The organism is Mucilaginibacter rivuli, from assembly GCF_019391655.1.
Taxonomy (GTDB): Bacteria; Bacteroidota; Bacteroidia; order Sphingobacteriales; family Sphingobacteriaceae; genus Mucilaginibacter; species Mucilaginibacter rivuli.
The window spans coordinates 288,018-345,479 of the sequence record NZ_JAHXPQ010000006.1 but is presented as its reverse complement, the minus strand read 5'-3'; the positions used below and the strand labels follow the sequence as shown (position 1 = coordinate 345,479).

Here is a 57,462-nt window from a genome sequence, read left to right as displayed (position 1 = left end):
AGTGCTTCTATCAGTACGACGTGGCAATCTCAGCGATAGGTTTTCTTACTTTTCCGTGTTAACAATATATAAACTATTCATATACAAATCTCAATAACTCATCTCGTCCAATTCCACCTTCCCCTTAAAGGTCATAAATACAAAAGTGGTATACGCTACCACCAACGGCACGCCAATGGCAGCCACGGTAAGCATAATGCCTAATGTTTTTTGCGATGAAGAGGCATTATAAATTGTAAGGTTATTAGCCGCCCCCTGTGTCGATATCAGCATGTTGGGATACAGTTCCATGGCTACCAAAACCATGAGTAAACTAATAGTTACTGCCGATGATATAAATGCGAACAGGTATTTGCGCTTGGTGATCTGCCGGGTAATATTGGCTATAGCCAGCACCATCATTACCGGCACTATAAACAATTGCGGGTAACGGCGGATAGCAGTTGCCATATGCGGCAGGTACAACAGAGTGTAAAACGAGGTCAGTAATATCATGATCACGAAAAAGATGGTCGCGTTCTTTACAATAATGGTGAGCTTGGTGTACAAGCGGTTCTCGGTTTTCATTACCAGGTAAATGGCGCCATGCATCATTAGCAAAGCAACCGTTGTTATACCGGTTAATATCGCATAAGGGTTTAAAAACTCTGTAAAGTTGCCACGGAAAACATGATCGGGGCCCAAGTTGATGCCTTGCGTAACATTGCCCAATATCACGCCCAGCAAAAAGGCGATGAGCGTACTGGAGCAGCAATAGCTGATGTCCCACATTCTGCGCCACCAAAGCATAGGCTCTTTACTCCTGAACTCGATGGATATGGCCCTGAACACTATCCCCATTAAAAACAGCATAAAAGGGATATAAAATGCCGATAGCAGTGAGGCATAAACTTCCGGGAAACCGGCAAACAGCGCACCGCCACCAATCACTATCCAAACCTCGTTACCATCCCAAACGGGGCCAATAGCGTTAAGTGCAACGCGGCGGCTTTCTTCTTTTACAAAAAACAGGTGCACAATGCCCGCGCCCAGGTCAAAGCCGTCTAAAATAATATACCCTGTAAATACCGCCCCAATGAGCAAGAACCACCAGGTTTGATAATCAATACCAAATAATGTTGCCATAAATGTTTAAGCTAAAGTATCAGCCATTTCAATGTGCCGTGGACTGTGGTCCAGGTTCTCTTCGTCAAACGGTCCGTGTTTAATCTTCTTGTTCAACAAATAAATAAACAGTATTAACAGTACCAGGTACACCCATGTGAACAATATCAATGAAAAAATAATCGAGCCCGCTGATACCGCTTGCGACAGTGCTTTTGATGTGCGCAACAAGCCATACACCACCCATGGTTGGCGGCCAACTTCGGCGCTATACCAGCCAACCTGGTTGGCTATCTGCGGCAGTAATACCGAGTACGAAAAAATGAATAACAGCCATTTTTTATCGAAGAGCTTACCGCGCCACCATAAAAAGCAACTGTAAAGCGTTAGCGCGATGAGAAACATGCCAATGGCCACCATGAGGTGATAGGTTTGAAAAACAAAGTTTACCGCGCCGGGTCTGTCTTCCGTTTTAAAATTATTGAGGCCGGTTAAGGGTTGTTTAAAACTGCCCGTTGTTAAAAAGCTCAGTCCGCCGGGGATGTATAAGCCATGCGTTTCTTTATTCTTTTGATCAACGTAGCCTAACAGGTACAGGTCGCCGGGTTTTGATCCGTCATAGTGGCCCTCTAAAGCAGCCAGTTTGGCTGGTTGGTACTTGGCTACAACATCGGCCGATTTATGCCCTACAAACAACTGCGCGCAGGCTGATACGGTTGCTACCACTAAGGCTATTTTAAATGCCGACTCGGCAAATTCTATATATCTTTTACGCCGCAGGTAATAGGCGGCAATACTGAGCACCAAAAAAGAGCCTGATAAGAACGAGCCCAGCCAAACATGCGTTAAACGCTCAATGGATGATGGATTAAATACCATAGCCCAAAAATCGGTGATCTCGGCGCGGGCCTTTAAGCCTTCGCCAACTATGTGATAGCCTGCCGGGGTTTGCTGCCATGAATTAGCGACTACTATCCATACCGCCGAAAACATACTGCCCAGGGTAACCATTACGGTCGAAAAAAAATGTACGCCGGGCCTTACCTTGTTCCATCCAAATAATAACACCCCCAAAAAGCCCGATTCTAAAGCAAAAGCGAAGATACCCTCGGCTGCCAGCGCACTGCCAAAAACATCGCCCACGTATTTAGAGTATACGGCCCAATTGGTACCAAACTCAAACTCCATTACAATACCGGTAGCCACACCAATACCAAATATCAAAGCAAACACACGCACAAAAAACTTCGTCATCTGCTCGTACATTTTGTTGCCCGTTTTTAGGTATATACCTTCCATTATCACCATTACCAAACCCAGGCCAATGCTTAAGGGCGGGTATATGTAATGGAAGCCAATGGTAAAAGCGAATTGTATGCGAGCAAGTATTTCAACATTCATATGCTATCCGGTTTGGGTTAATATACAGGCAAATGTCGGTATTGCTACAGCTTATTTACTTCCATTAGTAAGTTAATTGCAATTTAGAAAAAATATGAATTGTAACGGTGGCGTTACTGTGTGGAAATTTTTGAGTAAGGAAAAACTCTTTAAGTCATGCCGAATTTATTTCGGCACCCCACGCGCTAGTTTGCTAACTATATATATCATGTATACCCACATAATGAGGTGCTGATCCCAACGAAAGTCGGGACAGCATGATCTTTTGAATTTACAAAAAATCCTCCCTCACCGGGCTAAAAGCATCTACCAGCATCCCCGGCTCTAAACAGGTTACACCATGCACCACATGCGGCGGCACATAATACCCATCACCCTGTTTAATAATCTTCACTTCATTGCCAATGGTCATTTCAAACACACCGCTCTCAATATACGTAGCCTGCGAGTGCGGGTGGCTGTGCATAGCGCCAATGGCGCCCTTTTCAAACTTTACTTTTAACAGCATCAGTTTATCATCATAGCCAAAAACCTGGCGCTGCACGCCGTTGCCAAGGTCTTCCCATTTAATTTCGTTCTCAAACTGGAACTCGCTGCTTGCAGGTGCGCTCATATTAATTTGCTGTGGTTGGTTTAATAATTTGCTTTTTTAAGGTATCCGGATGTAAGCTTTTTAAAGTGTCTGCCTTTAATTTTAACGTATCTGTTTTCGGTTTAACCAACTCAATTTTAGGTAAAGTTGGTTTAACAGTCGTTGCTGCTCCTTTCTTTTTAACTCCGGTTTTGGGTGTTGCTTTTTTAGATACAGGCTTTGCAGTATATGATGACGGTATGATAGACTCTTTAGATACAGGTCTGTCTTTCGGCTTCCAAATAAAACCTTTCAATATCTTATCATCTTCCTTAACAGCAATAAGGGGTATATCGCGCAATGATGTTTTTACAGTAAATGTTGTAGCTGCCAGTTCGCCCTTCAAAAAATTTACCCTAATACGGCTGCTGGCTGTGCGCGTCAGTTCGGTAGGTTTATTTAAACTATCGCGCTGGTAATATATGGTTTCGGCATTGCCGTCAACAAATATCTTGTCAATTTTGCCATCTTTAAAAAAGCCCCGCATTTTACGTCCGCCTATCTGGTTAAAATTAATGGAATCGGTTTTAACAATATTGACGACAAAGGCATGCGGCGCAAACGCGATGTTATCTATCTTTTTATTCCTGATCTGCAGGTTAATGGTATCGCCCGATAACTGCGACCCATTCGACCATACCATCGGGTTAACATACATACGTGCGGTCGAATCGCTATAGCTGTAAAAAATTGAATCAGCCTTCGCCTGCAGGTCCGATTTAAATATTTTGGCCTTATGAAAGGCCGAGAGTATCCGCACCCTTGCCGTATCGGCCAGTTTTACTTCGTAGGTTATGTTAACCGAATCAATTGGCGCGGCCCTGGCAGGCAGCAGCTTTTTGTTCGATTTTTTCGGTGCTGTTTTAGCCACGTGTATGGATGTATCAATTGGCGCCTTAGGAAAATAATCGCGGTGCAGGTGGCTGGTACTATCTACCAGTATGGGCAGTCGCTGCATTTCCAAAACTTTAGGCGCTTTGGTGTATACTATAGACGCTACAGCTTTTATAGATGTATCCCGCAAGGCATAAAGCCTCCTTTTAGCCCTTGTTTCCAGTTCGGTTTTTCGGGTGGTAATTTGCGTTTCAATAGTATCGGCCGCCATAAATATCGAATCGCGCTTGTTTTTTGCGGTATCTGTTTTTAGCGTTGGCCGTGCAAGTGTATCTGGTTGTTTCACTTCAACCGGTTTTCCTGTTTTTACATCAATATCAACATGTTTAATGGTATTAGGTACAGGTGTACCAACACGTTCGGCCAATGTTTTTTTAACGGGGATAGGTTTGTTTATTATGGAGTCTTTTTTCTGTGTTGAGTCGCCGCCGGTTTCCAATACAACATAGGCGTTTTCGGTAACTACCGTTCGCTCATCGGGTTTGGTATATTCAGCCTTATCGCCTTTTATGGTTATTTTTTGCTCGGTATCATTAAAAGTAATATGCTTTAAAGCTTTACCGTAGCCTTTCAGCCTGTCGTAAAACAAACTATCGCCTTTTAATGATTTTGATCCGCTGGTATATAAGTTGTTTTTTGAGAAAAACGCCTGCTCGCTTTTGGTATCATAAGTGCCCCACTCGGTGTACAAAACATCGTTATCTTTTTTGCCATAAATGTGTGTAGGCCCATAAAAATAAGATATGCCCGTGCCCGAATTATACCTTAGCGTATCGTTTTTTATAATAGCATCGGTAGTATTCATCACCACATCATACTTAAAATAAGCATCGCGCGAGCTGGCAAAGTAATATCCGTTTTTGCTGGTGAGCGTATTATCCTGATTTATCAGTTTGCCCCCGCCGGTGTAATTGCCAATGCGTAAGGCTGTGTTGTAAGTAAGGTAATCGGTAGTTAATGTAGCATCCTTATCAACCATTTTAACATGGTCGGTCATCACAGCTATTTTGGTATTGCCATCATAGTGAAGCTTGTCGCCATAAATGTGCAGGGTATCGCCTTGGTTTATTACTACGTGGCCAAAGGCATCGCACATGTTTTCCTTAACAAAAAAGTATGCGCTGTCTGATGTGAGCGTAGTAACATCTTGCTTAAATATCGCTTTAAAAAACTTTGTGGTTTGTACGTTGTTGATCAGCGTATCGTGAAACTTCTCGTAATGTACCAACTCAATGCGCGACGGCTTTTTTTGGGCCACAACAGTAAATGCACATAACAAAAACAAAAGGCTTAACAGGTACTTATTCACAGTGCAAAATTAGTTTTTTGGTTGGGGTAAATAAATTAAATATTTTTGATGATGCTTCCTGTTCAACGTTTCACCGATTTTATTGAGCTGCACCACCTTTTTTCGCCTTCAGAGCCTGTGCTTGCGGCGGTTAGCGGTGGCCGCGATTCGGTACTCTTAGTACATTTATTAAAGCAGGCAGGCTATACCTTTGGTATTTCACACTGTAATTTTCAACTCCGCGGTGCCGAATCCGACAACGAGCAGCAATTTACCGAAGAACTTGCCAAACAACTCGGCGTACCATTTTACACCACCAATTTTGACACCCAAGCCTACGCTGCCCAAAAACACATCTCGATACAAATGGCCGCGCGCGATTTGCGTTACCAATGGTTTGATGAAATAAGGGCCGGCTTTGGCTACAGTAAAATAGCGGTAGCGCACCATCAGAACGATTCTGTTGAAACGATATTGCTTAACCTTAGCCGTGGTACCGGTATTGCAGGTATGCATGGCATTTTGCCCCTTAACGGAAATATTGCCCGGCCCCTGCTGTTTTTGACCCGCGATGAGATAGATACGATAGTTACCGCCGAAAATTTAAGGTATGTTGAAGACAGCTCCAATGCCTCGGTAAAATACGCGCGAAATAAATTGCGGCATGAGGTTATCCCGAAACTAAAAGAGCTAAACCCGCAACTGGAGCAAACCTTTAAAAAGAACATGGAGCGTTTTCGCGAACTGGAGTTATTGCTGGAAGACACATTAGCTCGCATTAGAAAAGAATTGCTTACCGAAGCGATTGGCGGGATATACATCAATATCGCAGGTATCAAAAAGTTGATCCCGCAAAGGTTATTACTGTTTGGCTTACTATCCCCATACGGGTTTAACCAAACTTCGGTTGATGATGTGATCGCATCGTTCCATAAACATTCAGGCCGTACATTTGAATCTGCCGGGTACCGGTTGATACTGGATAGGGGGCAACTCATCATCAGCAAACGCAAAACTGAAGTTACCGGACCGGTTTTGATCTATGAGCATACGCACGAGGTAGTTTTTGGCGATCATAAGCTTACGCTGATACCCGATGATTCTGCCATGATCGTAAAGGGTAACCCGATGGCTTTTTCGGCCGATGCAGATAAGCTTACCTACCCTTTAACACTACGCCATTGGCATGAAGGTGATACTTTTTACCCTTTGGGAATGAAAGGAAAAAAGAAACTGAGCGACTATTTTATCAGCGAGAAAATACCGCTGAACCAAAAGGCTGATATCCCCGTATTAGTAAATGGTAATGGCGATGTGATATGGATAGGAGGGATGCGCCCCGATGAACGATATAAAGTAGCAACACACACCAAAAAAGTTATTATCTTCGAACTGTACAAGACGAACTTATGAGTGATAACCACCCCTTTTTGGAAAAACAATACCTCGGCCGCGAGTGGATACCTATTACCATCCGCCTGGTAATGGCCATTTTTTGCTTTGCTATTTTCTTTTTTACCGATGAACGTGAGCGCAGCAGCGACCTGCTACTGGTAGTGGGTTTTGCTATTTTAATTATATCGGCAATAATGGGGTTTCTGCTGCATTTTCGTACGCAGGTAATTAATAAAAGTATCCTGTTGGATGGGCTGTGGACAACCCGCCTGGTTAAAATAGACCTGAACAGTATCGTAAAAATTGAAAAAGGGGTTTATAGCCGTTACTTTTTTAACAACCCGGTTTATAACCTGCATAAAAGAGGTACCATCCGCTTTTACACCTCCGGAAACGACGCCATACACTTAACCGACCGTGATGGCCTGGTGTATATCATCGGCTCGCAACGTGCGAATGAATTATTGCGGGCTATTAATGAGGAAATGAAAAAGTAGAGGGTTTCGCTTACTTTTCAACTGCCGAAAATACTTCCAGCAAAATATTCCATTTGTGGCTGGCATCAAGCTCCCATATCCTAACGTAATTGTAGTTACTTGATATGCCTCCTTTTTTAATTATGGCGGTGCCATAGCTGTAAGCCAGATCGTTACTTGCTGCGCGGCCTACACTGCTGGTTTTGGCGCTGATGGATATTGCCTGGTTATTAATAAACTTCATGATCTTATCGGTACCGATAAGCGGCTCAAAGCCTGGGAAATAATAATGCGCCTCAGGGCTAAAAAACTCTTTATAAGTTGCCAACGCAGATATATCAAGCGAATGGTTAAACATATCATCTGTACCCATGATCAGCTTTTTTGCCAGGAACGGGTCCTTGCTTGGGGGCAACACTTTACCGGTGGGATCTTTCAGGTCAATTATTTCAGGTTGCTCAGGCTCAGGGTGTTGTACACCAAGGTCTATCAGTAATTTTAATTTGCCGTTGGCATCAGTGCGCCAAACAGAAACATAATGGCCATACACTTTATCAGTATCGGCAGCGCTGTTTTGGTATATATACGGGCCTGCTGTAAAGGCAAGGTCGCCGTTGGCAGATATACGGCCAAATTTTGGTACCCAGCTTAAGTTGCCAGGCTGCTTATCAATACGGGTATAAAATTCTTTAGCGCTAACCGCGTTTGGCCTGAAAACGATGGCATCATCATCAATAGCAGATAAAAAGCCTTCTTTAATGCCTTTTTTCGCAACGGCTTTATTAAAAGCTTCTTCGGCAGCAACCACGGTTTGTACCTCGGCGGCTTTTTGTGCTAAAACAACTCCCGAAAATAAGATTGAAAAAACAATAGCGGCAATAACTTTCTTCATTTGTGATGGTATGATGTGTGCTCAAATGTAATAATTATACTTTGTTCCAGGTGGTGCCTTCTTTGCTGTCTTTTAGCTGGAAGCCGATATCCTGCAGGCCTATCCTTATTTTATCGGATGTGGCGTAATCTTTATTTGTTTTAGCCTCGCTACGCAGGTTAATGATAAACTCCATTACTTTAGGCAGCTCATCGTTAGCTGCTTTTTCATCTTTAAGGCCAAGTACATCTTCAATAAAAGTATGCATGGTTTGTTTCAGCAATTCAAGGTTAGTGGCGTCTATCTGCATTTTACCATCGTGTACAGAGTTAACCACACGCGATAGCTCAAATAGTTCGGCAATCAGAACAGGGCTGTTAAAATCATCATTCATGGCTTCGTAGCAACGGGTTTGCACCGCTGATACATCAACATCTGTATCTGCAGATGCTTTTAAGCCATCCAATAACTCATATGCATTCATTAACCGCCGGAAACCTTTTTCTGATGCTTCCATAGCGTCGTTCGAAAAATCGAGCGTGCTGCGGTAATGGGTTTGCAGCATAAAAAAGCGCACCGTCATGGGGCTGTATGGCTTGTTCAATATGGAGTTATTGCCGGTAAACAGTTCGTCGGGTAAAAAACTGTTGCCTAATGATTTTGACATTTTTGTCCCATTAACCGTGAGCATATTGGTATGCATCCAGTAAGTCGCGGGATTTTTACCGCAGCTGGCTACATTTTGCGCAATCTCGTTGGTATGGTGGGTAGGCATCAGGTCAATCCCTCCGCCGTGTATATCAAACTGGTGGCCCAGGTATTTGCTGCTCATGGCCGAGCACTCCAAATGCCAGCCCGGGAAACCCATGCCCCATTGCGATGGCCACTGCATCAGGTGTTCGGGTTTGGCCTTTATCCAAAGGGCAAAATCAAGCTTGCCGCGCTTTTCATCCTGCCCGCCTAAGGTGCGGGTATTGGTGAGCAGGTCTTCCAAGTGCCTGCCATTCAAAATACCGTAATCCTGTGCCTGGTTGTATTTTTCTACATCAAAATAAACCGAGCCATTTACCTCATAAGCTAACCCTTTGGCTAAAATTTCTTTCACCATTTCAATCTGCTCAATGATGTGGCCGGTTGCTGTAGGTTCAATACTTGGCGGCAGGGTATTCAATATCTTCATCACATCCCGAAAGCCTACGGTGTACTTTTGTACAATTTCCATCGGCTCGAGTTGCGATAGTTTCGCTTTTTTCGATATTTTATCTTCACCCTCATCCGCATCGCCTTCCAAATGGCCTGCATCGGTAATATTGCGTACGTAACGTACTTTATAACCCAATAAGGTAAGGTAACGGAATATCAGGTCGAACGAAATATAAGTGCGGCAATTGCCTAAATGGGCATCACTGTAAACGGTAGGCCCGCAAACGTACATGCCAACATGTGGCGCGTTAAGGGGCTTAAACTCTTCTTTAGTACGTGTTAAGGTGTTGTAAACAAACAAATTTTGTTTCATGCGGCAAACTTACATATTTTACGCAATCAGTTAATTACCGCGTTGCATTTTAGCATTATTTTAACAATGTTGGTAGTTGATTAAGTTATTCTTCAAACCACTCACATAATAAACTTAATCAACTAATCACTTCAATTGCAGATCACTGCGAATAGGATAATGGTCGGATAGTTTCCTTTCTACTACGTGATAGTTAAGCACGTTAAATACCGGGCTGCACATAATAAAATCGATCTGGAAGTTGGGGAAATCGCCGTTATAGGTTTTTACCAGTCCGCTGCCTTTTTCGTAGAAGGTGTTTTTTAGTCCCTGGGCCATTTTATTTACCGCGTATGATGTTGGCGTATCGTTAAAATCGCCGGCTACAATATATGGGTAAGGGCATTTTGCCATGTGGTCTTTAATCAGGTGTACCTGCTCGCTATGCTTTAAAAAGGCCAGCTTTAGCTTACCACCCACGCGTTTTGATTTATGGATGCTTGGCCGCTCGTGCGATAGGCTATCGAGGTACACGTAATCTTCCGACTCAAAATGGATTGACTGCAAATGCACACAATAAACCCGGATAGTTTTATCGCCTTTTTGCATGTCGGCATAAATGCACTGGTTATCGCTATTGTCGTTGTTCAGGCGTATCATCCCATGATTAACAATGGCATACTTTGTAAAAATAGCCAGACCAGTTTTATCATCATGGTTTTTATCGAAGGCTTCAAAATAAAACTGATCAGTTTTTAGCAGCCTTTTTAGCGAATCAATAATATCGTTTTTTCCTTTAGACCGTGTATAAAACTCTTCGAAAACCATAATATCAGGCTTCTGCTCATCAATAATTTTAAATATATCGCTCCGGGTAGATTCTGTTTTAGTAAAATTGAATTTCTGAAACTGGTGTACGTTATAGGCCATCATCCTGATATCTTCGGGCGAGGCCTTAGCAACATCGGGTTGCGATTTATTAAAACCAATATTATTGTTCAATACCTTCCATCCCACTAAAATACACACAAGTGAAATAAAGGCATATATTCTCACATTTATAGCCCAATAAATAATGAACAGTACATTTACAGCCAAAAGGATGGGGTAACCAATGCCAAAAAATGCGATTGGCCAAAAGTTTTTAGGATCGGTAACGGGGGCCAGGTAACTAATGAGTATTGAAAAAGCAAAAACGTAATTGATATACAGTACCAGTTTGTTAAAAAACGAAAGCTTGCTTTTAGCTCTTATCATCATCGCTGGCTTTTGATAGGGTATCTCTTTCCTGTTTGCTCAGGCTATCTAAACCCGAATTTGAAATTTTGTCTAATATACGGTCTATTTCGTCTTGTTGCGGCTTAGTATTGGTGTTTTTTGAATTTTTGTAAACTACTTTTAGTTTTGATTTTGGTTTAAACAGTTTACCAAACCATGCACCAATATCATTTCCCTTTTGTAATTGCCTGATGTAGATAAAACCCAAAAATGCGCCACCAAGGTGTGCAAATGCACCACCGGCATTTGAGCCAACTAAGCCGAACAGGTCAAAAATAACAAAAACAATGGCCAGCCATTTTAACCTTACTTCACCAAAAATAAAAAGGAATATTGTGTAGTTAGGCAGCAATGTAGCTGTACCTACAATTACAGCCATAATACTTGCAGACGCACCAACAGCAGTTGCACCATTGCGTTCGGCAGCAAACAAAGGAAACACGTTATAGGCCACTATAAAGAAAACTGCCCCTACAAGGCCCCCTAAAAAGTAAACGTTTAATAGTTTTTTGCCGCCAAGGTATTCTTCAAATATCTGCCCCATCCAATAAAACCAGATCATGTTCATCACAATGTGCCAGATACCTGCATGCATAAACATATAGGTAAGGGGTGTCCAAAAACGTGTTAACAGTGTAGGTAGATAAGATGGTACAGCGAGATAGTTGTATAAGGTTTGGTTAAGAACGTTGTGGGTTGTGGATAATGTTTCGAGTATCCCAAGAAGCCCCAACACTAAAAATACGGCAACGTTTATTCCTATCAGTAAATTTAATTTACTGCCCGAGTGTAAAACTTTTAAACGTATCTCTTCCCACATGGCTATTACAATTTAATTAATAGATATCGCGCCTGTGCAATCCCCATATCCTTATCATGATAAAACCAAATAAAGCACCACCCAGGTGCGCGAAGTGGGCCACGCCATCATTTGCCTGCATCGGGTTTACGCCCGAAAATAATTCGATAACAATGTAACCCACTGCAAAGTATTTAGCTTTGATAGGTATAGGTATCGGTATTATCATCAATTCCATATCAGGATATATCATAGCAAAGGCAATGAGTATCCCAAATATAGAACCCGAGGCACCTAAAACCGGGCCATAATATATTGCCTCAAGTTTAGATAGGATAGCCGGGTCGGTAATATCTAAATGGCTCGCCATAAACGTACCGGTTAATTGATGCACCTCAAAAGCCTGCACTGCCATGTGTAATGCCAATGCGCCAATACCGCATATAAAGTAGTAATTAAAAAAACGTTTGGAGCCCATGGTTTGCTCCAAAATAGGTCCAATGGTAAATAAGCCTATCATATTGAACAGGATATGCATAAAACCCCCATGCATAAACATGTAAGTAATTATTTGCCATGGTTTAAATAAGGGCGAATTAAAATAGAAGGCAGAAAAATGCTCCACCATATTAAAGCGCTCGCCTAACAAAAAGGTAGCTAAGTAAAAGATCACGTTAATGATCAGCAGGTTTTTTACAACAGGTGTAAGATTAGCAAGGGGCGATTGCCTGTATTGACTCATTTTATATGTATATTATCTGTCAAACCGCTCTAATAGTTCGGTTAATGTAAATGTAATAATTATCGGCTTTCCACCGAGCGAAATATTGGGCATCTGGCAGGCAAAAAGCTGGTCTATCAAAATATTCATTTCTTCTAATGATAGCTTTGTACCTGCTTTAATAGCTGCATTACGTGCCAGCGATCGCGCCAGGTTATCCCGCTTATCCAACTTTAAAGCCGACTGATTGTTTTTAAAGCCCTCCAATAAATGTTCTAACAATTCGTGTTCATTAGCATTGGGCAATTCTGCCGGTATGCCTTCAACAACAACAGTGTTTTTGCCAAACTCCCTGATATCAAAACCTAAAGCACGAATATCATTCAGCAATTCTTTAAGCAATACGTAATCCGCGGCGTTTAAGGTTACGCTTTGCGGAAATAAACTTTGCTGGCTCACGCCCGAATGGCTGTCTAATTGCTGTAAAAAACGTTCGTACAATACCCTTTCGTGTGCGGCCTGCTGGCTTACCAGCATAAAGCCCGATTTTATTTGCGACAGGATGAACCTATTATGGATCTGCGAAAGTTGTCGCTCGCTCGATTTGCTTACCTGTTGCTCTTCAACCTCGATGGATTTGTTATGAACCTCCATCTGTTGCTGCTCCACGGTATCGCGCTTGCTGATCTCGTATAACGTTTCCCAGTTTTGCGGGATGGGCGTTTTCTGATAATCTCCGCTTGGGCGGGAGGATGGTGCACGGTCTGCTTTGGCCTCAGGTGCAAAAGGGTTAAAATCGGCATTGAACCTAATGCTCGGCTGGATGATCTCTTCGAACGGTTTGGGCGTGATCAGGTGCTCAATGCTGTTCTCCTGGTCAAAATCTATTGTCGGCGTAATGTTATACCTGCCCAGCGAACGTTTTACCGCCGAACGGATGATCATATAAATAGCCTTTTCGTCCTGGTATTTTATCTCTGTTTTGGTAGGATGGACGTTGATATCAATTTTCGATGGGTCGATCTCGATAAATAAAACATATAGGGGGTAACTTTCATCAGGCAGCAGCTCTTCAAAAGCCGTCATCACCGCATGGTTCAAATAAGCGTCTTTGATAAAACGATTATTTACAAAAAAGAACTGCTCGCCGCGTGTTTTACGGGCAAATTCGGGCTTACCTACAAAGCCGCGCAGTTTGATGATGGTGGTATCTTCTTCCACCGGTACCAGCCTTTGGTTGTACTGGTTACCCAACAAATGGATAATGCGCTGCTTTAACTGTGTAGCCGGCAAATGGTAAACCTCCTGCCCATCGTGGTGCATGGTGAAAAATATATGTGGGTTAGCCAAAGCCACCCGCTGAAACTCATCAATAATATGCCTCGTCTCTACCGAATTTCCCTTTAGAAAATTGCGACGTGCAGGGGTGTTATAAAACAAGTTTTTTATACAAACAGAAGTACCCGCGTTGCATTGGCAAGGCTCTTGTTTAATGATCTCCGAACCTTCAATTTCTATGATGGTACCCAGTTCATCTTCAACACGGCGGGTCTTTAGTTCAACCTGCGCTATCGCCGCTATAGAAGCCATGGCCTCGCCACGGAAACCCATGGTGCGGATGGCAAAAAGATCCTCAGCTTTTTTTATTTTGGATGTGGCATGGCGTTCAAAGCACATGCGCGCATCGGTAAGGCTCATTCCGCAGCCATTATCAATCACTTGTATCAGCGCTTTTCCGGCATCTTTCAGTATCAGTTGTATCTTATCGGCACCCGAATCAATAGCGTTTTCTACCAGCTCTTTTACTGCCGATGCAGGACGTTGTACCACCTCGCCGGCGGCAATTTGGTTGGCAACGGCATCCGGTAAAAGCTGTATTATATCAGACATTTAAAATAATTCCCTTCAATTTCGATTTCGTTGCTAAATTAGAAAAATGATGCTATAACTTTATAGTTTTGGTGTCAGCTTCTGCTTTATTAACGATCATTAAAACGCTTTTTTATTTTTACTGTTATCGACTTATGAAAAAACTGCTTCCCGCCTTGCTTTTGCTCTGCATGGCTTGTAAACAAAAACAAAATGATGTTGATCTGCTGGTGAAAAACGCGCACGTTTACACTGTTGACGCTAAGTTTACAGAGGCCGAGGCTTTTGCGGTTAAAGGCGGTAAAATAATAGCAGTAGGTACAACTGACAGCCTTGAAAAGGTATTTAACGCAAAGCAGGTAGTTGATGCAGGAGGCAAAACGGTTTACCCCGGTTTTATTGATGCACACACGCATTTTTACGAATATGGTAATGCACTGCACCAGGTTAATCTTGTTGGGATGCAAAGCTGGCAGCAGATCGTCGATTCGGTTCAGGCTTTCTCTAAGGCAAATCCTGAAGGCTGGCTGATTGGGCGTGGCTGGGATCAGAATAAATGGGCGGTAAAGCAGTTTCCAAACAAAGCAAAATTAGATTCGCTGTTTCCGGCAAGGCCCGTAGTTTTAGAGCGGATAGATGGGCACGCTGTTATTGCCAATGAGGCCGCCCTCAATATAGCAGCCATTAAACCGGGACAAACTATTCCCGGTGGACAAATAGAAACCGACAAAGGTAAATTAACTGGTATATTGGTAGATAATGCCGTTAAGCTTATATCGCATAAAATACCTACTGATGATTACGACCATATTAAAGCAGCATTTTTAGATGCACAGGCCAACTGTTTTGCAGTAGGTTTAACTACCGTTGATGATTGCGGGCTTGATTATCCCATGGTTGGCACCATCCGCGAGTTACAAAACAGCGGCGCGTTAAAAATGCGGATGTACGTGATGCTATCTGACAAGCCTGAAAATTACACTTCTGTATTTAAAAGCGGGATCATCAAAACACCACGCCTTAATGTGCGTGCCATTAAAGTATATGCTGATGGCGCGCTTGGCTCGCGCGGGGCCTGCCTGTTAAAGCCTTATGCTGATAAAGCGAATTGGAAAGGGTTTTTGCTGAATACACCCGCGCATTATGAGAATGTAGCTATGATGATAGCCGCGAAAGGTTTCCAAATGTGTACTCATGCCATTGGCGATTCAGCCAATCGCGCAATATTAAAAATATATGCCAAAGTGCTAAAAGGCAAAAATGATAAACGCTGGCGTATTGAACACGCGCAAATTGTAGCGCCTGAGGATGTAAAGCTGTTCGGCGATAATAACATCATCCCTTCAGTACAGCCCACACATGCCACATCAGATATGCTTTGGGCGCTTGACAGGCTGAGGCAGGAACGTTTAAAATCAGGCTACGCCTATCAGCAATTGTTGCAGCAAAACCAATGGCTGCCCTTGGGTACCGATTTCCCTGTCGAAAATATTAACCCCATGTACACGTTTTATGCAGCAGTGGTACGCAAAAACCTGAAGGGTATTCCGGATGGGGGTTTCCAGATGGAAAACGCGTTAAGCCGCAAGCAAGCTTTAATGGGCATGACCATCTGGGCCGCAAAAGCAAATTTTGAAGAAAAAGAAAAGGGCAGCATTGAACCGGGCAAGTTTGCCGATTTTGTTATCCTCGATAAAGATATTATGAAAATTGATGGTGCTGAATTGCCTGCTGTGAAGGTGCTGAAGACTTATATAAACGGAGAAAAGGTGTATGAGAAAAACTAAGCTGAATATTTGCTTATGGGGTTTGTTGTTATTGTTTGTGATTCTAAATTCGGCATGTGCGCAAAGCCCTCACGCGCAAAGCCAGGCTATTATGAACGAGGAGCGTTTAACCCAAAGTGCTACAGTTTTACTGAACAACGAGCAGCAATTGGTACCACTGAAAGACCTTGATATAGCCAAAATAGCCAGTGTACACTTTAGCTATGGTTATGCCAGCGTTTTTGACAGCCTGCTGAATAAATACACCAAAGTACAATCTTTTGCAGGCATTGAGGCTAAAGCAATGAACGACCTTTCGGATGGATTGAAACTTTACAATACAGTTATAGTAACACTTACCGAAACGGAAACCAATAACCCACAGATCGTTAATTTTATCAATAGCAATAAAAGGCTTAAAAATGTAGTGGTGGTTTTATTTGGCAACGGTAAAAGCCTTGCCGGATTAGATGCTGTAAATGCCCCCATCATCTGGTGCGAACGTAATACACCCATAGCAGCTTTATACACCGCGCAGGTTGTTTTTGGCGGTGTGCCGGTTACGCAAAAGCTGGGTTCGGGCATGTCGGCAAAATACCGTGCCGGTTCAGGATATTTGACTACTAAAACCAGGTTGCAATACACCATTCCTGAAGATGCAGGTATAAATGCCAATAACCTGTTGGCTATTGATGATATTGTGAACAGCGCCATCAGACAGCAAGCTACACCTGGCTGTGTGGTATTGGTAGCTAAAGATGGCAAAGTGATATATAACAAAGCCTTCGGTTACCATACTTATGATCATAATTATCCCGACCAGGTTAACGATATTTTCGACCTCGCCTCCGTAACCAAAATATCAGCCACAACAATGGAGGTGATGCGTTTAACCGAGCAGGGTAAACTGAGTTTGGACTCCACCGTTGGCAATTACATCGCTAAAGCAAGAACAACCAACAAGAGCAATATTAAAGTGCGCGAACTGATGCTACATGAGGCCGGGTTGATACCCTACATCCCGTTTTATGAGCACATTAAGCCCGCCGATTTTAGCCGCGATTCATCCGATGCTTATCCCACCAAAGTGGCCGAAAACTATTATATGCGTAAAGGTTACTTTACAGATGTAATGTGGCCGCAGATGCTTAACTCGGCATTAAGGGTACGTGGTAAATACGAGTACAGCGACCTGAGCATGTATTTTATGCGGGAGATAGTGGAAACCGTAAGCGCGCAGCCATTAAATATTTATGTACAGAAACAGTTTTATGATCCGCTGGGCATGCAACGCGCCGGTTTTTTACCACGTAACCGTTTCAAAAAAGAGCAGATAGTGCCTACCGAAAACGATACCTATTTCCGTAAGGAATTACTGGATGGTTATGTGCACGATCAGGGTGCGGCCATGGCTGGCGGCGTATCGGGCCACGCGGGCTTGTTTGCCAGCGCTAACGATCTTGGTATATTATACCAGATGATACTGAACGGCGGTACCTACGGCGGCGTGCAGTACTTTAAACCCGAAACGGTGAACCTGTTCACCACGCGTGAATCATTGGTGAGCAGCCGTGGTTACGGGTTCGACCGTACCGACCAGGATACCACAAAACATTATCCATCGCAACTGGCATCTGCTCAAACATTCGGGCATACCGGCTATACAGGTACTTGTTTTTGGGTGGATCCTAAATATAACCTGGTATACATATTTTTATCGAACAGGGTGTACCCGAGTGATGGTAAAAAGCTAAACCAATTGCGTGTACGTGCAAACGTGCAGGATGCCATATACAGGGCCATTAGCAAGGGAATGCAATAAATTTGATACATCCCGTTTTTTTACATGCAGTTCACATAAATTGAAAATATTGAATATAACTTGCGGCGTTAAAAATCAGGAATGAACAGCTACCCGGTTTTTACATCAAAACATTAATTGATGAAAATAGGAATTGTATGTTATCCCACCTTTGGTGGAAGCGGCGTTGTTGCTACAGAACTTGGTAAAGCTTTGGCCGATAATGGCCACCAGGTGCATTTTGTAACATATAACCAGCCTGCAAGATTGGATTTCTTTTCAGAGAACCTGTTTTACCACGAGGTAGCCATATCCAAATACCCTTTATTTGATTACCCCCCATATGAACTTGCATTGGCCAGTAAGTTGGTTGATGTAGTAAGGTTTGAAAACCTGGACATTTTGCACGTGCATTATGCTATTCCGCATGCTTCGGCAGCTTTTATGGCAAAGCAAATACTGGCTACTTATGGCATTCATATCCCGGTTGTTACCACGCTGCACGGTACCGATATTACCCTTGTTGGTAAAGACAGAACTTACAAACCTGTAGTAACCTTTTCTATTAATCAATCGGATGGTGTTACAGCAGTATCGCAAAACCTGAAGGACGAAACCCTGGAGTTTTTTGAGATAGAAAAAGAGATCAGGGTAATACCCAATTTTATAGACCTGCAACGCTTTAGTATGAAAGCTAAAGATCACTTTAAAAAAGCGATAGCCCCCGCCGGCGAAAAGATCCTGATCCATACCTCTAACTTTCGTAAAGTAAAACGCACGCAGGACGTGATCAAGGTATTCTCAAAAGTAAACAAAGTTATCCCATCAAAACTGCTTATGGTTGGTGATGGCGGTGAGCGCTCCGAATGCGAACAGCTTTGTCGTGACCTAGGTGTATGCGATAACGTACGCTTTTTAGGAAAGCAGGAGGCTATAGAAGAAATACTTTCGGTAGCCGACTTGTTTATGATACCATCACAATCAGAAAGTTTTGGTTTGGCGGCATTAGAAGCTATGGCTTGTAAGGTACCTGTTATCAGCTCAAACGCGGGTGGTTTACCCGAATTGAACATTGATGGCGAAACAGGCTTTTTATGTGATATTGGTGATGTTAAGGCAATGGCGCAAAAAGCCATTTATATTTTGGAGGATGATGCCCGTTTAAACCAGTTTAAAGAAAATGCTCTGGCCCGTGCTAAAAAGTTTGAATTAAGCTTAATACTCCCCGTATATGAGGATTATTACCGCGAGGTAATAGCCAAAGCAAGCGCACTTGCGTAAAAAATATTATCTTGGCAAGGTTTATGCTTAATAAGCCTGATCTTAACACACATTGTAAAATGAAAAAACTATTTCAATTTGGCGCTATTATAGCGCTTGTAGTAACAGTAGCTACCGGCTGTAGTGTAGTAAACAAAACCGCCGGGGTTGACCGCAGCCGATTTGTAGGCACCTGGACAGTAAATAACGTAGGTTATGAAAACCTGATAGGTAATGCAGTAACTAAAGTTTTTGACCAGGCCCCGCCTAAAGATTTTGTTGGTAGCACCTGGGTATTAACTAATAGCGGTAACGGGCAATATACTTTGGTTAACGGTACATCGCAATCTATTTTCTGGTCTTACAATAATCCCGGTGGCGGTGTAACGCCTGCTTTCCAGTTTAAAAAGATATACCAGGGCGATAAAGCAAAAAATGTTGATACAGGTTATAGCCTCATCATAGGCAGTAATGATGGTACAACTATGGTATTAAAAACTCCGGTATCCATAGGTAGCAGCACGGGGTATGTGGTATATAACTTTACCAAAACAAAATAAAACCAACCAGTATGGTTTAAAATAGCGATGGTTTTTAAACCCATCGCTATTTTTTTGCCTTAATTTATCGCTGCAAATTTCAGGCAAGATGGGTTTCCTATTTCCAGCTTTTCCCCTGTATAGGTTAGTTTACCCGTAGCTTTATTGATACGGAAGATATAAATATCATCACTATTCTGGTTGGCCACCAGCAGAAAATTACCACTCGGGTCGATGTTGAAATTACGCGGTGTTTTACCTAATGATGAAGTGCGCTCCACAAATGTAAGCTTACCATTCAGCTTGTTGATGGCATAAACCTGTATATCATTCGCGTCGCCGCGATTACTACTATATAAAAACCTGCCATCGGGCGAGATATGGATATCGGCTCCGCTGCCCTTACCGGTAAAGCCATCCGCTGTAATGTTTACGGTTTGTACCTCGTTCAGTATTTCCTTCAACGTGCCGTTGTCAAAGTGATAAACGTTAATAGCCGTACCCATTTCCTGTATCAAATACAGGTATTTTTTATCCGGCGATATCGCTATATGCCTTGGCCCGTTACCCGGTTTAACCGTTATATATGGCGTTGTAGCCGGACTTAAAGGCTTTGTTGCAGATGGGTCGTATTGGCAGATATTCAGCTTATCCGTCCCCAGGTCGGTGTAAAACAAAAAGTGTTCATCGGGTGATAGCGCGGCAGTATGCACATGCGGCCCTTTTTGGCGTGCTGTATCAACGCTGGTACCTTCATCCTGTATGGTTTGTGAGGGTTCGCCTAAAGTGCCATCAGCTTTTATAGGTAATACCGATAGGCTGCCGCCTGCATAGTTAGCTACAAAAACATTTTTATTGGCTTTATCAGCCAGAATATAGCACGGCCCGGCACCAATGGATGGCTGCTTGTTTAAAAATGTTAACGCGCCTGTTTTAGGTTCGAATGAAAGCGAACTTACACTGCCTGTGCGCGCCGTGCCAACCTCGTTAACCGAGTATACAAATTTGCGGTTGCATGATACCGTAATGTACGATGGGTTATTCACACCGGTAACCTTATTCAAATAAGTCGCCTTGCCTGTTTGGGTGTTAAAGCGGTACACATAAATGCCCTCGCTTTTTCCGGTAGTGTATGTGCCGATAAGCAGATCGTATATTTTAGCTTTATGCTGCGCCTGTAAAGCAGCAGGTAATGCCATTAAAAGTATCAGGATATATTTCTTCATTGGTTTTGAGTTGATTGGTTGCGCAAATTAACAAAATGTACAGGCAACAAAAAACCTCCTGTTTTTGGCAGGAGGCTTTTTGTAATATTCTGTGCTTATTTCATTAAATGTTTCAGTTGGATAATTTCTTGTTCATCCAAAAAACGCCAACGCCCGCGTGGAAGATCTTTCTTGGTCAGGTTGGCGTATATCGAGCGGTCAAGCTTAACTACTTCGTAGCCCAGGCTTTCAAAAATACGGCGTACCACGCGGTTTTTACCGCTGTGTATCTTAATGCCAACTTCGCGTTTGCTGCCACCTGCCACGTACGATACTTCATCCGGTTTAATTAAACCGTCTTCCAGTTCAATACCGTAAGCTATCTTGTTTAGGTCACCCTGCGATAAAGCTTTGTTCAGCTCTACCTGGTATAATTTAGTGATGCTGTTACGAGGGTGCGATAATTTATCGGCTAAATCACCATCGTTGGTCATTAACAATAAACCTGTAGTGTTCCTGTCAAGGCGGCCAACTGGGTAAATGCGTTCTTTGCTGGCTTTTTCAACCAAGTGCATTACCGTGCGGCGTTCTTGCGGGTCTTCGGTGGTAGTGATATAATCTTTCGGTTTATTCAATAATACATAAACCATTTTTTCGCGCTTCAGCGTTTCGCCGTTGTAGCGTATCTCGTCTTTATAAGGGTCAACTTTAAAGCCAAGTTCAGATATTACTTCGCCGTTTACCGAAACTACGCCCGCAACTATCAGTTCATCAGCCTTACGGCGAGAGCAGATACCCGCATTTGATATATAACGGTTCAGTCTTATTTTACCTTTATCCGGATCTTGTGTTTTTGATGGGGCTGTTTTACGGCCACGCATTGTTTTTTCGGGTTTGCCCTGGTTTTCGTCAAAAAACGTTTCTCTTACCGAGCGTTCTTTTGATGCATCTTTATCAAAGCGTTTTGGTGCGGGGCCTGTGTTTTTTCCTTTGTAGCCGGTGCCTTCTTTTTTAAAGCCACCTTCGCGTGGTTTATCGCTAAAGTCTTTTGCGCCGTAAGGTTTGCGTTTAAACGCGTCGCCGCCTTCTTTCTTGAAGCCGCCTTCGCGTGGAGTATCACTAAAATCTTTTGCACCGTAAGGTTTACGTTTAAAGCTGTCGGCACCGCCTTCTTTCTTAAAGCCACCTTCTTTTTTAAATCCGCCTTCGCGTGGGGCATCGTTAAATGTTTTGCTGCCGTAAGGGGTACGTTTGCCGGGAGCGCCGCCTTCTTTAGGGCCGTCGCTAAATGTTTTGCTGCCGTATGGGCGACTTTTACCTTCGCTGGCCGGTTTGCCTTTATATTTTCTGTCGGATGAACCTTCTGTTGGTTTCGAGAAATTCTTGTTGAACGATTTCTTTTCGCCTGAGGCTTCACCATCAAATTTACGTTTCGGGCGGTCACTGTCAGTCTCGGATTTTTTAAATCCAGATCCTGCGGTTTTTGGCCGTGAAGATGTTGATGATTTACGTGTATTGTCGGAGCCACCAGTTGGAGAAGATCGGCGGCCTGAATTTGCGGGCCTGTCATCGCGACCAGTCCCTGATTTTTTAAATGCCATATTGTTTGATTAACGCTGTCTCAGCGGGGCAACAAAAGTACAGATTTAATACCATCCGCGCAAGCAAAATTTCACGCAGAATTAACAGGTAAATTTATAAAAATAATTTCAAAATTTCGCAAAACAAGGGTGTAAACCTCCCGTTTTTTTGAAAAATTCCTACAAAAAACACCTCTTAAAAATCCTACTTTAAAGCAGTTTAAACCCCGATTTTTAACGCCTAACAAACGTTTTTAAAAATTGTTTTTTACATAACTACTTGTCTGTATGTACTATATGGGGTATCTTTGCGGCAGTTTTTAACTAATTAGTTCATTAATGATCGATAAGAAAATGATTAAAAAATACCTACTTACGTGCTCCGTAATACTGGTGCTTACAATCATCTTCCATCTGTCTTTTGGGGTTGCAAAAACAAGCTTCTACAAACGAAATGTAAGCGCAAAACCTGTCTATATTTCATACAAATATAGCGGGGATAATACGCTGAATTTTGCTGATGAAATGCTGCCAAAAGATAAGAAAGTGAAAGGGAAAATGACAAGTTCGTTGAGACGACATAGTTTCGGGAACGTACAAAGTGAAATGCTGCACCGCAAGGCCGAAAAAATGTTCCCGGTAATTGAACCGATACTACAGGAATACGGCATACCTAACGATTTTAAGTTTATACCTTTAGTAGAGTCGGGTTTTAGCGAAGGCCGGTCGCCGCGTGGCGCTTATGGCCCATGGCAGTTTATGGCAGGCACCGCCCGTACTTACGGTTTAAAGGTTGATAAACGCCACGATGAGCGCACTAACCTGCGTAAAGCTACCATAGCGGCATGTAAATATTTGCTTGAATTACATGATCAGTTTAAAAGCTGGACGCTGGTTGCAGCGGCTTATAATACCGGATCGCCAAATTTGGCACGGTTGATACGCAAGCAAAGTCAAAAAAATTACTACCGCATAAAAATGAACCGCGAAACAGGTGTGTATGTATACAACCTGATAGCGATGAAGCAGGTTATTAACGACCCGCAAGGTTACGGTTACAATTACCACAAGCCTGTTTATGCCTATGTACCCGGTTTTACCGACAGTACATCGGCGTTAAACTAAGTAATAATAAAAATAAGGAGCACAGTATTGGCCCGTCTTTCAAAGTGAAAGGCGGGCTTTTTTTGTGATCGTACTTCTGGCTTACTCATCTTATGTGGTATTTCAATCCTGTGTCATAACTCCTTGTGTATTGCTAACCTTTGTAGCATAGCACCTGTTTTTTCTTTATCTTTGCACCGCTCTTAAAAGCGGGTAAAGTTTTAAAAACCTGCTGATGTTTAGTATGTTTATCAAAAGCGTTTCTGTATATAATATATGAGTGAAAAAACTGTCGATCTGGGCGAGCAAAGTGAAGTTGAGGTTTTCGGGGCCCGGGTACATAATTTAAAAAATATCGATGTTTCTTTTCCGCGCAACAAGCTGGTGGTTATTACCGGTTTAAGTGGTAGCGGCAAGTCATCATTAGCATTTGATACCATTTATGCCGAGGGGCAGCGCCGTTATATGGAAACATTTTCGGCCTACTCGCGCCAGTTTATGGGCGGCATGGAGCGGCCGGATGTGGATAAGGTATCGGGCCTTAGCCCGGTGATTGCCATCGAACAAAAAACTACAAGCAAAAACCCGCGTTCAACCGTGGGCACCATTACCGAAATCTACGATTTTATGCGCTTGCTTTACGCGAGGGGTGGCGATGCCTATTCTTACGTATCGGGCGAAAAAATGGAGCGCATGAGCGAAGAGCAGATATTGCGTACCATACTCGAAAAATTTAAAGACCAACCCGTAAACGTATTGGCCCCGGTAGTAAAAGGGCGTAAAGGCCATTACCGCGAGCTCTTCGAGCAGATCCGCAAGCAAGGCTATATCAAAGTTTGGGTGGATGGCGAAATATTGAACGTAGAACCTAAAATGCAGGTGGATCGGTACAAGATCCACGATATTGATATTGTTGTGGATAGGTTGGTGATCAGCGATAACGATGTTAAACGCCTGCAAACTTCTATACAAACTGCCATCAAATTAGCTAAAGGTATTATCCGCATCGCCGATAAGGATAATAATGTATGCTACTTTAGTAAATATTTGATGGACCCGGTTTCGGGTATTTCATACGATGAACCGCAGCCAAATACCTTTTCGTTCAACTCGCCATACGGTGCCTGCGAGCGTTGCGATGGTTTGGGTTATATTTTTGAGATAGACGAAGCCTCAGTTATCCCCAACCCGAAACTAAGCATCATGAACGGTGGCCTTGCGCCATTGGGCGAGTACCGCGAAACATGGATATTCCAGGTGTTAAAAGCTTTGGCCAAAAAGTACGATTTTGCCCTGGCTACGCCCATAGAAAAGATCCCCCGCGAAAAGCTGGAGATCATTCTAAACGGTTCGCACGAACTGATCACCGTTCCGGTGGAATACAACAAATGGAACGTCACCAATTACCAGATCAGTTTTGATGGCATCATCAAAATGCTGGAAGAGCAGCAGGAAAAACGCGGCGAAGATGCTTTGGGAGATATGGATAGCTACCGCGTGCTCAAAACCTGCCCGGTTTGCGAAGGCGCACGACTGAAAAAAGAATCGCTCCACTTTAAAGTGGATGGCAAGAACATCTTTGAACTGGCCAATATGGACATCAATGAGCTGAAAGGTTTTTTTGATGGCCTTGAAGACCGCCTGAGCGAACGCCAGAACGTGATCGCCAAAGAGATATTAAAAGAGATCCGCGCACGTATCGGCTTTTTATTGGATGTGGGTTTAAGTTACCTGACTTTAGATCGTACAGCCAAAACCCTGTCGGGCGGCGAGGCACAGCGTATCCGTTTGGCAACCCAGATCGGTTCGCAACTGATGAACGTGATGTACATTTTGGATGAGCCGAGTATTGGCTTGCACCAGCGTGATAACGACCGCCTCATTAACGCCCTCAAAAACCTGCGCGATTTGGGCAATACCGTTTTAGTGGTAGAGCACGATAAAGACATGATACTCGAAGCCGACCATGTGATAGACATGGGCCCGGCAGCAGGCGTACACGGCGGAACCATCGTAGCGCAGGGCACACCTGCCGAACTGATGGCATCGCACACGCTAACTACCCAATACCTTAACGGCGAGCGCGAAATAGCCGTACCCGAAAAAAGGAGGGAAGGTAACGGTAAGGTACTCACGCTAAAAAAAGCCACGGGCCATAACCTCAAAAAGGTATCGGTTGATTTCCCTTTAGGGAAGCTTATCGGCGTTACAGGCGTATCGGGCAGCGGTAAATCAAGCTTAATTACCGAGACTTTATATCCTATACTCAACCATCACTTCTTCCGCGCCAAAAAACACCCTTTGCCTTACGATAAGATAGAAGGCCTGGAGTATATCGATAAAGTTATCGAGATCGATCAGTCGCCCATTGGCCGTACACCGCGCTCAAACCCGGCTACGTATACAGGTGTGTTCAGCGACATCCGTAACCTATATGTTGCCCTGCCCGAATCAAAGATCCGCGGGTACAAACCCGGTCGATTCTCCTTCAACGTAAAAGGTGGCCGCTGCGAAACTTGCCAGGGTGCGGGTATGAAGGTAATAGAAATGAACTTTTTACCCGATGTTGCAGTGCCCTGCGAAGAGTGCAACGGTCGCCGCTATAACCGCGAAACGCTGGAAGTGCGCTACCGTGGCAAATCCATCAGCGATGTATTAGATATGAGCATTGAGGATGCCTGCCCGTTCTTTGAGCATATCCCATCCATCCACCGTAAAATACAAACTTTGCAGGATGTTGGCTTGGGCTATATTACCTTGGGCCAGTCGTCAACCACGCTATCAGGCGGCGAGGCGCAGCGTGTAAAACTGGCTACCGAACTTTCTAAAAAAGACACCGGCAATACTTTCTATATTTTAGATGAACCTACAACAGGCTTGCATTTTGAGGATATCAATGTTTTATTGGGCGTTATAAATCTGTTGGTTGATAAAGGCAATACCGTATTGGTTATCGAGCACAATCTCGATGTGATCAAAGTAGCCGACCACGTGATCGACCTTGGCCCAGAAGGTGGATCTGGTGGTGGCAAAATACTCTTTGAAGGTACACCGGAAGGCTTATGCAAGGTAAAGGATAGCTTTACAGGCATGTTCCTGAAAAAGGAAATGGAGCTGACGGCGAAGTTTAAGAAGAAAGTATAGGTAGGTGTGATATCTTTGCATTCACACTTGCTTTAAATCCGAAAATTGGTATATGAAGAAATACTGGTTGCTGATTTTTAGTTTTTTCATTTTTGGTTCAACCTTGGCGCAAAATGCCATCGATACCATAAAATGCGATGCTGATACATTGCAATCTTATTGCGTTTATGTTCCATCTCAATACAGCAAAGTACCAAAACTACCGGTTATATTTTTATTTGACCCGGCTGCACGTGGCCGTTTACCCGTTGTGCTTTTTAAGCCCATCGCCGAAGAATTAGGTATTATAGTAATTGCATCAAATAACTCCAGAAATGGGCCTTTTAACCTATCTCTGCAAGCTGCTGATGCTATGTTTACCGACGCGTTCAAAAAATATCACATCAACGAAAGTGAAATTTACCTGGGGGGCTTTTCCGGCGGGGCGCGTGTAGCTATTAGCATTGCGCAGAATAGTCCAACCATTGCCGGGGTTATTGCCTGTAGTGCAGGTTTTAGCAACATTCCCGAAAAAAAGCTTCCCTGGTATTTTACAGGTATAGCCGGTTTGCAGGATTTTAATTATATAGAGATGCAGCAGGCGCACCTTACGCTCGACTCATTACAAACAGATAATAACCTGATCTTTTTTAACGGCCCACACCGTTGGCCACCCGAAGGTATTATTAAACAAGCCATGTTGTCGCAATATCAGCACCGGCATAATATTACCGGTCAGAAACAGGAAGTATCCATAGACAAACAACTTTACCGCAAAGAGCTGACCTTTCAAAATGAAGCGATAACTGCATTGGAAGCACTTGTTTTTGATAGGGCGGAAAACGTAAAACCTATAGGCTGGTGGCGCTCAAAACAAGCCGGATTAAAAAAAGCTTTGATTACCGGAATTAAGGCGGACTCTGATTATGTGGCGCGCCAAATTAGTTTCATATCCATAAACGCTACTGCCGAATTTGAAAGCTGCTATCAGGCAAAGCGATACGAGGCGGCTGAAGAGGTATTAAAAATAGCCACTGTTTTTGATGCCGCTGAGCCAATGATAGCTTACCGCTACGCACGTTTATCGGCAATACAAAAGGATCAGGATGCCACACTCAATTATTTAGAAGAAGCCATAAAAAAAGGATTAAAGGATAAAAAAATGATACAAAACGAACGTCTATTTAGCTTTTTAAAAGAAAATAAGCGTTTTAAAGCTATGGTTAATTACTAACCTTTTTTAGCTATGTCATCCCGACCAACAGGAGAGATTTGTATGAAACAATATTCGCGAGCGGCCATCACTCGTGCCTCGTTTCTAAATAACAAAATAGAGCTGTCTCAAACAAAAGCATAATTCATAACTTTATTGAATTATGCTCCATCTGCTTACCTCTGCCCAAATTCGCGAAGCCGATGCTTACACCATCGGGCATGAACCCATTTCCTCTCTCGATCTGATGGAGCGCGCCGCTGCAGCATTTGTAAAAGTGTTTACCGACCGCTATCCCGACAAGGCAAAAAACATAGCTGTTTATTGTGGTACAGGTAATAACGGTGGCGATGGTTTGGCCATTGCGCGTATGCTTTGCAAATTAAACTACAAAAATACTTTGGTGAAGATTGCGCGGTATTCGGATAAGCCGACCAATGATTTTATTGAGAATTTAAAACGTTTGAAAAGTGCAGAGGTAGAGTTTGAAGAAATAAGAACAGGTGATAAATTGCCTGTAGAAAAGGCTGATATTATTATCGATGCTTTATTGGGTAGCGGCTTAAACAAACCCTTAAAAGGCGATTATGAAAAATTGGTAAAATACCTGAACGGGTTAAACCGCACTATTGTTTCTGTTGATGTACCCACAGGTTTTTTTTGCGAAGGTGAGATATCAAATGATGCGGTTGCCATCAAATCAAAATTGAGCATTACTTTCCAACAGCCTAAGATCAATTTTTTAGTGCCGGAGTCGGCACCTTACATTGAGGAGTTTAGTGTGGTTGATATCGGTTTGAGTAATGGCTTTATCGCATCATTAAATAGCCCTTATCAATTAATAGCAGAACAGGATATCCGCAGCATACTAAAGCCACGTAAAACGTTCACCCATAAAGGCACCTACGGCCAAGCATTAATTATTGCAGGCCAGCCTGAAACTATGGGCGCAGCATTGTTGTGTTCATCAGCTTGTGCGCATGCGGGAGCAGGATTAACAACGGCTTGCATCCCCAAAAGTGGTTTAACGGCCCTCAATACATCAATGCCCGAGGTAATGGCTATTGTACGTGCGGGAGTTAAAGAAATGGATATTGAGTGGGATAAGTTTAGCACAATAGCAATTGGCCCCGGATTAGGTAAAAAGCGCGATACATTAGCCTTATTGAAAGAGGTGCTTCAAAAGTTTGATAAACCTGTAGTGGTAGATGCTGATGCATTGAACCTATTAGCCGCAAACCCTGAACTATTGAAACAGATCCCGAAAGGCAGCATCATTACCCCGCATATGAAAGAGTTCGACCGTTTATTTGGCGCAAATACAAGCTGGTGGGGCCGGCTAGAAACCATCCGCCAAAAGGCAAAAGAGCATCAGATCAATATCGTACTTAAAAATCAATATACCATAACCGGTACGCCGGATGGAAAGCTGTACTTTAACCAGACCGGCAACCCTGCCATGGCCAGCGGCGGTATGGGCGATGTGCTGACAGGTGTAATTACCGCCCTCCTGGCGCAAAAATATACTCCCGAACAAGCTTGTATTTTAGGTACGTATTTACACGGAAAAAGTGGTGATGATTTGGCTTTACCCAATAAAAAGGTTGTTGTATTGGCCGGTGAAGTGGCAAAACATATACCTGTAGTGATGGCAAAATTTAGGGCATAAAAAAAACGGTTGCCGTATTCCTCAACCGTTTTTATTATTAACTGACCTTATAAAGAACGAAATACTTCTGTTTTGATTGGATAATTAACTTCTGCGAAGATATCTTACCCCGTATAAAAAAGCTGTTAACAAATCATTATCAGATTTGGCCGATTGCTTTTCTGAATATAAGACGCAGCAACTATGCGGATAGTTACAAGTTTTAACACTTTTTAACAATTAAATTTTTATTGCCCTTTTAATGTTTTAGGAAACAAGGGCTTATGAAATTCCTGCACTACTATGATATAGGGCAGGAATATGCGCAGTCAATTTTATGATGCAATGGTACGTGTCATGCGTTTTACTGCAATGTCTTTCACCTTTTCGGCAATTGAGGCGGCATCGTAGCCACACTCGGCCCAAAGTTCAGGTTGCTCACCGTGTTCTACAAAGCTATCAGGGATACCCATGCGTATAACCTGGGCATTATAACAATTATCGGCCATAAACTCTATTATCGCGCTGCCAACGCCGCCTTGCAGGCAGCCATCTTCAACCGTAATTATTTTATCAAATTTTGAGAATACTTCGTGCAGCAATTCCTCATCTAAAGGCTTTGCAAAGCGCATATCATAATGAGCAGGGTGGTATCCTTGCGGGATGAGCTGCGCCGTAGCTTTTAATACCTCGTTACCAATAGTGCCTATGGATAGGATGGCAACATCTTCGCCATCACAAACTTTGCGGCCTTTACCTACCGGGATGGCTTTCATTGGGCGTTGCCAGTCAACCATAACACCGTTGCCACGTGGGTAACGTATGCTGAAAGGCCCCATGTTTTCCTGCTGGGCTGTAAACATCAGGTTACGCAACTCTTCTTCGTTCATGGGTGCAGATACCGTCATGTTCGGTATGCTGCGCATATATGCTAAATCGTAAGCGCCGTGGTGCGTTGGGCCATCGGCACCGGCAATACCGGCACGGTCAAGGCAAAATACAACGTTTAGGTTTTGTATGGCTACGTCATGTATTACCTGGTCATACGCGCGTTGCATAAAACTGCTGTAAATATTACAGAATGGCAATAAGCCCTGCGTAGCTAATCCCGCCGAAAATGTAACGGCGTGCTGCTCTGCAATACCCACGTCAAAAGCTCGGGTTGGCATAGCCTTCATCATCATATTCATGGAGCTGCCGCTTGGCATAGCCGGGGTAATACCCATTATCTTCGGGTTTTGCTCGGCTAACTCAATTATGGTATGCCCAAAAACATCCTGGTATTTTGGTGGTTGGGGTTTTTCGTAAACGGTCTTTTTTATCTCGCCGGTTATTTTGTCAAACAAGCCCGGGGCGTGCCACTTGGTTTGGTCCTTTTCGGCTAAAGCGTAACCTTTTCCTTTTACGGTGATGCAATGCAACAGCTTAGGGCCTGGTATATCGCGCAGGTCTTTCAGAACTTTTACCAGATTGTCAACATCGTGCCCATCCACAGGGCCAAAATACCTGAAGTTTAGCGACTCGAACAGGTTACTGTTTTTAAGCAGTGTACCCTTTATGCTTTTTTCAAGCTTTTGCACAATGCTGTACGCATCGGGGCCTATTGATGATATTTTTGCCAATACTTTGGCGATATCATCCCGGAAACGGTTATAATGTTTTGATGTTGATATACTGGTAAGGTATTCTTTCAATGCGCCAACATTCGGGTCAATCGACATGCAGTTGTCATTCAGAATAACCAGCAGGTTCGATTTTTCTATCCCCGCGTGATTTAGCGCTTCAAAAGCCATACCACCCGTCATGGCGCCATCGCCAATAACAGCAACGTGCTGGCGGTCGGTTTCGCCTTTGTATTGCGATGCCACGGCCATACCTAAAGCGGCAGAAATTGAGGTAGAGGAGTGCCCTACGCCAAAGGTATCATATTCACTTTCGGCACGTTTAGGGAAGCCGCTGATGCCGCCGTGTAAACGGTTGGTATCAAATTGATCGCGGCGCCCGGTGAGTATTTTATGGCCGTAAGCCTGGTGGCCAACGTCCCAAACTAACTGGTCGTAAGGGGTATTTAAAACATAGTGCAGGGCAACAGTAAGCTCCACCGTACCTAAACTGGCGCCAAAATGGCCACCGTTAACCGATACCACGTCAATAATATACTGGCGTAATTCCTGGCTAAGTTGTTTAAGATCTTCTTCTTTAAGTAATTTTAAATCAGATGGATACGTTATGTTTTGTAGCAATTGCCCCGCGGGTACTTTCATCTATCGTAATGCAGTAAAACTAAGGGTACAAATTACGGTATTTTGTTTTAAAAAAACAGTATAAATTGGCGTCAATTTATTCGGAAGTGAATTAAATGATAATTGTCAATCAATGTTGTATGCCATAAAAAGTATGATCTGTACCGTGATAATCCATTAAGGTTGTCGTTACCTCGCCAGCCTTTATTTTTACAATAATACTCGCTAACCCTTCAATGTTTTTTTTCAATGCGCTATCATTCGCAGGTGTCCACATGGGCGAGCTTAAAGCTATTTCTTTTAATTTAGCAATAAACTCAGCATTTAAATTTCTTTTATCATTGATTAATGCCTCGGTAATTTTTCCTTCGGCCGACACTGTAACTCCAATATATACGGTTTCGTTAATATCGATGTTAGTATATTTTGAAACAGCACGACTGAAATAAGAATAAAATTCCGGCGGTGGGGCGGGGGGATTATAAGCTGATGGTTTATTAATTCTACGTAACACTACACCATCTTTGTAAATATCTGTCTCAAGAATATTTCCATTTCTCCCTAAAACATACCACTCACCTTCTCTTTTATCGGATATGTAATTTCCTTCAACAACAACGGCTCCATTGTCAAAGTTATATGTTTTATAAGGCCCATTCAATTTGTCATTTAAGTATGTGTTTAATGCTGCTACATTCCCATTAGAAAATAATTCTTTCCAAACCCCACTTTTTAAGCCCTTTTCATACCGGCCTATAGTAACCAAATAGTTTACTCCATTGGTTTTATTTAGTTTCTGTGTTTTACTCAACTTGCTGTAATGGTAATATTTAAAACCACCGTCGGGTATACTTAATTTCTCATCAGAAAAATGCCCCATAACCATAATGCTGTCATGCAGATCATACATTTTCATCAGCCACACCGAATCTGCAACTTTTGCATATAATATATATGAGTCAGCTTTTGCAGAATCAACGGGCGCCCCGTCCAAAAGAAATGCTTTATTAACCTGTGCATTTACGGATAAGGTGCAGTAAATGATCGCAATTGTTATAAGTAATATGTATTTTTTCACAATAGTATTTGTTAGGATGCAGCAAATGTAAAAACATTCAATAGTACAGTTCATTTTATTCCGGATATAAAATCCCTATTTTTGAATATTCATAATGGAAGAACATTTCGAGATAAAACTCCCCCAATTTGAAGGCCCTTTCGATCTGCTGCTATTTTTTATAGAGCGGGATGAGTTGGATATTCACGAAATTTCCATCTCGAGGATTACAGATGATTTTCTGGATTATATCCACCACATGAACAGCCTGAACATGGAGCTGGCCAGCGAGTTTATTTATGTAGCCGCAACGTTGATGCGCATTAAGGCACGCCTGTTATTGCCACGTTATGAACTTGATGAAAATGGCAATCAACTGGACCCGAAGCAGGACCTGATACAAAAACTGATAGAATATAAACGCTACAAAGAAATTTGCGAGGAGTTGAAACCCCTTGAAGAAGAGCGTTTAAAGCAGGAGCGCCGTGGTAATATCCATGTAGATATGGAGGCTGTAGCAGGCCTTGCCGCTCCCGGAGAAGAGTTGGAAAGCTTCGACCTGTATAAACTGATGATGATATATAGCCGGGTAATGGGCAAATATCAAACCCGCAGCCAGGAAGTTACCCATACCGTTATTCAATATCCGTATACCATCGAGTTGCAAAAAAAGGCTATCGCGCAGTTGTTATCTATAAACAGCAGGTTAGATTTTTCGGGCCTGGCCAAAAACTCTGATAACAAGGTCCATTTCGTTTATAATTTTCTGGCTTTGTTGGAAATGCTGCAGCAGGAACTGGTAGATATACAGATAGGTACCGGATACAACAATTTTTGGGTTAGTGCTAAAAATTAAGGTAACCAAATAAAATTTGGCTACCTTTGCGGCATTATTCAAAACCATGAAAAGAGACAAACTAATTTTTAATTTACTTGAAGAAGAGTTAGAGCGCCAGGAAACAGGATTGGAGCTTATCGCATCAGAAAACTTTGTTAGCAAACAGGTAATGGAAGCCGCAGGCTCTGTAGCTACCAACAAATACGCCGAAGGTTTACCGGGCAAGCGTTATTATGGTGGTTGCCAAATAGTTGATGAGATAGAAACCATTGCTATTGAGCGTGCAAAACAATTGTTTAATGCCGAATGGGTTAACGTTCAGCCACACTCGGGCGCGCAGGCAAATGCAGCTGTATTTTTGGCTTGTTTACAACCCGGCGATAAAATTTTAGGTTTTGATCTTTCGCATGGTGGCCACTTAACACATGGTTCGCCCGTTAATTTTTCGGGTAAGGTTTACCAGCCATTCTTTTATGGTGTGAAAAAAGAAACAGGCCTTATTGATTATAAACAATTAGAAAAAGTAGCCCTTGCCGAAAAACCAAAGATGATCATCTGCGGTGCATCAGCATACTCGCGCGATTGGGATTATGCCTTTATCCGTAAAGTAGCCGATAAAATTGGCGCCTTGGTATTGGCCGACATATCGCACCCGGCAGGTTTAATTGCCCGTGGTTTATTGACCGATCCGCTGCCACATTGCCATATTGTTACTACTACTACACATAAAACCCTGCGCGGCCCGCGTGGTGGCATGATCATGCTGGGTAAAGATTTTGAGAACCCATGGGGTTTAAAAACTCCGAAAGGCGAAGTAAGAATGATGTCGGCGATATTGGATTCTGCCGTATTCCCCGGAACACAGGGTGGCCCCTTAGAGCATATCATCGCTGCAAAAGCAGTTGCCTTTGGCGAAGCTTTGAGCGACGAGTACATGAAGTACATTGCCCAGGTTAAAAAGAATGCCAGCGCAATGGCCGATGCCTTTACTAAATTAGGCTACGAGATCGTTTCGGGTGGAACAGATAACCATTTGATATTGCTCGACCTGCGCAATAAAAACATTACCGGTAAAGATGCCGAGAATGCTTTGGTTGCTGCCGATATTACCGTAAACAAAAACATGGTGCCTTATGATGATAAGTCGCCGTTTGTAACATCGGGTATCAGGGTAGGAACAGCGGCTATTACCACCCGTGGTTTGAAAGAAAAACAGATGGAAAAAATTGTAGAGTTGATAGACGCTGTAATTAAAGATCCTCAAAGTGAATCTAATCTTAAAAAAGTTCGTAAAAAAGTGAATGAATTAGTGGAAAAATTCCCACTATATAAGTAATTTGCTGATGAAATGATAATTGATCGTAATCCAGTACCTGATAATGATGATGAGCGTGTACGTGCGCTCATGTCTTATGATATAATGGATACCCTCCCCGAGGAGGACTACGATGCTATTAATCGCTTGGCGGCTTACATTTGCCAGGCACCAATTTCGCTGGTAACTTTTATCAATGCCGACAGGCAATGGTACAAATCAAATATCGGCCTGCCTAATAGTGATATAGCGCGCTCAAAAACATTTTGCCGCTATACCATTATGAGCGATGATTTGCTCGAGGTGCCCGATGCTACAAAGAATGAACTATTTGCCGATAACCCGGCCGTTACCGACGGCTGGGTTAAATTTTATGCAGGCGCCCCTATAATTGATAACGAAGGCTATAGGGTGGGCACTATATGCGTGGTAGATACCGTTCCGCGAAACCTTAACCCCGAACAGCGGGATGCCTTAACTACATTGGCGCGCGAGGTGGTATCGCACATTACTTTACGCCGCCAAAAACGGCAACTGGAAGAAAGCGTAAAAATACATAACGAGTTTTTTAACCTGTTCAATAACTCGCCCGAAGTACATTGTATTATGGATAGGGAGGGTAAAATACGGATCATCAACCAATCGGTACAAACGGTGCTCGGATACAAGCCCGATGACGCCATTGGCCTGCCCATTTGGCATTTTTTCCCGAGAGGAGATGCTGAAAAAATGATCAGTATGCTTGAGGATGGCTTAAGGAGCAAACAAAAAGCTTTTGACCTGGAACTCCGTGTAATTAGCCGCAGCGGCGAAATAAAGTGGATCAGTTGGTCGGTTATTGCAAAAGATGAAAGCTGGTATGCCAGCGGGCGCGATATTACCCCTCAAAAAAAGATACTGGCCGAACTTGAATTGCTATCGCTTGTAGCGAGCAAGGTGAACAACGGTGTGGTAATAAGCAGTGCCGATAACCAGGTAATATGGATCAATAATGCCTTCGAAAAAATAACGGGTTACGGGCTTGCCGATGTAAGTGATAAAGTACTTGGAGATGTGCTGATGGGGGAGCTAACGGATATTGCTATTATTGAAAAAGCCCGCGAACTGTCAAAAAGCAAAAAATCTTTCGAGGTTGATCTGTTAGTATACCGTAAGGACGGCTTGCCGCTGTGGATATCGATAATCAATTCCATTATCCTGGATGCCGCGGGCGAGGTTGATAAATACGTTGAGATCATTATTGATGTAACTGCCAAAAAGAAAGCCGAAATAGAACTGATAGCGGCAAAAGAAGAAGCTTTACAGTTAAACAGGGCTAAAGATATGTTCATGTCGGTAATGAGCCATGAGATACGCACCCCGCTTAACGCGGTTATAGGTGTATCGCATTTATTGCGCGATGACAATCATGCCGAGCAAACAGAAAACCTGGATATTCTTAAGTTCTCGGCCGATAACCTGATGACGCTGATAAACGATGTGCTTGATTTTACCAAAATAGAAACAGGTAATATTATTCTGGAAAAGATAGATATCGACCTGCGGCATATGGTAAGCAGTGTGGTAAACTCCATGCAGTTTAAAGCCGCCGATAAAGGCATATATATTAAAGCGGATATAGATGCCAACCTGCCGGGATATATAATTGGCGATAAAACAAGAATTTGCCAGATATTGTTAAATCTTGTCGGCAATTCAGTTAAATTTACGGAAAAGGGTGGGATAACTATTGATGTTAAAGTTATTGAAGAAAGTGAAAACGAAGCCCGCCTTCGTTTTGAGGTTGCTGATACAGGTATAGGTATCAAAGCCGACCAGATCAACAATATTTTTGAATCGTTTAAACAAGCCGATGAAAGTATTACACGCTTGTATGGCGGTACCGGTCTGGGTTTGGCAATTACCAAGCGTTTGGTTGAATTGCACGACTCGCGGATAATCGTTGAAAGCGTTTATGGACAAGGGTCAAAATTTTGGTTCGCAATAACGTTTAATAAGAGTAACTTTACACCAATAAAACAAAATACAACTACCGTGGAAATAGGCCTTAAACTAAATGTATTGGTTGCTGATGATAATCAGATCAACCGCATGCTTATTGATAAGGTATTAAAAAAATGGGGCATCAATGCCGATTTTGCTGTTAACGGTAAACAAGCTGTTGATAAAATTGAACTTAACCGCAATTACGACCTGGTTTTGATGGACATACACATGCCCGAAATGGACGGTTTGGATGCGGCAAAATACATCCGCAGCATTAAGGAGCCTTATTTTCAGCAATTACACATCATCGCGCTTACGGCATCAATGCTTACCAATCAAATGGACATGATCGGCGATTCGGGTATGAACGATTATATATTAAAGCCTTTTGATCCAAAAGTGCTGTATGATAAGATCAGTCAATTCTCTAAATAGTAACTACTCGGCGTAGGCAATAGCAGCCAGGCTTACTTTAACTCCTTCTATTTTTAATAATTCAATTCCGCAGGCTTCCAACGTTGAGCCGGTTGTAATAATATCGTCAACCAGTAAAATATGTTTACCCTTAAACTTTTCGGGATAACGTATTGTAAATACTTCCTGCATATTCTCATAGCGCGAAAACCTCGACTTTTTAGTTTGGGTATCAGTATGTTTCACCCTGACAAGGTTATCCATATCAACCGGGATATTCATTGGCCCTGACAAACCTTGCGCAAACTGGGCGCTTTGATTATAGCCCCTCGATCTTAATTTTTTTGGATGAAGCGGTACGGGCACGATCATATCAATATGGTCTGCAGGTTTACGCTGTAATAACTGCGCCCCCGCAATACTGCCTAATTTATTGCCAATTAACGGCGCGTTCCTGTATTTAAAGCGGTGCATTAAGTTTTGTACTTTACCACCTTTGGAAAAATAAAGCAATACATAAACCATACTTACATCAATACGGCCCCAAAACTGGCGCGCAACTACGTTTTCTTTGTGTAAATGAAAATTGGTATAAGGCAGGTCATAGGTGCAGGCAGTACATATCAACTTTTCGCCTTGCACCAGGTTTTGGTTACAGGCCTGGCAAAGCTCCGGGAATATCAGGGCTATAAAATCGCTGATGTATGTATTGCGCCATTTCATTGGTTTGAAATTAGCATAATAAGCCCGAAATAAAAACTATATCTCCTGCTCAAGCAGTTTAATGTGTTTAATGAGGTTTTCTACTTCGAAAGGCAGTGTGCCGTTATATACCCCACGAATATGACACTTACGATCAACCAAAATAAAGTTTTCGGTATGCAAAAACTGGGTGATGTCTTTTGTATAACCTATTTCTTCATCGGCAAAATAACCGCGGCGGGCAATGGTATATATCTGCTGTTTGTCGCCGGTAAGTAAATGCCAGTTTGGGTTTGTGATGTTCTTATCGGCGGCGTATTTTTTTAATACGTCAACATTATCCAGTTGGGGGGTTACTGAGTGTGATAATATAGCCACATTGCTGTCTTTCATAAACGCCTTGGCTACCGTGGCCATGTTATCAGTCATTTTAGGGCAAATGCTACCGCAGCGGGTAAAGAAAAAGTCGGCCACGTAAATTTTATTTTTTACCGTTTGATTGTTCACAGTTTCGCCGGACTGATCAGTGAAACTGAATAATGGTATTACATGGAGCTGTTCAAACTCGCTGGTATTTTTGGCGGGCCAGGTAGGTGTAAAATCGGGCGTATTAAAATAGGGGAGTGTAGTAACCTGCTGCTCTTTTTGCTTACAGGCCGATGCTCCAAGGATTAAAAAAATTATTACTCCTTTCAAAAATCCCCTCTTGAGAGGGGGTGCAAAAGCCTTGCGTGATGGCAGGGGTGTGTTATTGAACGGGCCTTCGAAAAGACACACCCCTCCACCCCTCTCAAGAGGGGAATCGCTCATAGCCTCGCTTATTTTTAGTGCCTTCATTTCTTTACTATATTAACACATAGCTTTTGCCCGAACAGGCCAAACTTTTCGCCGTTAATAATTACATAGTTGGCGCGTATCTTGCCATCTTCCCACCACATTTTTTCGCTGCCTTCTTCGTGCCCGGCTTTGTAGTGGAATAGCCTGGCTAATTTCCCCGTTCTAAACCATTCTTTTAGCTCGCCTTCGTATTCGTCATTCACTAAATGGTATTCAAATTTTGGTGTGCCATCGTCCCACCAGCCTTTATGTATGCCCACCTTTTTGCCATCACTAAAAAAACGAAGCTGTGCCAACTGCCTGTTTGGATAATACCATTTTAACAAACCATTCTGTTTGCCATTCGTAAACTGGCAAAATCTGGCAGTATCGCCATTGGCAAAAAGGCCGTAACTCAGGCCGGTAAAGGGCTTGTTATGGTAGTATAAAAGTTCGCCACGTTGGTTAAACCCCTTATCGTCCATTCTTACCCGGAAGGTATTGCTATTTATACCATCGGCGCCGCTGCCGCAACTGTTAGCCACCAGCAGCAGCACCATCAGTAAAATATAGCTAATTAGTAACAGTACCCGCTGTTCCATAAAATCCGTTGCCATTAATATAAGGTGAGGCTGCTGTTGTATGGTAATGATAAATACCATTCGGATAATCGGCAGTTACCGTTGTGTGGCCATGATAAACGTCAAGGTCGCTATTGGCAATGGTTTTGCCATTCTCTGTTGGCCCGTAAAGCGGAAATCCATCCAGTAAAAAGCCCAAAAGGGCATCTTTACCTTTATTGGCAGTTAAATAATAGGGTTCGGCATGGTAATGATATTGGCCTTGTTGCTGGGGGTGACCGTCGTACTGGTCAAAGCTGTTTATTTCGCCTGTTAAAGCTGCACCCATTGCCGCGTATTGGTTAAAAATAGGTACACCGTTTATGGCAACACCTATGGGGCCGCCCGGCGTAGTGGCGTGAGTAGTTGCAACTACAGGGTTCAATGGTATTTTATAAGTGCAATCACTTTCGGCAATGCTGTTTGGGTTTTGGTTCCAAAGTGTATTAGTACCGTTGTAGGCTTCATACTTGGTTGATGCCCATTGGGTGCCCTGGTAATAAGGTGATTTATGGTCGGGCAGGCTGGTGGCTTTGATCACCACATAATTACCGTCAATATAGATCGAGGTAGCGCCATATATTTTTTTGAAAACATCCGGTACTCCGGCACCAATAGTTACCGTACCGGAGGTACTGCCGGTATCAGTTGATGATTTTTTGCAGGCGACAATGATAGTTAACAATATTGCCACGCCGGTTGTAAATGCAAATGCTTTATTTTTCATAACACAATTAATTAGGTTGAAAGGGGTTTTAAAGCATAAGATGCCGGCCCCGATAAAAACCTGCGCTATGAAAGTGTTTTTTTTGAGAAAATTTGATTAAGCCTCTAAAGCTTTATCTTTTATTGCCAGCTGCCCGCAGGCGGCATCAATATCTTTACCGCGGCTGCGGCGTACATTGGTGGTAATACCCTGCTTACGCAGATAATCAGCAAAGGCTTCAATTTTATCTACATCAGCATTCAAATAACTGGCAAAAGATATAGGGTTGTATTCGATGATGTTTACTTTGCAGGGTACATGTTTGCAAAATTTAGCCAGTTCGGCAGCATCCTGCAATTCGTCATTAAAGTCATTAAAAACAATGTACTCGTAAGTAACCGGGTTTTTGGTTTTAGCGAAATAGTATTTTAATGCTTCGGCTAAGGCCTTTAATGTATTTTGCTCATTAATAGGCATTATCTCGTTACGCTTTTCATCATTAGCGGCATGTAACGATAAGGCGAGGTTAAATTTAACTCCATCATCACCCAGCTTTTTTATCATTTTGGCGATGCCGGCGGTTGATACCGTTATCCGTTTAGCTGCCATGTTAAGCCCGTCTTCGGCAGTAATACGCTCTATCGATTTTAAAACATTGGCATAGTTAAGCAGGGGTTCGCCCATGCCCATGTACACAATATTAGTTAAGTTATGGTTGTAATTTTTTCGTGCCTGCTGGTCTATCAATACTACCTGGTCGTAAATTTCGTCAGGGTTAAGGTTGCGTTTACGTTCCATGTACCCTGTAGCACAAAATTTACAGGTAAGGCTGCAACCTACCTGTGATGATACACAGGCCGTCATGCGGTCATCAGCCGGAATTAAAACGCCTTCAATAAGGTGTCCATCATGTAAAACAAAAGAATTTTTAATGGTTTTGTCAGAACTGTACTGCGAAGTGTTTACTTTTACATTATTGATTATAAAAAGCTCATCAAGTTTTTGACGTAGTTCTTTTGAAAGATTGCTCATTTCGTCAAACGAAAAGCATGACTTTTTCCAAAGCCACTCATAAACCTGTTTAGCCCTAAAGCTTTTCTCCCCTAATTCAATAAATTGCTTTTGCAGGGTTTCCAGATTTAGACTACGGATATCCGTTTTGTTTTTTTGCATTATAATGCAAAGTTAGTTAAATTTAAAAGTCTATCTTTTTATTAAGTTTGTTTTATTATAAAAACAAAAAAAATTACTTTCAGTTAATATGTAAAGTAGTCATTTTTAATTGTTTTTGTAACTAAGAGTAAGTTCCGTTAATGAAGAAATTTAAAGCCGATTACATTTTTCCTGCTAATGCCGATCCGATTAAAAATGGAGTTATTACAGTTGACGATTATGGTAAAATTATTGCCGTTGATGATGGCCTAAAACCAACAGCTGATGATGGTATAAAAACAGAAACCTTTAGCGGAATAATTTGCCCCGGTTTTATAAATACACACTGCCATGTTGAATTATCCCATCTTAAAGATAAGATCACCCCGCACAAAGGGCTTGTTAGCTTTATAAAAGAAGTACAGGCTTTCAGAAATATTGACGAAAAAGAAATAACCGATGCTGCCGAAAGGGCCGACGAAGAAATGTACAAAAACGGGATTGTTGCCGTTGGGGATATTGCTAACAGTGGTATAACCGCCCCGCTCAAAAAAAGCAGCAAATTACACTACCACACTTTTATTGAAGTTTTTGGATTTTTACCCCAAAAGGCTGAAGAAGTATATAATGCCGCCACCAAAATTTGCGAACAATTTAAAGATACATCGCACTCTATTACACCACACGCGCCATATTCGGTAAGTAAGGAGTTGTTTAAGTACATTTATAAACTTTGTGAAGGCAAGGGGCCAAACTTACTGAGCATACACAACCAGGAATCGGAAGAAGAAAATAAGCTGTACCGTTATAAAACAGGCGAGTTTTTAGAGTTGTACGATGATTTTAACATGGATATATCTTCCTTTAAACCACAGGCCCGTAATTCTTTACAAACGGTTATCCCGCTGTTAAGTAACAAGCAAAGGGTATTAATGGTACATAATACTTACACCAACCTCAAGGATATTTACTTTGCAAAACGCTTTGATCGTAAAATACACTGGTGCTTTTGCCCCAATGCTAATTTGTACATAGAAAACCGCTTACCAAAAGTAGATTTGTTTGTTGAGCAGGGTTTTAACATCACGCTGGGTACAGATAGCCTTGCATCAAATAACAAGCTATGTATTTTAAATGAAATGAAGATGCTGCAGCAAAAATTTGATGGGCTTACACTCGAACAATTAATACAGTGGGGAACCATAAACGGCGCGCGGTTTTTAGGTATTGATGATAGCAAAGGTACAATTGAACCCGGAAAAACCCCCGGACTAAATTTACTGAGTAATCTTGATGGCTTAAAGATAACACAGGCTACAACCGTGCGCAGGCTAATTTAAAAAGACTATAAAATAAAAAGAGGGGCATTGAAAAATGCCCCTCTTTTGTTAATATGACTAATGTGATTTAATCTATCCACTCAAATTTGGTATAAGGTACCAATATATCGGGTATCTTAATGCCGCGTTCGGTTTGGTTATTTTCTAACAGGGTAGCCACAATACGTGGTAGAGCCAGGGCGCTGCCATTTAGCGTATGCGCCAGTTGGGTTTTACCTTCCGCATTACGGAAACGCAGTTTTAAGCGGTTGCTTTGAAAGGTTTCGAAGTTGGATACAGAAGAAACCTCCAGCCAGCGTTGTTGTGCCGCGCTCCAGGTTTCCATATCATAGGTTAGCGCCGAGCCAAAGCTCATATCGCCACCGCAAAGGCGCAATACACGGTATGGCAAACCTAACTTTTGCAGCAGGCTCTGTACGTGTGTGCTCATTTCTTCCAATACATTATATGATGTTTCGGGCTGAACGACCTGTACTATCTCCACCTTATCAAACTGGTGCAGGCGGTTTAGGCCGCGCACGTGCGCGCCATATGAGCCAGCCTCGCGGCGGAAACATGCAGTATAGCCGCAGTTTTTTACAGGTAGTTCATCAGCCTTTAAAATTACATCACGGTAAAGGTTGGTAATGGGTACTTCGGCGGTAGGTATCAGGTATAATTTATCTTCGCCAATGTAATACATCTGGCCTTCCTTGTCGGGAAGCTGTCCTGTACCAAATCCTGAAGCCTCGTTCACCACCAAAGGCAGCATCATTTCATCATAACCTGCTTTTTCAGCTTCGTCCAAAAAGAAAGCGATCAAAGCGCGTTGAAGCTTCGCTCCCTTACCAGTATACACAGGGAAGCCTGCACCGGTTATTTTAACGCCCAGCTCAAAGTCTATCAGTTTATATTTGGCAGCAAGCTCCCAGTGCGGCAAAGCACCTGCATACAGGTCGGGCTTTTGGCCGTTCTCTAAAACTACCTCGTTATCTTCGGCAACAAAACCTTTAGGTACACTGCTGTGGGGCAGGTTAGGCAGGGTTACCAGCTTTTGATTTAATTCTTCTTCTATTTTAGAATACTGCTCTTCTAAAGTTTTAATCTCTTCTTTCCAACCACTTGATTGTGCTTTAAGAGCATCTGCCTCTTCTTTTTTTCCAGTCATCATCAAATGACCAATTTGTTTTGCAGATGCATTGCCTTGTGCTTTCAGATCATCAACGACACCTTGAGTTTGACGGCGTTGCTCGTCTAATTTGATCACCTCATCAACCAATTCGGGTTGTTTAAAATTTTTTACCGCTAAACGTTCCAATACATGGTCCCTGTTTTCGCGGATATAACTAACTTGCAGCATTGTTTTATATTTATGGAACAAAGATATTTTTAAAGTAGCAGTTTTAGGTAGCAGTAGCAGGTTTTTTTTACCTGCAAGTATATCTGCCACTACACACTGCCACTGCCACTAACAAAATGAGCGGAAAATTATACTTAGTACCCACACCCATAGGCAACCTGGAGGATATTACCTTGAGGGCGCTCCGCATTTTAAAGGAAGCCGATATTATATTGGCAGAAGATACGCGTACATCCGCGCCTATGCTCAAGCATTTTGGCATCAGCCAAAAAGTGTATGCGCATCATCAGCATAATGAGCACCAAAGCACTAACGAGATTATCCGCTTTTTAAAGGAGGGGAAAAATATCGCACTGATATCTGATGCGGGTACGCCTGCCATCAGCGATCCGGGTTTCTTTTTGGTACGCGAAGCATTAAAACACGATCTGGCAATTGAGTGCCTGCCCGGAGCTACAGCCTTTGTACCCGCGCTGGTAAACTCGGGTTTCCCGACAGACAGGTTTTGCTTCGAAGGATTTTTGCCGGCAAAAAAAGGCCGGCAAACACGTTTTAAAGCTTTAGCCGAAGAGGAGCGTACCATTATATTTTACGAATCGCCGCACAGGATAATGAAAACGCTGGATGAAATGAGTACTTACTTTGGCGCCGACAGACAAACCTCCGTATCGCGTGAGTTGACAAAGATGTTTGAAGAAACCGTGCGCGGTACTGTTGCCGAAGTAAAAGCCTATTTTGAAACGCACCCCGTTAAGGGAGAATTTGTAGTTTGCGTTGCAGGTTTGGAAGTGCAAAAGAAGAAAAATAAATACCAGGACGACGAGGACGAAGAATAAATTTATAAAAATTACGTCATTGCGAGGCCCGAAGCAACCTCTGCGGAGGATGATAATATCGATTGGATACCTATCGCGCAGAGATTGCTTCGGGCCTCGCAATAACGGTTTAAAAGAATAATGAAAAGAAATATATTATTAGCCATTATATCGGGCTTATTGTTATGGTTGGCCTGGCCGCCAATGCACTATACCAGTTTTATTTTGTTTTTCGGTTTGGTGCCGATGCTGGTGGCGATAGAGGATATCATCCAATCGGATACCAAAGGCAAGGGGCGAAAGATATTCCGTGTGAGCTTTTTAGGTTTCTTTATCTGGAATACGCTTTCAATTTATTGGGTTTATAACTCGCTAAAGATCATTGGGCCCGTAATTGCCATACCCGTAACTTTGATCCCATACGCGCTAGGGCCGTTGCTGATGGCATTGGCGTTTTGGTTATATTTCAAGCTGCGAAAATATGCAAGCCGTAATTTAAGTTTAATTGCCTTGGTTTGTTTTTGGATAGGGTACGAATACCTGCATCAAAGCTGGGACCTGGCCTTCCCCTGGATGACGTTTGGCAACGGCTTCGCAATAAGCCACCAATGGGTACAATGGTATTCGGTTACGGGTGTTTATGGCGGTACAGTTTGGATCTGGGCGGCCAATATCCTCATCTTTTTAATTTACATGGGTATTAGTGAAAGCCAGGCAAAGCGCGATCGGTTAAAACTTGTGGCTGCACTTACACTCACTATCCTGCTGCCGCTCAGCTTGTCGTTATACATGTATTATACTTACGTGGAAGCTGCAGACCCGGCAAACATTGTTGTTGTGCAACCCAATGTTGACCCCTATATTAAAAATAACCAGCTGCCTGTAACGCAGCAAATAGCAACGCTCACACACCTTTCCGATTCGGTTGGGCAAACCAATACGGAGTTCTTTATATGGCCGGAGTCGGCCTTGCCTGATGCTGTGGATGAAGATAAATTTAGAACGACAAGCAGCTATGCCCAGATACAACAGTTTTTAAATAAGTACAAAAACGGCAATGTAATCACCGGGATAGAAACCACTAAACTGTATAACAGCCAAGTAACACCAACGGCTAACCCGATAGCGGGAAGCAGCCAGTTCTATGATGTTTTTAACGCTGCGGTGAATATTGAAAACTCGGCTAATGTGCAGTTTTATCATAAATCGAAATTAGTACCTGGTGCCGAAGAAATACCCTTTGGTTCGGCTGTTTTTAAACCTATATTTTCATTCTTAGGCGAATCTGCCGGCAGCTATGGCAAGCAAAAAGAGCCGAGCGTGTTTTACTCGCAGGCAGGTATTGGTGTGGCACCCGTTATATGTTACGAATCAATATACGGTGAGTATGTGGCAACTTACGTAAAAAGGGGTGCCCAGTTTATCGCCATCATCACTAATGATGGCTGGTGGGGAAATACTTCGGGTAAGGACCAGGACTTAGACTATGTAAAGCTCCGCGCGATAGAAACCCGGCGCTGGGTTTGCCGTTCGGCTAATACGGGTATTTCTGCCTTTGTTAACCAGCGTGGCGATATTGTGCAACATAGTGAGTGGTGGAAACAGGCTGCCATAAAACAAGATATCAACCTCAATTCCGATCTGACCTTTTATGTAAGGTGCGGTGATTATATTGCCAAATTTGCTTGTGTGCTTGCTTTAATAGGCATCATATTTATAGGATATAAGGCCGCGATTAAGAAATGGAAGAAATTACCCGCGGATGGTTCTGTGGTGTAATTATACGTTGTGGGTGAGTACAAATTCCATCAGGTCGGTTATGGGTTGTTTGATAACTTTGCCCAGTTGGATGTCGTTCTCGCTGCAAAGCATGGCCAATATATCACGAAAGTGGTATGCTATTGAGCCTACAAAGTGGAATTTGTATTTCTGGTGGTCGCGGTAAGTTTTTATGTTGGTTTCAATAAACTCGGTAAAGCCTGCTTCTATGAGTTCGCGGGTGTAAAAAGTTTCTTTGGTGGCACTTAAAAAACGTGCGAATGATGCCAGGTAGGTATTGGCATGGCTTTCCTGGTAAACCTTTTTGATCACTTGCTCCTTATCAAGCTGGAAACGCTCGGTAAACTGATGGCTGATATCTGCCGGCATGTTGCCATACAGGTAATCAGTGATCAGTTTTTTGCCAAAGTATGTTCCCGAACCTTCGTCGCCTAAAACATAACCGATACCGTGGTTGCCATCTACAATACTTTCGCCATTAAAAAAAGATACGTTTGAGCCGGTACCCAGGACACAGCAATAACCTTTTTCAGTGCCACAGGTGGCATAAGCCGATCCTAAAAGATCGGTATCAACACTAATAAATATCTTAGGAAAAACATGGCTCAACGCGTTCGATACCATTTCGCGCTTATCGGGGTTACTGCAGCCTGCGCCAAAAAAATAGATCTCGTCAATTTTGCCGGCCTTTTTAACAGTATCGGCACACTGCGATTGCAGTATTTTGATGATCTCTTTTTCCGTTAAAAAGTAAGGGTTAATTCCGGCGGTGGTAAATCCTTGTGGTTGCTGGCCCGGAATGTCGATCAGCCAATCTGTTTTTGATGAACCGCTGTCGGCAACTAATATCATGCGCTACAAAATGATAGACTCCAAAACCTTATGCGTAAGCGGTTTGTGGATAAACTGGGTAATGTATTTGTTTTCGTTTGATAATTTGAAATCAACAGGATCAAGAGATGATGACAGCATAAAGATCTTGATCTTTTTATTATCATCAAGATGCAGCATATCAAACTCTTTTAAAAATTCAAAGCCATCCATAAAAGGCATACGGATGTCTAAAAATATCACATCAGGCTGTATTTTTTTTGCCTGTATCTGGGCAATAGCTTCCGGTGCAGATTGTATAACAACGATCTGTTCAGCAAAGTTGCTTGTTTCTAAAATTTTACGCGTAACAAAATTGTCGATAAAGTTATCGTCAATCAATAAGCATAATTTAAATTTAGGTTCAGCCATTGGCTTCAAAAATAATGCTTTAAATGAGAAAAAATAAAATATTTATTGAATATTAATATTATTAGTGATCTCTTTTAAACTTATCTCTGCTGTTTTGGCCTGATATTGGGCCTGGTAGTACATGGATTGGGCGTTTATGTAGTTCCTTTGGGCCTCCCTGATCTCTAATGGCGTAATGTTGCCGAGTTTATATTTTTCTAAAGAAATATCGAGATTTTGCTTTGCGATGGATACGTTAGATAGGTCTATCTTCATTAATTCAAGCCCGGATACGTAACTGATGTACAGATCATTTATCTGGGCTTCTATGTTTTGCTTTGTTTTACTTGAGTTGATGTTGGCATTATCGATCTGCAGTTTGGCATTAGCTTCCTTACGCGATTGGTTAAACCCATTAAATATATTGATGGATGCAGTTAAGCCATAATTAAAGCCGTGTGTATTTTGCTGGCTTGTAAAACCTGCCGGGGTTTTCGCATCGGTAAAATTATAGCCCGATGTAAGGCCTACCGATGGGTAACGTAATGCCTTTACCTGGCGCAGATTAATTTCGGCAAGCCGTTGATTAATTTGTGATAATTGTATGGATGGATTTGCTGTTTGCGCCTGGTTAATAATATCAACCAGGATCAGCTTATCATCAACAAGAATATTATCGACCACTGAAAAATCAATGTTCAGATCGCGGGCCAGTAATTGATTAAACCTGATCTTTATCGATTTGTAGTTTTGCACCTGTACCAGCAAGTTTGATGTATCGGTATTGAGGTTTACCTTGGCATTTAATACGTCCAGGCCCGATGCACGGCCAACATCCAGCTTATCTTGCGCGTACTGCAACTGTGTTCTTGATATTTCAATAGCGCCACGTAATGCTTTTATCTGCTGGTTTTGATTAACCAGTTGGTAGTAGGTAGATATTACGTTGGCAATGGTACTTTCGATAGTATCCCGCGAGCTGATCTGGCTCAGTGCGTTCAGGGCTTTTAGCTGGTCGTAATTTGCAAACATACCAAAGCCATCAAAAATGGTCCAGTTAAGGCTTACACCATAATTTAAACTGCTGTTTTTTGCTCCGTTTATTTGGTTAACACTACCATCTGAGCGGGTTTGCTTTGTATCCTGTATACTATTGGTTGATGTAAAATTACCTGCAACCTGTGGCAGTACCCCCGCATTACCCAGTGTAACGTTGTTGGCTGCAATAGCATTGGAGTTTTTTGTGAGCTTGATATTGTAATTGTTTTTCAGGGCAATATCAATCGCGTCTTTTAAGTCGAGCAAGGGTGCTGCCTGCTGTGCAGTGGCCGCCAGTGCTGTACAAAGTATAAGTAAGAATATTTTAAAAGCTCTCATTGTAATTACCTTAATTTTTTTTGATCGGTTTACCTTCAATATCGGCTTGTGCTTCCAGTTCCATCGGGTCTTCATCAGGGTTGTGTTTAACCTTTGGTGCAAGCAATACATACATTGTAGGGATAACATATAATGTTAGGATAAGCGAGAACAGCATCCCACCCATAATTACAATACCTAACGATACACGACTTTTTGCGCCCGCGCCCAAAGCGAAAGCGATAGGCACCGAACCTAATACTACGGCCAAACTTGTCATTAAAATAGGGCGTAAACGCGATGTTGCAGATTCAACTACGGCTTCAAATTTTTGCAGGCCATGCTCCATCCGCTGGTTGGCAAACTCAACAATAAGGATCCCGTTTTTGGTTACCAAACCCACCAGCGTGATCATACCAATTTCGCTGAAAATATTTAGTGTTTGATTAAATAACCATAACGATAAGAATGCACCAGCGATAGCCATGGGCACTGTAAGCATTACCACCAAGGGATCGATAAAGCTTTCAAACTGCGCGGCAAGAACGAGGTATATCAGCAGCAATGCAAAGCCAAACGCGAACATGATGTTAGATGAGCTTTCGGCAAAATCGCGAGAGGGGCCGGCAAGATCTGAGCTGAATGACGGGTCTTTGATAACTGATTTTGCAATGCGCTGCATTTCTTTAATACCATCGCCAATGGTTACGCCCGGTGCAAGCCCGGCTGATACCGTTGCCGATTTAAACCTGTTAAAGTGATAAATTGATGGCGGGGTAGAGTTTTCGGAGATCTTTACTACGTTATCCAACTGGACCAATTTGCCGGTAGAGCTACGCACGTATACCGATTTCAAGTCGAGCGGCTGATCGCGGTTGGCGCGGTCTACCTGGGCCACTACCTGGTATTGTTTACCGTTGATGATAAAATAATCAAGGCGGCCACCGCTATAATAAAGCTGTAGCGTTTTGGCTATATCGGATACAGAAACACCTAAGTCACGGGCACGGTCACGGTCGGTAACTATGGATAGTTGCGGCTTGGTAAACTTAAGGTTTACATCCACCGTTTGGAACTCTGCGCTTTTATTGGCCTCGGCTAAAAATTTCGGCAATACCTTCCTTATTTTTTCGAAATCCTGATTCTGCAGCACATATTGTACAGGTAATGAGGTACGCGCGCCGCTACCGCCACCACTTATGGTTTGCTCTTGTACTACAAAAGCACGCGCATCGGGCATTTTTGCCAATCGCCTGGTTAAAAAATCGGCAATTTGCTGCTGACTCCTTTTACGCTCATCTACAGGTACAAGACCTACCCTGCCGAAGCCTGTATTAACGCCGCCCGAGCCGCCAAACCCAGGCGAAACAATAGCAATGTTTATCCTCTTTTCTGCGATGGAGTCTTCTATCAGTTGTGATACCTTGTTCATGTAACGCGTCATAAACTCATATGATGCACCTTCGGGGCCGGTTACCGAAACGCGGAGCAAGCTGCGGTCATCAAGCGGGGCAACTTCCTGCGGGATGCTGCGGAAAATGAAGAATATGATTACGAACGAACCTACAAGGATAACAACAGATACCCAGGTTCGTTTCATGAATTTCACTAACGACTCGGTGTACGAGGTTGTCATGTACACAAAGAAAGGTTCTGTTTTTTCGTAGAACTTTGATTTTTTAGAGTTCTTGCGGATCAGCTTCACGTTCAGCATCGGTGTAAGCGAAAGCGATACGAAAGCTGAGATCAATACCGAGCCCGCGACGACGACGGCAAATTCCCGGAATAAACGGCCTGTAAAGCCCTGCAAGAACATGATGGGTAAAAACACCGCTGCCAAAGTAACCGAAGTGGATACTACCGCGAAAAAGATCTCGGCAGAGCCTTCAAAAGCTGCTTTACGCACAGGCATACCTTCTTCTACCTTTTTGTAGATGTTCTCCGTGACAACGATACCATCATCAACTACCAGGCCCGTTGCCAGTACTATCCCCAACAGGGTTAATATATTGATGGAGTAGCCAAAAATGTACATGATAAAGAATGTACCGATGAGCGATACCGGTATATCGATAAGCGGGCGGAAAGCAATGATCCAATCGCGGAAGAAGAGGTAAATAATGATCACCACCAATACGAACGACAAGCCCAAAGTCTCCTCAACCTCGGTTATGGATTGGTTGATGAAACGGGTATTATCCAAAGCAACTTCCACCTTAATATCCGGCGGAAGGTCCTTTTTTATCTGGTCGAGTTTTTTATAAAAATCTTTAGCTATCTGTACATAGTTTGCTCCCGGCTGCGGCACAATGGCCAAACCAACCTCGGGTACACCAGATTCCTTTAAAGCGGTTTCTTCGTTTGCCGATCCTAATATGGCATAACCCACATCGCTCAGGTGTATTACGTGGCTGCTATCGGCTTTGATGATGAGGTTGTTAAAATCCTTTTCGGTGCTCAGTTTACCTAAAGCACGTATAGTAAGCTCAGTATTGTTACCTTCAATTTTACCTGCGGGCAGCTCCACGTTCTCGCGGCTTAAAGCATCGCTGATATCGCTTGCGGCGAGGCCTAAGGCAGTTAGTTTGTTAGGGTCTATCCATAAGCGCATGGCGTACTGGCGTTGCCCCTGCACGTTTACAGAGCTTACACCGGGTACAGTTTGCAAGGCCTGTTGCAATACGTTTTCGGCATAATCATCAATCTGCAAAATGTTACGGGTATTACTGCTTACGGTAACGGTAATGATCTGGTCGGCATTGGCATCGGCCTTGGTTACTACCGGCGGGGCATCAATATCCTGCGGTAGCTGGCGCTGTGCCTGGCCCACTTTATCGCGCACATCATTCGCGGCGGTTTCCAGGTCGGCATCCAGGTTAAACTCAACCGTGATGTTACTTGAACCTACGTTACTTGTTGATGAGATGTTACGGATACCCGGGATACCATTGATCGCTTTTTCGAGCGGCTCGGTTATCTGCGATTCGATAACATCCGAGTTGGCACCCGCGTAGCTGGTGCTCACGGTTATAATAGGAGGATCGACCGAAGGGAAATCGCGGACACCCAAAAAGTTATAACCAATAACACCGAATACCACAATTACTATGGAGAATACGGTAGCTAAAACCGGCCTTTTTATACTGACAGAGGATAAACTCATAATTGCTTAATGAATAACTTTTATAACCTTAATTGCCACTTTAGGGCGCATTTGTATAATACCGCTCACAATTAAACTATCGCCGGGTTTAAGGCCGTCAACAACCTGTAGTTTGGTTTCGGTACGGGTATCGGTTTTAATGGCGCGTGGCACGGCTGTTCCATTTTTAGCAATATACACGTTGCTACCCTTAATATCAGGTATCACCACTTCGGTTGGTACCAGTATGGTTTTAGGGATCTGATCGAGCGCGAAATGTATTTTGGCGAAGGCGCCTGCTTTTAGCGCACCGTTCTTGTTATCGGCCTTGGCACGCAGGGTTACCGAGCGAGATTCGATATCGATATTAGGTTCGATAGCGTAAACCGCACCGGTGAATTTATCGCGGGAACTCTCTACATTAAAGTTTATTTTGCTGCCAACATGTATGAGCGACAGGTACCTTTCGGGAACGGTAAAAGTAATTTTTGCAGGATCGATATTTACCAGCGTAGCAATTGAGCCTTGCGGGGATAAGTAACCACCCGGGCTGATGTTACGCAAACCAATTATTCCCGAAAAGGGCGCGCGTACTTCTGTCTTTTTTATTTGTGCTTTTATCAGCTCGGCCTGCGCCTGGTATGAGTTTAACGATGTTTCTGATATATCGTACTCCTCTTTACTGATGGCTTGTTTGCTCAATAATATCTTGTTACGGTACTCAGTTTGTTCGGCCAGTTTGATCTGCACCTGTATTTGCTTTAACGATGCCTGCAGGTCCTGATCGTAAACTTTAACCAATAACTGCCCCTTGTTAACATGCTGGCCCTCGTTAAAAAATATGCCTGTAATGTTTCCGGCTGTTTCGCTGCGCAGTTCAACCTGCTCGTTTGCGGCAATGCTGCCGGTTACATCTATAGCATTGGCAAAAACAGTATCCTTTACTATCATTACGTTAACGGGCACAGGGCCGCCACCTTTTTTACCTTTTTTTCCGCCACCGGCACCACCGCTTGCGGCCGCGGCTTCTTTGGCTTTGCCACCATAAAACTTATTGTAGATAAGGTAACCTATTAATAAAATGAGTAAGGGGTAAATAATGTATTTAGGCTTCATGGTTATGATTTGCGTATTAATGGTTTAGATTTTTTTAACCTGAACGATACAGGGTTGGCGGCAAGCGGTTTTAGGTTTTGTGTCATCTGTTGTAAAACATCATTAAATATATTCAACTTTTCGTCGCTAATGCCTTCGGCGGCCTTAATGTTCAATAAATTAAAAGATTCTTTAATGGCCGGTATATCCGCCTTTGCTTTATCTGTTATCTTGATTAACTGTTCGCGCCTGTCGCCGGGGTTTATTTCGCGGTACACGTAACCTTTATCAGTCAGGGTATCAATAATACTTACCATTGATGATTTGTCTTTCCCGGTAATTCCGGCTAATTTTTTTTGGGTAAGCTGGCCTTCGTGTTCGGCAATAAGGAGTAATATAAAATGGTAACGGTTTATATCCAACTCCTCCACCCGCTTTGAAAAAGCGCCCAGGTAAATTTTGGCTACATGTAATAACCTCCGGGATATAGGTTCTTCCAACATTTTATTTTTGTTATCAATTACGAAGCAAAACTAATTTAGTTAGGTTTCATAATAGTTATATGTATCAACCATTTTACAGATTTTGCACTTACTTTTAAGTCATATTTTTAATGTTTGGGTAAATTTGTAACTTGCTGAAAATGAAAAAAAGTTACCCGATCGTTTTATATATAATCTCCCTTTTTATGAGTGTAAATGCAATACCTGTTACCGCGGCAGTACCTGTTAATTATAATGTAACTTTCCCTGAAGCACAGGCGCATTATGTAAATATTGAAATGAATTTGACAGGGCTGCACCAACAGGAAATTGATGTTAAAATGCCTGTGTGGACACCTGGCTCTTACCTGATACGTGAGTTTGGTAAAAATGTAGAGGGCTTTGTAGCCAGCAGTAACGGTACCACTTTAACTACCTACAAAACCGATAAAAATACCTGGCGTGTTGTTAATGGTGCGTATACCAATATCAAAATAAGCTACCGGGTATATTGCTTTGAAATATCGGTTAGGACAAGTTTTGTTGATGCCGCGCATGGCTTTCTTTCAACCTCGGGTTTGTTTATGTACCCTGTAGGGATGCTGGACCTGCCATCACAAATACATATTGAGCCTTATAAAAACTGGACGACCGTTTCAACAAGTTTAGAGCATGTTAACGGCAATCAGTTTACGTTGAGTGCACCTAATTATGATATCCTGTTCGATTCGCCGATAGAGGTGGGGACACAGGATGTTTTTGATTTTGATGTGGATGGGGTACATTACCAGGTTGCCATGGTAAATGGTGGCAATTATAACAAAGAAGACCTGAAGCGCGATTTTACCAAAGTGGTACAAGAAGAAGTTGCTGTTTTTGGAGAGAACCCTAATAAGCGCTATGTTTTTATTGTACATAATTATACAAAAGGCGGCGGCGGCCTTGAGCATTTAAGCTCGACGGTTTTAGGCGCATCTCGCGATAATTATGCGACAAGGGGCGGGTACGAAAACTTTTTGGCGCTTGCCGCTCATGAGCATTTTCATGTATGGAACGTAAAGCGCTTAAGGCCCATTGCTTTAGGCCCGTTTGATTATGATAAAGAAAACTATACTACCAACCTTTGGATAGCCGAAGGGTTTACCTCATACTACCAGGATATTATCATCAGGCGCACGCACCTTTACCCGGTTGACGATTACCTGGCACGCCTGGCCAATAACATTACTACGGTAACCAACCAGCCGGGAGCAAAGATCGAATCGCTCAATGATGCGAGCTTTAATGCCTGGATTAAATTGTACCGCCCTAATGAGAATAGTACCAATTCAACTATATCATATTACAGTAAAGGCGGTATTGTGGCTATGATGCTCGACCTGATGATCATTAACAATACCAAAGGAGAAAAATCATTAGATGATGTGATGCGGTATATGTATAACGAGTATTATAAAATAAAAAACAGAGGATATACCGATGCCGAATTTAAAACAGCATTAGAAAAATTTGCCGGTAAAAACCTGGATGATTTTTATAACAAATACATTTATGGCGTTGCCGACCTGGATTGTAACAAGTACCTGGCCTATGCCGGCTATAAGCTGACAGACGACAATGCCGGTAAAACCACAATAACCCTTGGTGCAACGGTAGTAAAGGCCAATGGCAAATATATTGTAACAGCCGTAGCACGTAACAGCGCTGCCTGGATAGACGGTATAAATGTAAACGATGAACTTGCTGCTATTGATGGTTTGCTGTTAACCAACGAACCTGATAAAGTATTGGCCCTTAAAAAGCCCGGCGATAAAGTTGTAATTACCGCTGTACGCGATGGTATTGTAAAAAACCTACCTGTAACGTTGTTAAAAAGCAACCTGGTTAAATATCATATAGAAGACATTGGTATACCAAGCGAAGCGAATATAGTAGTACGTAAAAAATGGCTGAAGTTATAAGTTAGGTATTTTTAGCATAATAATTAAAACAATTTCGTTTTGAAATACTTTTATAAGAAGAAATTTTAATTATTAACTAAAAACACAAGTTATGAACTCATTACTGTATATAGTTGCCATTATTCTGATCATAGGATGGGCATTAGGAGTATTTGTTTATTCGGCTACAGGGCTTATTCATGCATTGTTGGTTATCGCTATCATATCATTGCTGCTGGGCTTAATAAGAAGGCCGGATACGATATAATAAAACTGTACTAATTATTGTACAAAACCCGGGTCATTAGCCCGGGTTTTTTTATGGGCTTGAACTAAAAAATCGGTATAAATGCAATTTCATACTTGTAAACAAATTGTATTTAAAGGAAAGTTATTAGGTATTTTTATGAAAACAATAACTTGAAATTTTATTAATTAATTAAAAATTAGATAAATCAATGCGTTGAATATTCTCTTTTACAGCATAATGCAAACGTGACCGGGTACAAAAGTGCGGGGCATATTTTTTGGATAGGTATATATACAAGTTTAAAATCTGATCAAAAAATATTAAGTTATGAAACAGAAATTGCCAGAGTTCCTTTTATGCGAGGATCCCACATCAACAGATGAGAATCTATTTATTTATTACATGCCGACACGTTCATTAGTGCATATTGTTCACACAGATGTTTTATCAGAAACAGAGACAGCGAAAATTAAATCGGCCGGCCGCAGGCACTTTTATTACACCTATAAAAATGCTGTAGGCAATACAGAGAAAATAATATTCTTTGCTCAGGTAGTTGACAAAGATGAGCATGATGAGCAGGACCTGTTAGAAAAGTGCGCCCACTGGTATGCCTGTTACCTGGGCTGGGAAGATGACTGCGAAGATATAGTTAAGAGTGCATAAAAAAACCCGCTATTAGCGGGTTTTTTTATGCTGGTTATCAGGATGAATATACCCTGCCTAATTGCTCTGCCCTTATCAGGGCTTTTTCTATTCCGGCCCTTTGATCTTCTAAAATTGCCCTTAACCCGGGGCTTAATTCAATTGATTTTAAAACCTCATCATACTCAGCAATTGCCGATTTATCATGCGATTCGCTGGCTTCGAGCAATATGCGCTCTTCGTCACTGCTGATGGTAGTTTTGATACCTATCCAATACCGGTTTAACGTGCCTAATACACTGCCCGATTGTTCAGGGTTACCGCCCGCTGCAACAATTGCCTCTTTTAGCTCTTTGGCATCATCGCTGCGTTGTATCAGATAATCGTTAAACAGGGCTGTAAATTCGGGCCCTTTGGCATCGTTAGTTGCCTTTTTATATACTGCTATACTGTCGTTAGCTATAGAGAGCAGGTTTTGCAATTGCTCTGTTAGTTTTTTATCTGCTATCTCTGCCATGGTATTAAATTTTAGGTTGTAAATAAAATGAGTTATTGATTATATAACCAATAACTCATTATTTTGATTTAACAAAAATCAAAGTTTATACTATTCTTTAGGCTCTGCTGCTGCTTGCGAGTTTACGCAGCCTTCAGCAACTTCGGTTAGTTTACTATCGGCGTTTTTTTCTTCCTGTAAAGTAGCTTCCAATAACTCAGCGGCTTTGTTGTAGCCTAATACACCTGCCAA

General features: G+C 42.6%; 47 protein-coding genes (1 of these 47 cut by a window edge). 19 read left to right on the top strand and 28 right to left on the bottom strand.

Annotation, left to right across the window (positions count from 1 at the left end):
* Positions 1-90 precede the first annotated feature (90 nt).
* The 4 genes from cydB to KXQ82_RS15815 all read right to left on the bottom strand — a co-directional run bounded on the left by cydB (position 91) and on the right by KXQ82_RS15815 (position 5,339).
* A complete protein-coding gene (gene cydB, locus KXQ82_RS15830) occupies positions 91-1,125 on the bottom strand; it encodes a cytochrome d ubiquinol oxidase subunit II (RefSeq protein WP_219489415.1) in 1,035 nt (344 codons plus the stop codon).
* Positions 1,126-1,131: 6 nt separating this feature from the next.
* Complete coding sequence (locus tag KXQ82_RS15825; RefSeq protein ID WP_219489414.1) at positions 1,132-2,505, bottom strand: cytochrome ubiquinol oxidase subunit I; 1,374 nt, start codon at positions 2,503-2,505, stop codon at positions 1,132-1,134.
* Between the two features lie 271 nt (positions 2,506-2,776).
* Complete coding sequence (locus KXQ82_RS15820) at positions 2,777-3,118, bottom strand: cupin domain-containing protein (protein ID WP_219489413.1); 342 nt, start codon at positions 3,116-3,118, stop codon at positions 2,777-2,779.
* Position 3,119: 1 nt separating this feature from the next.
* On the bottom strand, positions 3,120-5,339 hold the full coding sequence (locus KXQ82_RS15815) for an OstA-like protein (protein WP_219489412.1): 2,220 nt from the start codon (positions 5,337-5,339) through the stop codon (positions 3,120-3,122).
* A 48-nt stretch (positions 5,340-5,387) separates the two neighbouring features.
* Here KXQ82_RS15815 and tilS point away from each other — a divergent pair, with 48 nt between their 5' ends.
* Complete coding sequence (tilS, locus tag KXQ82_RS15810; protein ID WP_255563681.1) at positions 5,388-6,731, top strand: tRNA lysidine(34) synthetase TilS; 1,344 nt, start codon at positions 5,388-5,390, stop codon at positions 6,729-6,731.
* Positions 6,728-7,210: a hypothetical protein gene (locus KXQ82_RS15805; protein WP_219489411.1), complete on the top strand. Its 483-nt coding sequence runs from the start codon at positions 6,728-6,730 to the stop codon at positions 7,208-7,210. The genes tilS and KXQ82_RS15805 overlap by 4 nt, the downstream gene beginning before the upstream one ends.
* Positions 7,211-7,220: 10 nt before the next feature.
* On the opposite strand, the gene KXQ82_RS15800 is transcribed toward KXQ82_RS15805, so the two are convergent.
* From KXQ82_RS15800 to mutL, 6 genes are all read right to left on the bottom strand, one after another.
* Positions 7,221-8,081 (bottom strand): YybH family protein, encoded by an 861-nt coding sequence (locus KXQ82_RS15800; RefSeq protein ID WP_219489410.1) that lies wholly within the window; start codon positions 8,079-8,081, stop codon positions 7,221-7,223.
* A gap of 34 nt (positions 8,082-8,115) precedes the next feature.
* On the bottom strand, positions 8,116-9,576 hold the full coding sequence (gene cysS / locus KXQ82_RS15795; RefSeq protein WP_219489409.1) for a cysteine--tRNA ligase: 1,461 nt from the start codon (positions 9,574-9,576) through the stop codon (positions 8,116-8,118).
* Positions 9,577-9,702: 126 nt separating this feature from the next.
* A complete protein-coding gene (locus KXQ82_RS15790; RefSeq protein WP_219489408.1) occupies positions 9,703-10,815 on the bottom strand; it encodes an endonuclease/exonuclease/phosphatase family protein in 1,113 nt (370 codons plus the stop codon).
* Entirely contained in the window at positions 10,799-11,653 is an 855-nt protein-coding gene (locus KXQ82_RS15785) for a rhomboid family protein (RefSeq protein WP_219489407.1), read from the bottom strand. The genes KXQ82_RS15790 and KXQ82_RS15785 overlap by 17 nt, the downstream gene beginning before the upstream one ends.
* 16 nt (positions 11,654-11,669) lie before the next feature.
* On the bottom strand, positions 11,670-12,374 hold the full coding sequence (locus tag KXQ82_RS15780; protein WP_219489406.1) for a rhomboid family intramembrane serine protease: 705 nt from the start codon (positions 12,372-12,374) through the stop codon (positions 11,670-11,672).
* Positions 12,375-12,386: 12 nt separating this feature from the next.
* Positions 12,387-14,243 (bottom strand): DNA mismatch repair endonuclease MutL, encoded by a 1,857-nt coding sequence (gene mutL / locus KXQ82_RS15775; protein WP_219489405.1) that lies wholly within the window; start codon positions 14,241-14,243, stop codon positions 12,387-12,389.
* Positions 14,244-14,377: 134 nt separating this feature from the next.
* Here mutL and KXQ82_RS15770 point away from each other — a divergent pair, with 134 nt between their 5' ends.
* The 4 genes from KXQ82_RS15770 (at position 14,378) to KXQ82_RS15755 (ending at position 19,609) form a co-directional block, all read left to right on the top strand.
* Complete coding sequence (locus KXQ82_RS15770; protein WP_219489404.1) at positions 14,378-16,009, top strand: amidohydrolase; 1,632 nt, start codon at positions 14,378-14,380, stop codon at positions 16,007-16,009.
* Complete coding sequence (locus KXQ82_RS15765; protein ID WP_219489403.1) at positions 15,996-17,810, top strand: serine hydrolase domain-containing protein; 1,815 nt, start codon at positions 15,996-15,998, stop codon at positions 17,808-17,810. The genes KXQ82_RS15770 and KXQ82_RS15765 overlap by 14 nt, the downstream gene beginning before the upstream one ends.
* A 120-nt stretch (positions 17,811-17,930) precedes the next feature.
* Positions 17,931-19,070, top strand: coding sequence for an N-acetyl-alpha-D-glucosaminyl L-malate synthase BshA (gene bshA / locus KXQ82_RS15760; RefSeq protein ID WP_219489402.1), 1,140 nt, complete (start codon positions 17,931-17,933; stop codon positions 19,068-19,070).
* A 59-nt stretch (positions 19,071-19,129) separates the two neighbouring features.
* Positions 19,130-19,609: a hypothetical protein gene (locus KXQ82_RS15755; RefSeq protein ID WP_219489401.1), complete on the top strand. Its 480-nt coding sequence runs from the start codon at positions 19,130-19,132 to the stop codon at positions 19,607-19,609.
* A 59-nt stretch (positions 19,610-19,668) separates the two neighbouring features.
* Here the strand turns inward: KXQ82_RS15755 and KXQ82_RS15750 are convergent, their stop codons facing one another.
* Positions 19,669-20,814, bottom strand: coding sequence for a lactonase family protein (locus tag KXQ82_RS15750; protein ID WP_219489400.1), 1,146 nt, complete (start codon positions 20,812-20,814; stop codon positions 19,669-19,671).
* Positions 20,815-20,909: 95 nt separating this feature from the next.
* Positions 20,910-22,394 (bottom strand): pseudouridine synthase, encoded by a 1,485-nt coding sequence (locus KXQ82_RS15745; RefSeq protein WP_219489399.1) that lies wholly within the window; start codon positions 22,392-22,394, stop codon positions 20,910-20,912.
* A 318-nt stretch (positions 22,395-22,712) separates the two neighbouring features.
* Between KXQ82_RS15745 and KXQ82_RS15740 the strand changes: the two genes are divergently transcribed.
* The 4 genes from KXQ82_RS15740 to KXQ82_RS15725 all read left to right on the top strand — a co-directional run bounded on the left by KXQ82_RS15740 (position 22,713) and on the right by KXQ82_RS15725 (position 29,482).
* The gene (locus tag KXQ82_RS15740) at positions 22,713-23,498 is read left to right on the top strand and encodes a lytic transglycosylase domain-containing protein (protein WP_219489398.1); all 786 of its coding nucleotides are present in this window, start codon (positions 22,713-22,715) and stop codon (positions 23,496-23,498) included.
* A gap of 255 nt (positions 23,499-23,753) precedes the next feature.
* Positions 23,754-26,621: an excinuclease ABC subunit UvrA gene (gene uvrA, locus KXQ82_RS15735; protein ID WP_219489397.1), complete on the top strand. Its 2,868-nt coding sequence runs from the start codon at positions 23,754-23,756 to the stop codon at positions 26,619-26,621.
* 52 nt (positions 26,622-26,673) lie between these two features.
* Positions 26,674-27,834: a TPR end-of-group domain-containing protein gene (locus KXQ82_RS15730; RefSeq protein ID WP_219489396.1), complete on the top strand. Its 1,161-nt coding sequence runs from the start codon at positions 26,674-26,676 to the stop codon at positions 27,832-27,834.
* A 142-nt stretch (positions 27,835-27,976) separates the two neighbouring features.
* Positions 27,977-29,482: an NAD(P)H-hydrate dehydratase gene (locus tag KXQ82_RS15725; protein ID WP_219489395.1), complete on the top strand. Its 1,506-nt coding sequence runs from the start codon at positions 27,977-27,979 to the stop codon at positions 29,480-29,482.
* Positions 29,483-29,796: 314 nt separating this feature from the next.
* On the opposite strand, the gene dxs is transcribed toward KXQ82_RS15725, so the two are convergent.
* Both dxs and KXQ82_RS15715 read right to left on the bottom strand, forming a co-directional pair.
* Positions 29,797-31,725 (bottom strand): 1-deoxy-D-xylulose-5-phosphate synthase, encoded by a 1,929-nt coding sequence (dxs, locus tag KXQ82_RS15720; protein WP_219489394.1) that lies wholly within the window; start codon positions 31,723-31,725, stop codon positions 29,797-29,799.
* A gap of 109 nt (positions 31,726-31,834) precedes the next feature.
* On the bottom strand, positions 31,835-32,782 hold the full coding sequence (locus KXQ82_RS15715; protein ID WP_219489393.1) for a toxin-antitoxin system YwqK family antitoxin: 948 nt from the start codon (positions 32,780-32,782) through the stop codon (positions 31,835-31,837).
* A gap of 91 nt (positions 32,783-32,873) precedes the next feature.
* On the opposite strand from KXQ82_RS15715, the gene KXQ82_RS15710 reads away from it, so the two are divergent.
* Genes KXQ82_RS15710 through KXQ82_RS15700 form a run of 3 tightly spaced genes read left to right on the top strand, consistent with a single transcriptional unit; the run spans position 32,874 to position 37,335 of the window.
* On the top strand, positions 32,874-33,617 hold the full coding sequence (locus tag KXQ82_RS15710; RefSeq protein ID WP_439650957.1) for a segregation and condensation protein A: 744 nt from the start codon (positions 32,874-32,876) through the stop codon (positions 33,615-33,617).
* Between the two features lie 46 nt (positions 33,618-33,663).
* Positions 33,664-34,935: a serine hydroxymethyltransferase gene (gene glyA / locus KXQ82_RS15705; RefSeq protein WP_219489391.1), complete on the top strand. Its 1,272-nt coding sequence runs from the start codon at positions 33,664-33,666 to the stop codon at positions 34,933-34,935.
* Positions 34,936-34,947: 12 nt separating this feature from the next.
* A complete protein-coding gene (locus KXQ82_RS15700; RefSeq protein ID WP_219489390.1) occupies positions 34,948-37,335 on the top strand; it encodes a PAS domain S-box protein in 2,388 nt (795 codons plus the stop codon).
* A gap of 3 nt (positions 37,336-37,338) precedes the next feature.
* On the opposite strand, the gene KXQ82_RS15695 is transcribed toward KXQ82_RS15700, so the two are convergent.
* The 5 genes from KXQ82_RS15695 to rlmN form a co-directional block, all read right to left on the bottom strand.
* Complete coding sequence (locus KXQ82_RS15695; RefSeq protein WP_219489389.1) at positions 37,339-38,037, bottom strand: ComF family protein; 699 nt, start codon at positions 38,035-38,037, stop codon at positions 37,339-37,341.
* A 36-nt stretch (positions 38,038-38,073) separates the two neighbouring features.
* Positions 38,074-38,853, bottom strand: a complete 780-nt coding sequence (locus KXQ82_RS15690) for an SCO family protein (protein WP_255563680.1) — start codon at positions 38,851-38,853, stop codon at positions 38,074-38,076.
* Complete coding sequence (locus KXQ82_RS15685; protein WP_219489388.1) at positions 38,850-39,449, bottom strand: toxin-antitoxin system YwqK family antitoxin; 600 nt, start codon at positions 39,447-39,449, stop codon at positions 38,850-38,852. Before KXQ82_RS15685 ends, KXQ82_RS15690 begins: the two co-directional genes overlap by 4 nt.
* A complete protein-coding gene (locus KXQ82_RS15680; RefSeq protein WP_219489387.1) occupies positions 39,406-40,179 on the bottom strand; it encodes a YHYH protein in 774 nt (257 codons plus the stop codon). The genes KXQ82_RS15685 and KXQ82_RS15680 overlap by 44 nt, the downstream gene beginning before the upstream one ends.
* 96 nt (positions 40,180-40,275) lie before the next feature.
* A complete protein-coding gene (gene rlmN, locus KXQ82_RS15675; protein WP_219489386.1) occupies positions 40,276-41,331 on the bottom strand; it encodes a dual-specificity RNA methyltransferase RlmN in 1,056 nt (351 codons plus the stop codon).
* Positions 41,332-41,471: 140 nt separating this feature from the next.
* Between rlmN and KXQ82_RS15670 the strand changes: the two genes are divergently transcribed.
* Entirely contained in the window at positions 41,472-42,650 is a 1,179-nt protein-coding gene (locus KXQ82_RS15670) for an amidohydrolase family protein (protein ID WP_219489385.1), read from the top strand.
* 67 nt (positions 42,651-42,717) lie between these two features.
* Here the strand turns inward: KXQ82_RS15670 and serS are convergent, their stop codons facing one another.
* Positions 42,718-43,989, bottom strand: a complete 1,272-nt coding sequence (gene serS, locus KXQ82_RS15665; RefSeq protein ID WP_219489384.1) for a serine--tRNA ligase — start codon at positions 43,987-43,989, stop codon at positions 42,718-42,720.
* A gap of 116 nt (positions 43,990-44,105) precedes the next feature.
* On the opposite strand from serS, the gene rsmI reads away from it, so the two are divergent.
* Positions 44,106-44,825 carry a 16S rRNA (cytidine(1402)-2'-O)-methyltransferase gene (gene rsmI / locus KXQ82_RS15660; RefSeq protein ID WP_219489383.1) on the top strand — a complete coding sequence of 240 codons (720 nt, stop codon included), beginning with the start codon at positions 44,106-44,108 and terminating at the stop codon, positions 44,823-44,825.
* A gap of 120 nt (positions 44,826-44,945) precedes the next feature.
* The gene (gene lnt / locus KXQ82_RS15655) at positions 44,946-46,583 is read left to right on the top strand and encodes an apolipoprotein N-acyltransferase (protein WP_219489382.1); all 1,638 of its coding nucleotides are present in this window, start codon (positions 44,946-44,948) and stop codon (positions 46,581-46,583) included.
* On the opposite strand, the gene KXQ82_RS15650 is transcribed toward lnt, so the two are convergent.
* Genes KXQ82_RS15650 through KXQ82_RS15625 form a run of 6 tightly spaced genes read right to left on the bottom strand, consistent with a single transcriptional unit; the run spans position 46,584 to position 53,900 of the window.
* The gene (locus KXQ82_RS15650) at positions 46,584-47,435 is read right to left on the bottom strand and encodes an N-acetylglucosamine kinase (protein WP_219489381.1); all 852 of its coding nucleotides are present in this window, start codon (positions 47,433-47,435) and stop codon (positions 46,584-46,586) included. It lies immediately after the preceding gene.
* Between the two features lie 3 nt (positions 47,436-47,438).
* Complete coding sequence (locus KXQ82_RS15645; protein ID WP_219489380.1) at positions 47,439-47,825, bottom strand: response regulator; 387 nt, start codon at positions 47,823-47,825, stop codon at positions 47,439-47,441.
* Between the two features lie 42 nt (positions 47,826-47,867).
* Positions 47,868-49,181: a TolC family protein gene (locus tag KXQ82_RS15640; RefSeq protein ID WP_219489379.1), complete on the bottom strand. Its 1,314-nt coding sequence runs from the start codon at positions 49,179-49,181 to the stop codon at positions 47,868-47,870.
* Positions 49,182-49,191: 10 nt separating this feature from the next.
* Positions 49,192-52,323, bottom strand: coding sequence for an efflux RND transporter permease subunit (locus tag KXQ82_RS15635; protein WP_219489378.1), 3,132 nt, complete (start codon positions 52,321-52,323; stop codon positions 49,192-49,194).
* Between the two features lie 6 nt (positions 52,324-52,329).
* Entirely contained in the window at positions 52,330-53,418 is a 1,089-nt protein-coding gene (locus KXQ82_RS15630; RefSeq protein ID WP_219489377.1) for an efflux RND transporter periplasmic adaptor subunit, read from the bottom strand.
* 2 nt (positions 53,419-53,420) lie between these two features.
* Positions 53,421-53,900, bottom strand: a complete 480-nt coding sequence (locus tag KXQ82_RS15625; RefSeq protein WP_219489376.1) for a MarR family winged helix-turn-helix transcriptional regulator — start codon at positions 53,898-53,900, stop codon at positions 53,421-53,423.
* A 185-nt stretch (positions 53,901-54,085) separates the two neighbouring features.
* Here KXQ82_RS15625 and KXQ82_RS15620 point away from each other — a divergent pair, with 185 nt between their 5' ends.
* From KXQ82_RS15620 to KXQ82_RS15610, 3 genes are all read left to right on the top strand, one after another.
* Positions 54,086-55,840, top strand: coding sequence for a M61 family metallopeptidase (locus KXQ82_RS15620; RefSeq protein ID WP_255563679.1), 1,755 nt, complete (start codon positions 54,086-54,088; stop codon positions 55,838-55,840).
* A gap of 91 nt (positions 55,841-55,931) precedes the next feature.
* Positions 55,932-56,087: a lmo0937 family membrane protein gene (locus KXQ82_RS15615; RefSeq protein ID WP_219489374.1), complete on the top strand. Its 156-nt coding sequence runs from the start codon at positions 55,932-55,934 to the stop codon at positions 56,085-56,087.
* A 309-nt stretch (positions 56,088-56,396) separates the two neighbouring features.
* On the top strand, positions 56,397-56,735 hold the full coding sequence (locus KXQ82_RS15610; RefSeq protein WP_219489373.1) for a hypothetical protein: 339 nt from the start codon (positions 56,397-56,399) through the stop codon (positions 56,733-56,735).
* Positions 56,736-56,772: 37 nt separating this feature from the next.
* Here KXQ82_RS15610 and KXQ82_RS15605 read toward each other — a convergent pair whose 3' ends face one another.
* Both KXQ82_RS15605 and KXQ82_RS15600 read right to left on the bottom strand, forming a co-directional pair.
* Positions 56,773-57,231 (bottom strand): ferritin-like domain-containing protein, encoded by a 459-nt coding sequence (locus tag KXQ82_RS15605; RefSeq protein WP_219489372.1) that lies wholly within the window; start codon positions 57,229-57,231, stop codon positions 56,773-56,775.
* 90 nt (positions 57,232-57,321) lie between these two features.
* On the bottom strand, positions 57,322-57,462 hold the end of the coding sequence (locus KXQ82_RS15600) for a YciE/YciF ferroxidase family protein (protein WP_219489371.1). 408 nt of this gene lie beyond the right edge of the window; 141 of the gene's 549 nt are visible here — the last part of the coding sequence; its start codon lies off the right edge, out of view; it ends in the stop codon at positions 57,322-57,324.

What these genes read in the sequence shown, in the direction of transcription:
- cydB (WP_219489415.1), bottom strand. Translation starts at nt 1,125, where the DNA reads ATGGCAACATTATTTGGTATTGATTATCAAACCTGGTGGTTCTTGCTC.
- KXQ82_RS15825 (WP_219489414.1), bottom strand. Translation starts at nt 2,505, where the DNA reads ATGAATGTTGAAATACTTGCTCGCATACAATTCGCTTTTACCATTGGC.
- KXQ82_RS15820 (WP_219489413.1), bottom strand. Translation starts at nt 3,118, where the DNA reads ATGAGCGCACCTGCAAGCAGCGAGTTCCAGTTTGAGAACGAAATTAAA.
- tilS (WP_255563681.1), top strand. Translation starts at nt 5,388, where the DNA reads ATGATGCTTCCTGTTCAACGTTTCACCGATTTTATTGAGCTGCACCAC.
- KXQ82_RS15805 (WP_219489411.1), top strand. Translation starts at nt 6,728, where the DNA reads ATGAGTGATAACCACCCCTTTTTGGAAAAACAATACCTCGGCCGCGAG.
- KXQ82_RS15800 (WP_219489410.1), bottom strand. Translation starts at nt 8,081, where the DNA reads ATGAAGAAAGTTATTGCCGCTATTGTTTTTTCAATCTTATTTTCGGGA.
- cysS (WP_219489409.1), bottom strand. Translation starts at nt 9,576, where the DNA reads ATGAAACAAAATTTGTTTGTTTACAACACCTTAACACGTACTAAAGAA.
- KXQ82_RS15790 (WP_219489408.1), bottom strand. Translation starts at nt 10,815, where the DNA reads ATGATGATAAGAGCTAAAAGCAAGCTTTCGTTTTTTAACAAACTGGTA.
- KXQ82_RS15785 (WP_219489407.1), bottom strand. Translation starts at nt 11,653, where the DNA reads ATGTGGGAAGAGATACGTTTAAAAGTTTTACACTCGGGCAGTAAATTA.
- KXQ82_RS15780 (WP_219489406.1), bottom strand. Translation starts at nt 12,374, where the DNA reads ATGAGTCAATACAGGCAATCGCCCCTTGCTAATCTTACACCTGTTGTA.
- mutL (WP_219489405.1), bottom strand. Translation starts at nt 14,243, where the DNA reads ATGTCTGATATAATACAGCTTTTACCGGATGCCGTTGCCAACCAAATT.
- KXQ82_RS15770 (WP_219489404.1), top strand. Translation starts at nt 14,378, where the DNA reads ATGAAAAAACTGCTTCCCGCCTTGCTTTTGCTCTGCATGGCTTGTAAA.
- KXQ82_RS15765 (WP_219489403.1), top strand. Translation starts at nt 15,996, where the DNA reads ATGAGAAAAACTAAGCTGAATATTTGCTTATGGGGTTTGTTGTTATTG.
- bshA (WP_219489402.1), top strand. Translation starts at nt 17,931, where the DNA reads ATGAAAATAGGAATTGTATGTTATCCCACCTTTGGTGGAAGCGGCGTT.
- KXQ82_RS15755 (WP_219489401.1), top strand. Translation starts at nt 19,130, where the DNA reads ATGAAAAAACTATTTCAATTTGGCGCTATTATAGCGCTTGTAGTAACA.
- KXQ82_RS15750 (WP_219489400.1), bottom strand. Translation starts at nt 20,814, where the DNA reads ATGAAGAAATATATCCTGATACTTTTAATGGCATTACCTGCTGCTTTA.
- KXQ82_RS15745 (WP_219489399.1), bottom strand. Translation starts at nt 22,394, where the DNA reads ATGGCATTTAAAAAATCAGGGACTGGTCGCGATGACAGGCCCGCAAAT.
- KXQ82_RS15740 (WP_219489398.1), top strand. Translation starts at nt 22,713, where the DNA reads ATGATCGATAAGAAAATGATTAAAAAATACCTACTTACGTGCTCCGTA.
- uvrA (WP_219489397.1), top strand. Translation starts at nt 23,754, where the DNA reads ATGAGTGAAAAAACTGTCGATCTGGGCGAGCAAAGTGAAGTTGAGGTT.
- KXQ82_RS15730 (WP_219489396.1), top strand. Translation starts at nt 26,674, where the DNA reads ATGAAGAAATACTGGTTGCTGATTTTTAGTTTTTTCATTTTTGGTTCA.
- KXQ82_RS15725 (WP_219489395.1), top strand. Translation starts at nt 27,977, where the DNA reads ATGCTCCATCTGCTTACCTCTGCCCAAATTCGCGAAGCCGATGCTTAC.
- dxs (WP_219489394.1), bottom strand. Translation starts at nt 31,725, where the DNA reads ATGAAAGTACCCGCGGGGCAATTGCTACAAAACATAACGTATCCATCT.
- glyA (WP_219489391.1), top strand. Translation starts at nt 33,664, where the DNA reads ATGAAAAGAGACAAACTAATTTTTAATTTACTTGAAGAAGAGTTAGAG.
- KXQ82_RS15700 (WP_219489390.1), top strand. Translation starts at nt 34,948, where the DNA reads ATGATAATTGATCGTAATCCAGTACCTGATAATGATGATGAGCGTGTA.
- KXQ82_RS15695 (WP_219489389.1), bottom strand. Translation starts at nt 38,037, where the DNA reads ATGAAATGGCGCAATACATACATCAGCGATTTTATAGCCCTGATATTC.
- KXQ82_RS15690 (WP_255563680.1), bottom strand. Translation starts at nt 38,853, where the DNA reads ATGAAGGCACTAAAAATAAGCGAGGCTATGAGCGATTCCCCTCTTGAG.
- KXQ82_RS15685 (WP_219489388.1), bottom strand. Translation starts at nt 39,449, where the DNA reads ATGGCAACGGATTTTATGGAACAGCGGGTACTGTTACTAATTAGCTAT.
- KXQ82_RS15680 (WP_219489387.1), bottom strand. Translation starts at nt 40,179, where the DNA reads ATGAAAAATAAAGCATTTGCATTTACAACCGGCGTGGCAATATTGTTA.
- rlmN (WP_219489386.1), bottom strand. Translation starts at nt 41,331, where the DNA reads ATGCAAAAAAACAAAACGGATATCCGTAGTCTAAATCTGGAAACCCTG.
- KXQ82_RS15670 (WP_219489385.1), top strand. Translation starts at nt 41,472, where the DNA reads ATGAAGAAATTTAAAGCCGATTACATTTTTCCTGCTAATGCCGATCCG.
- serS (WP_219489384.1), bottom strand. Translation starts at nt 43,989, where the DNA reads ATGCTGCAAGTTAGTTATATCCGCGAAAACAGGGACCATGTATTGGAA.
- rsmI (WP_219489383.1), top strand. Translation starts at nt 44,106, where the DNA reads ATGAGCGGAAAATTATACTTAGTACCCACACCCATAGGCAACCTGGAG.
- lnt (WP_219489382.1), top strand. Translation starts at nt 44,946, where the DNA reads ATGAAAAGAAATATATTATTAGCCATTATATCGGGCTTATTGTTATGG.
- KXQ82_RS15650 (WP_219489381.1), bottom strand. Translation starts at nt 47,435, where the DNA reads ATGATATTAGTTGCCGACAGCGGTTCATCAAAAACAGATTGGCTGATC.
- KXQ82_RS15645 (WP_219489380.1), bottom strand. Translation starts at nt 47,825, where the DNA reads ATGGCTGAACCTAAATTTAAATTATGCTTATTGATTGACGATAACTTT.
- KXQ82_RS15640 (WP_219489379.1), bottom strand. Translation starts at nt 49,181, where the DNA reads ATGAGAGCTTTTAAAATATTCTTACTTATACTTTGTACAGCACTGGCG.
- KXQ82_RS15635 (WP_219489378.1), bottom strand. Translation starts at nt 52,323, where the DNA reads ATGAGTTTATCCTCTGTCAGTATAAAAAGGCCGGTTTTAGCTACCGTA.
- KXQ82_RS15630 (WP_219489377.1), bottom strand. Translation starts at nt 53,418, where the DNA reads ATGAAGCCTAAATACATTATTTACCCCTTACTCATTTTATTAATAGGT.
- KXQ82_RS15625 (WP_219489376.1), bottom strand. Translation starts at nt 53,900, where the DNA reads ATGTTGGAAGAACCTATATCCCGGAGGTTATTACATGTAGCCAAAATT.
- KXQ82_RS15620 (WP_255563679.1), top strand. Translation starts at nt 54,086, where the DNA reads ATGAGTGTAAATGCAATACCTGTTACCGCGGCAGTACCTGTTAATTAT.
- KXQ82_RS15615 (WP_219489374.1), top strand. Translation starts at nt 55,932, where the DNA reads ATGAACTCATTACTGTATATAGTTGCCATTATTCTGATCATAGGATGG.
- KXQ82_RS15610 (WP_219489373.1), top strand. Translation starts at nt 56,397, where the DNA reads ATGAAACAGAAATTGCCAGAGTTCCTTTTATGCGAGGATCCCACATCA.
- KXQ82_RS15605 (WP_219489372.1), bottom strand. Translation starts at nt 57,231, where the DNA reads ATGGCAGAGATAGCAGATAAAAAACTAACAGAGCAATTGCAAAACCTG.